Origin of the sequence: Streptomyces millisiae, assembly GCF_031845425.1 — a bacterium.
GTDB classification, from domain to species: domain Bacteria; phylum Actinomycetota; class Actinomycetes; order Streptomycetales; family Streptomycetaceae; genus Streptomyces; species Streptomyces millisiae.
In genome coordinates, this window is record NZ_JAVREM010000040.1 from 1 (window position 1) to 57,671 (window position 57,671).

The following is a 57,671-nucleotide window of genomic DNA, read 5'->3' on the forward strand; positions in this document are numbered from 1 at the left end:
CGGCCAACGGCCAGCTCAGCCCAGCCGAGTACGAACACCGTCACACCACGAAGGCACCACATAGCGTGCTCCACGCAGCCGCATAGAACGCAAGCCCATCGGTGTCTGTCAGACCGGGGCAACTCCAGGTCTCGATGAGTTCGTGCTCGCGCGTGGGGGTTGCCCGCGCGGTCGCGACACCTCCGTCGGCGGCGTACTCGGACAGTTCGACCGACGCCCGTTCCAGATCCAGGTGTTCTCGAGTGCGGTAGACCTTGGCGAAGTGCCGCTGGCCTGTTTGATCCACGACGGCGTAGTTGTCCGTCGCGGTGCCCTCCGGGATGCGCGATATTTCTGCCGGCTGCAGCCCGTACGCGAGCACCAGCGTGTCGGCGACCGCCATGATCTGCTCTCCCTCCGCGGTGCGGCCCGGTGTGGGAGGCGCGGCGACAGGCTTGGTGGCGGGCTGGCGAGATGCGGTGGACATGGTCTCCTCGTCGAAGGGCACAGCGATAGGGGTCAGATGATGAGCGGGCGGTAGGTGGTTGGGTCGGTCAGGAGGCGGGCACGGGGTGCCGGTGCGGCGTTCGGCTCAGCGGGCGATGCGCGGGGTGGATACCTCTGCTGCGTGCCTGCAGCGACCGGCCGAGCGCGACCAGTTTCCCGGGCCGGCCAGCCGCCGCGCCGAGGATATGGCTGAATTCGTGGTGAATGCGGGCCGGCAGTCGCGGGTCCAACGCGCCGAAGGCGTCCGCATCGTCCGCCCTGCCTGACCTCCCGCACACACCAGGAACGAGACCATGAAGACTTGCGACAACACCTCGGTCGGAATCATCATCACCGACGACCAGGGCCGCTACCTGATGTTCGACCGTGCCACCTTCCCGCCCGGCACGGCACCTGCCGCCGGCCACATCGACGACTACGGGACCGCCGAGGACGCGGGGCGCGCCGAGGTCGAGGAAGAACTCGGCCTCACCGTCACGGGCCTTACCCACGTCACTGGCTGTTGGCGGGACAACCGATGCCGCCGCCTTCCCGGCGCACACGGCACCGGCCACGACTGGACCATTTACCAGGCCACCGTCGCCGGCGACCTCGCCCCGAGCGCCCGCGAGACGAAGAACGTCCGCTGGATCGCTTCTGCCGCTCTGCAGGAGTTGGCAGACCGGACGGTCGCCTATGCCCAGGGACGCATCACAGACGCCGAGTTCGAGGCCGCGCCTGGCATTGAGCCGGTGTGGATGCAGTGGCTCGCCGACATCGCCGCGGTACACGTCAGCCTCGATGACCTGCTTCGGGTGGACCAGCTCACCAGATGATCGCCGCCCCGTCCTCCTGAACCATCGCGTCCGCATGCCCGCCACCCTGTTCTCTACGGCGGATACGGTGACCAGCCCGCCACCGACGAGGCCCCGTCGCCGAGTACAACGCCTGGCTGCACTACCGTTCCCAGTGGATGCTCCCTCCACAACGACTGCAAGATCCTCGGTGGACGGCGCTGCGTCAAAGGGGTCATCAGATTGGGCGTTCTTCGTTCGGTTGTGGCAGTACTCGAGCCCGACCAGGCCGGCACCGCGGGGCGCCGCCACGCGAAGCGGCTGTTCGAGGCAGTGCGCGCGGTGATCAGTTCGGCATCGCGCAGGCAGGGCGTAAGGGACCAGCGGGCGCCGCGGCACCAGGTAGGGGTGCTCGTCGCATAGAGTGCGGGCGCGCGGGTGCCCACGTCGTTCACCTTCGTTCTCGTCTCCGCAGGCACCCCTCGGGCCGCACCACCAGGAGGAACCAGTGTCATCGCCGCAAGTGATCACCCACGCGGAGAAGCTCGCCGAGGCGAAGAAGCTGCTGAGTTTCCCTCGAATTGTTGCGATTTGCGGCTCCACTCGTTTCATGGCCGAGATGGCCGAGGCTGATCTGCGGGAGACCAGGGCCGGAAGGATTGTCGTCAAGCCGGGTTGCGACCTGAAGTCGCCGCACGCACTGTGGTCCGATCCTGTCGAGGCTGAGGCGCTGAAGAATCGACTCGACGAACTGCACCGGTCGAAGATCTTGCTCGCTGATGAGGTGCTCGTGGTCGGCGACTACATCGGAGACAGCACCCGGGCCGAGATCGCCTACGCCCGGTCGCTGGGCAGGCCCGTGCGGTTCACGCACCCCGAAGTCGATCCCGGCGCCTGAGGGCCCACCTCCGCACCCTCCGCGGGCACCCCCTTGGGATTGATCACCTGGCGGGTGGCGTGGCGGTGAGGGCGAGCTCAAGGAGCGGCGGAACGCATCGCGGCCGTGATGGCGGCAGCGAGCAGCTGCGGGTGCTTCATCAGGTAGAAGTGGTCGCCTTCGTACCTTTCGAGTCCGCGGAAGTGCGTGGTGAACGCGCGCCAGGCGAGCAGGCGGTCTTCGCCGATCAGCTTGTCGTGGCGGCCCGCGAATACCGAGAGCGGAACGGGCAGGGGCTCGGGGCTGCGGGGAGGAGCCCAGGTGTCCACGAGTGTGAAGTCGCTGCGGAACACCGGGGCGAACTTGTGCCAGACATCGTCGTTGTCCAGGAGCTGCGGTGGGCTGCCGCCGACGCTCCGCAGCCAGCCGCGCAGTTCGTCGTCGGGCATCAGGTGAGGGTGGCTGTCGTCGGCCCCGGCTCGCGGGGCGCCGTAGGCGGACACACCCAGCCAGGTGGGGAGCGGTCCTCCCTGGTGGTGAAGTCGGCGGGTGAGCTGGTAGGCGATGAGGGCGCCCATGCTGTGGCCGAAGAACCCGAAGGGCTGGCCGAGCAGTGGAGCGATGGCGGTGTGGAAGTAGTCGACCAGCCGGTCGCAGTCGTCGATCAGCGGCAGTGCCTGCAGGTGGCCTCGACCGGGGGCCTCCAGGAGGCAGAGATCCCAGTCCTGGGGGAAGTGCTCCGCCCAGCCGCGGTAGAGCAGGTGTGAGCCGCCGGCGTGGTGGAACAGGAACAGGCGCGCCGCTGGGGCGCTCAGCGGCCTCGGGCGGATGACCGGGCCAGCATGCGTCTCGCCGACGAGCTTGGAGGTGAGGAAGGCGTGCAGCTCAGCGAGGGTCGTGGCACCGCTGGCGGTCACGGCGTTCTCCGGGACGCCGCACGTACTTTCCACGCGGGTTGAGATCTCGAGCATCAGCAGCGAGTCGATCTCGAGCTCGTCGGAGAAGTGCGCCTCGTCGGCGACCTCCTCGGGCTCGATCTCCAGTACGCCGGCTATCAAAGCGCGGAGATCCTCGATGGTCACGGTCGCAGTGGTCATGGGTGTTCCTCCCCTGGCTCCTACGTGGATGGGCGAACGCTCGGTCAAGGGGTCAGCAGGAGGGCGGCTGTCGCGTCGTGGCGGGGGCCTCCGGCCGTGGCGAGCACGTTCCCGGTGGCGTCGCTCTCCAGATGGGCTGCCGCGGCAGCGCACTGCAGGACGCCGAGCGCCCCGGACAGCGGGCCCAGCTGGGATTCCAGGTCGAGCCGGCGCGTGGCTGCGAGCAGCTGGCCCGCCCCGGCGCACGCCTCGTCCACGAGCCACAGTCCGACGGACTTCGCCTCCGTCACACCGGCGGGGGGCAGCGCCGCGGCGAGGTCCCGGGCCCGTGCGTACCCGGCGATCGTGGCGCGCGGCCGTGTACCACGGGAAGCGGCTGCGTCCGCCGCTTCAAGGACGACCGCGACCGCCGCGTCGGTGGACGGCTCGCTGAGCAGCTTCGCCGCCACGTCGTTGGCCGGTTCGACGCCGACGACAACGGCTGCTTCGGCGCGTCTGGCCACGATGAGGTTCCGGGCCCAGGCGAGAGCGTCCAGACCGCTGGTGACGCCGTTGCAGACGGTGAGGTTGGGGCCGCGGAGCCCGTAGCGGATGGCCACCCAGCCGGCGATGACATTGCTTGAGGTCTGGGGCAGGCCCAGCGGGCTGAGGCCCCTGACGCCTTGTCTGGAGATGGTGTCGGTGGCTTCGCAGACGCTGTCCACGTTGCCCAGGTTGGTGCTGACCACGACGGCGGTCGAGCCGGCCATGCCCGTGAACGCCGCGCGGGTGTCGGTCAGGCCCGCGTCGTGGAGGGCGGACTCGGCGGCCCGCAGGGCGAGCCGGGACGCGCGGTCCTTGTGGCGCATCTCGCGCCCGCTGAGCCCGGTTGCGGGGTCGAAGCCGCCCTCGCCGGGCAGCGGTCCGAGGAGGTCCCGGTACGTCGCGACACCTGGGAGCGCCAGTCCGATGCCCGTGACGACGACCTCCCGGGCGCTCGGGTTCCTCATCCGTGCGGTACTCGTCCCGCTCACCGGGCTGCCTCCACGATCGCGACGGCGTTGATCCCTCCGAAGCCGAACGCGTCGATCTGAGCGATGGTCAGGTCGGCGGCTGCGGGGGAGCCCTGTACCAGGCCCAGTCCCGTGGCCTCGGGGATCGGGTCGGTGAGTCCCAGGACCGGGGGCACTCTTCCTTCCTTCATGGCGAGCACCGCCATCAGGAGGCTGAGGAGTCCCGAACCGCCCAGGGTGTGGCCGGTCATCGCCTTGATGGCGGTCATCCGTGGACCGGGCCCGGCGTCGCGGAAGATGCGGCTCAGGACGCTCGACTCCGTCGCGTCGTTGCGGGGGGTGCCGCTGCCGTGCAGCATCACCAAGTCGATGTCCTGCGCCCGTACCCCGGCCCTGCGGTAGGCGTCCTGGACCGCGTGGGTGATGCCGTCGGGGTCGGGCGCGGTGGCGTGGTGAGCGTCGCAGTTCATGGACACACCGCGCACCCGGGCGTGCACGGGCCCGTCCCCGGTGCCGGCGCGCTGGACGACGACGGCTGCCGCGCCTTCACCCATCAGCATGCCCTTGTGCGTGGCGTCGAAGGGGCGCAGCGCGTCGGGGATGTCGTTCTGCACCCGGTCGAGCGTGCCGAAGCCGCTCTCGGTGGCGGCGTCGGTGCCCGCGACGACGACCGTGTCGGCCATGCCGAGCTCGATCATGTCGGTGGCCATGCCGAGCGCGTACAGCGTGGCGGAGCAGGCGTTGGCGAAGGTGTACGTGGTGGACGCCCCGAAGGCCTCGCTCAGGGCGGTGCCGAAGTGCAGGTCTTCGAGGGCGACTTCCGCGTGGTCACGCCACCACAGTTCGAGGCTGCGCTGCTCGCGCATGGTGGTCCCGACCAGCACGGGTACCTGGGAGAGGTCCTCGCCCAGGCCCGCGTCACCGGCTGCCTGACGAACGACAGTGGTGAGCCAGCGGGTGGCGCGCCGCGGCATGTGGCCGCCCCCGGGCCGGTCGTCGATCTCGTAGGCGTAGCCCGCCCTGTACTTGCCGGGGTCGAACGCCTTCAGGGGCGTGCGGCTCTCCCGGCCCGCGCATAACGCGGCGAAGATCTCCCGAGGGTTGGCACCGATGTTGGCGACGGCGGCCATGCCCGTAATGTCCCAGGTCACGGTTGGGCAGCCGCCTTCCTGAGCTCGAAGGCGGCCAGCTTGCCGGTCGACGTGGTCGGGAGCTCGTCGAGGAACTCCAGACGGGCGGGCCGCTTGTAGGCGGAAAGACCGCCACGGATCGCGGCGATCACCGCGCGCCGCACCACGGCCTCGCCGGATCCCGGCAGGGCCACCAGATACGCCACCGCCTGCTCCAGGCCGTCGGCATCGCGGCCGCCGACCACAACGCAGTCCTGGACCCCTTCCGCACCGCGGATGACGCTCTCGATCTCACTCGGCACGACCTTGTAGCCGCCCAGGTTGAGCAGGTCATCGGCACGGCACAGGTGGGTGAACGTGCCGTCCGGCGCACGGCGAACCACGTCGCCGGTGTAGGCGCCGCCGTCAGCGAAGGTGACCGCTGCGGCCTCCGGGCGGCCGATGTAGCCGAGGGCGACGGTCGGGCCGGCGATGTGCAGACGGCCCTCCTCCCCGTCGGCGACGGGCGTGCCGTCCCCGGCGCGGACGGTCGCGGTGATCCCGGGCACCGGGACCCCGAAGGTGCCCGGACGCTCGTTTCCCGGCGGCGTGCCGACGACGATGTAGAGCACCTCGGTGGCGCCGAGGCCGTTGAGCAGCTCGGCCTGGAAGGCGGTGCGGATCCGCTCGCTGAGCGGACCCGGCAGATTCTCGCCCGCCGCCACGCACAGCCGCACGGAGTCGGCGGCGAGCGCCGTCGTCTCGGATGCGTTCAGCAGCGCCGCGTACAGCCGGGGGACGGAGAACAGCACGGTAGGCCGGTGGCGTTGCAGCGCAGCGGTGAGTGAGTGAACGTCGACCGTGCCGCGGATGAGCGCGACGCGGGAGCCGGCCGCCAGAGGGCACAGGACGGAAGCGCCGAAGCCGTAGCCGAAGGACATCCGGGCAGTGGACAGCACGGTGTCCTGCGGGGTCAGTGCCAGTACCGTGCCGATGCCGTCGGCCATGGCCGCGATCGCTCCCGCCGAGTGCCGCACCCCCTTGGGCTTGCCGGTGCTTCCGGAGGTGTACTGCACGAGCGCTTCACGCCCCGCACTCCACGCGGCCGGCGGCCCGGCCTCCTGCGGGTGGCGTGCGGGGCCGGGCTCGGCCGTCGCCGGGGCAGTGCGGACGTCAGCGCCGGCGAACCGGGTGGTCGTGGCGAACAGCTCCTCCAGGGCACGTTGCCGCGTGGGGGAGGCGTCGAGGTGCACCATCGCGGCGGCGCAGTCTTCGGCGATGTAGCGGACTTCGTCGTCCGTGAGCATCGGGCTGATCACCACGGGGACGCAGCCGTGCCACCACAGGCCGAGGACGGCGACGACGGTCGCCACGGAGTCGTCGGCGACTAGGAGGCCGCGGGCGCCCTCGGGCACGCCTGCCGCCCTGAGGGCGCCCGCGTACCCACGGGCCGCCTCCAAGAGGGCGGCGTAGGTGACCTCCCCCGCCTCGGGGTCGAGGTAGCTGGTCCTTTCGCCCCCGCCGGCGGAGACATGACCCGCCACCAGGCGGTCGATCAGGTCGACCCCGCCCAGGCCCGTCGCACGCTCGCCGAGCACGGACACCGCCGCGTCCAGGCTGGTGAGGGCTGCCGCTTCCTCAGCGGACAGGGCCGCGAACTCGCGCTCGATCGCGACCACGATCTCAGCCTTCTCCAAGGAGCTCATGCCGAGGTCCTCGTAGAACAGGGCACCAGGCTCGATGGCTTCCTTTTCCACTTCCAGGACAGACGCCACGATCTCTCTCAGCCTGTCGCGCATTATGTCGATGGCTTCTGCATCGCGCACCGGGGGGTCCTTTCCGTATCTTCGTAGCCAAGGAGTGAGATTTGGGTGGTAGGAGAACGCGGATGAGCCGGAGACCTGCTCCCGGCACTGCGCCGCTCGCCGAAACGCCGCCTGGTTTTGGTCAGGGGTGAAAGAACGGGACGGGGTGCCGCAGCGCTCAGCGGCAGTGCTCAGGATTCCAGGCCGACCTCACAAGGGAATAGGACAGAAACACCCCGGGGCTCCTCCGTGAAAATGATCCTCTTGGAAAGCGCGGACATGAAGCCGAGCTCGAAGATGGTTCCCTTTCCGACGAGACCGCCGGGGTTGCATACGACAACAGCGTCGGCCTGCCTGAACGCGTCCATGTGCACGTACTTGTGCCGCCACGTGTCGCGGTCGTTCTTCAGGAGATCCTGGTAGTCGAAGAGGATGAAGTCGGTGCCCGCGGTCTCCGGCTTGATTCTTGTGCTGCGCGGGCTCAGCACTTCGCTGCCGCTCTCGCGCAGTCGGGCGATGGTGTCCTCGATGTACCCCAGCGATTGCTGGAAGCTGCCGCAGACAACAGCATTCCGCAATTCCCGCCGGATCAGGCCGTCCATCATGTCGTTCGATCCGCAGGCGGACATGCCTGTTTCCAGGTAGAACCGCTCTAGTTCAGGCCCGACTATGTTGAAGTAGAGGCCGGTGTCGACATAGACGCTATTGACCAGTGCGGCCGCTTCCGGCTGCGGGAGCCGCTGAAAGACCCCGGTGGCGTGCAGGCGCGTTGTCTTGTTGTCAACGACCTCGTTGAACTCGGTGAGTCCGGCGCAGAACTTGCCGACTCCGTCTGCCAGAACCTCGTGGTCGCGGCTGTCCTCGAATGCGAGCCGCTCCTTTTTGAGTAGTTTCGACTCGCCGCTCTGGGAGCGGTAAACGCTCACGCGTTCCGAGTCGAAGTGGACCAGGACCCTGCCTTCTGTCGCCAATGTACTGTTCTCCTTCGCCTTCAGCGCGTTGGGAGCCAGCGGCCTTCGCCGCCTTAGCTGAGAGGTTGGCCAGCGTTCCGGAGGACGCAACGACTAATCGCCTTGTCCACGGAAGGCACTGAGGTACTTTTCCGCGAATTCTTCCTCTCTGTCCCGGTTGTATTGAGTGATGAAGCGCGGGTGCTCCAAGGGCACGATTCTTTGGAAGAAGCGCTGGCCCTCGTTCACCTTCGAGAGAAACGCGAAGTTCTCGCCACTGCCGATGCAGTAGCACACCGAGATGTCAGTTCCGAATGCCAACTGGCGTTGCAGGGTGTCCACGAGGAAAGAGTGCAGGAGTTCGAGGAGCCTCTTGTTCTCGTAGTAGTTGCAGTTGACCTCTTTTCCCTTGGCGTTCGTTCTCACCAGGCCAAGGGGGCACACAAAGCTCATGACGAAGTCGGCGTAGAACTTGTTGCGCCCCCCGTAGCGACTGATGACGTCGTGCAGAAACCCGGCGGAAGGCCGGCTCACCGCATAGCCGTCGACATCGACTCCCGTTTCGCTTTCGAGGAGCTTGGCGTCTTCGAACGGGACCCCGGTCACGGCCGTGCCCCGCCGGGCGGGCGAGCTCCCCAGTACCAGACGGCGCGGCCTATCGTCGTCGTAGTACTTGTGGTAGAACGCAGTCGTCACCTCGCGGACACGCTCCTTCTGGGGGCCGCTGAACGGGTTGATGACCGTGAATCCGGGAGGCAGCTCAAGCGTCGTTTCGGCAAGCTCCTCGTTGAACTGCAGGATCCGATGGGCAACAGTCGTACGCCCGTTCATGCAGAAGTCCTTCCTTCGCGCTGATCACTCTCAACAGTCCGGTCACCCCCGGCCGTCTGTGATTCAGCCTTCCCGCGGAACTGTTGGAACGTCGCGGATGTGGCTGGCTCGAGGGGCGGTGGAGATTTCAGGCGGTGACAGCTGACAGGTAGATCTCGGTGCTTGTTGGGAACATTCGGATATCTTTGAATCCGGCACAGTCGAGCTCCGCGCCAATCAGATTGGCTGTGTCCATCCCGCGATAGATGTCGACGAAGTCAGTGCCGGGGAGGATCAGCCCTGGTAGGACGCAGCCCCGCTGAGTATACAGAAAACCGTTGGCCACGGAGACGATAATCACCCCGCCGGGCTTCAGTACTCTGTGCGCCTCTGAGGTTGCTGCGGACGTATCGAAGAACGACGAGTTGTACGTTCTCAAGGAGACATACATGTCGAAACTGTTCGCCGGTAGGGCAGACAGGTCTTCGGCGCTGGAGACGACCGTCCTCGACGAGGGAATGCGTCCGCTTATATTCGCAAGGCCACGTTCTGCGATGTCAACGAAAGTGATCTGCGGGCAATCGGCAAACAAAGCTGCTGCTTCGTGCCCGGCTCCGACACCGACGTTGATGATGTTAACGGCAGACAGAGACCTTGTAGACGACCTCCTGTAAACCGACATGAAGTCGTCGGTCCACGCGTTGGCGGCACGAGCGTCGTACGCGTAGTCATAGGTGCCGTACTTCACGTCAAAGGCTTCGGACAGTGCGTCGTTTACGGCGCGATCAGCCTCCTCGTACTCAATCCCATACCTCTGGCAGATCAGCGAAGCGAGCGCGCTCCTCCCCCTGTTCGCATTGACATCACTCCTGGAAAGCGCGAACCCCCTCGACTTCAGTCCGGTGGAGACGGCTTCACTAATGCGATGTGTGGAGTAGTGGGGGTTGCATTCGATATTCTGCTCGCTCGCTGCGTAGAAGTCTTGGTTCTGCTTGAGGATCTCGCGCTGCAGATCGTCGGGGAAGCGGTGTACGAGGCCTCGTTCAGTGGCGGGATCGTCGTCGAGGTAACTCGTCAGCGCGGGGTCTGGCAGACCGATGTAAACCCTGTCGATGCGCATTTCCTTCAAGAGTTCGGAAAGCTCAAAAGACTGGTTTACCGACAGGGTGTTGATCGTCAGATAGGCGTCGTGTGCGCTGGATATTCCGAGTTCCTGCATCCTGCTCCGCAGAGTGTGATACCAGGATGCGCCGCGAACTTCTCCCTCGAAGGCGGAGCAAATCAACTCGTTGTGTTCAGAAACGAGCGCAACGCCGACCCGCCGACCTGATTGCGACGCCCTTTGTGCGATGCGAATGGCGTAGTTCATCCAGTAGGTACTGTTCGGACTCATGTGGGCCTCTGTCCCTCGGCGGACCCTCCTGTCGGTTTGCAGAACCAAGCGGGTGATCACCTTCACGGGCATCCTTCGTAGTGATACGGAACGTGATCTTCGGATGTGGTTCCGGCGGGCGCGCATCGTCTACCTCTACCGGTCCCGAAGGGATCCGGTCCTCTCCAGCACAGCGCACCCCGCGCCCGCTGCGGTACCCCCACGAGCCGTGAAGAGCGTGAAGTCCGCCCCGGTGCTGTGAAGTTCGTGAAGTCCCCAGGCCAGCAACACGCGAACTGCGAAAATGGCCCTCCGTCGACGCCAGGAGGCCGCCGATGCCCCACCCCGCGCCCGACCGCCGCAACGAGGCCCTCGCCCGCGCCCTGGCCCAAGCGGATATCACCGCCCGAGAGCTCGCACGCAGGGTCAACCACCACCTCGAAGCCGCCGGCCACTCTGCCCGCATTGACCCTTCCGGCCCCTACGCCTGGCTCCGCGGCTACACCCCCCGATCACCCGCCGTCCGCCGCGCCACCGCCCTCGCACTCACCCGCGCCACCGGCATCACCTACCACCCCCGCCGCCTCTGGCCCGACGTCGCCGACCCCGACGAACCCGGCCACCCACCCCTCGATGACCTCACCGGCCCCCACGACCTGCCCAACGTCCTGCGCTTGACCGCCACCTGGGCCAGCCTCACCCCCACCGAACAAGCCGCCGCCCCACCTGTCGACGGCACCCGGCTCATCACCAGCGCCCTCGACGCCGCGACCCTCCCTCTCCCCGCATCGCCACGGCGCCGCCCCTCCAGCCCCGAAAACGTCCTGCCGCCCATGGCCACCCACCTCGAAACCCAGCTCACCGACCTGCGCCGCCTCGACGACCGCACCGGCGGCAGCGCCATCTCCCAACGCTGGGTCACCCACGCCCTCACCGGCGTCATCGACCTGATCCAGCACGCCCGCTACACCCCCGACACCGGCCAGCGCCTCCTACGCACCGCCGCCGGCCTCGCCCAGCTCGCCGGATGGACCGCCTTCGACGGCAACCAGCCCGGCTCCGCCCAGCGCTTCCACCTCTTCGCCTTACGGCTCGCCCGCGCCGCCGACGACACCGACGCAATCGCCAACAACCTCGGCCAGCTCGCCTACCAAGCAGCCGCCGCCGGGCACACCACCGAAGCCCTCCGCCTGGCCACCGCCGCAGTCGACACCGCCCGCCGCGCCCGCCCCGTCGTCCGCGCCCGCGCCCTGGGCCGCCTCGCCACCGCCCACGCCGCCGCCGGCGACCTCCACGCCCACCGCACCACCGCCGACGCCTGTCGAGCCCTCCTGGCCACCGCCCGCCCCGAAGACACCCCCGAAGACCTCTACTACCTCACCCCCCGCCAGCTCGACGCCGAAGCCGGCCACGCCCTCGTCCTCCTCGCCACCACCTACCCCGCCAAGCGCACCGCCCTCCTCAACCAGGCAACCCAACTCCTCACCCCGCTAGCCCTCACCACCAGCGACGGATACCACCGCTCCGCCCTCCTCCACGGCGTCCACCTCGCCCACGCCCACCTCCTGGACCACGACCGCCACCAAGCAGCCGACACCCTCAACGCCATCGCCGAACGCCTCCCCGCTGTCCAGTCCTTCCGCTGCCGCGCCATGGTCCTCCAACTCCGCCGCAACGCCGCCCGCCGCCTCCCCACCACCACCCGACGGGCCCTCGATACGGCACTCTCAGGCATATGACATCCACCGCTCCCGCCCCCCGCCTGGCCCCGCTGCCCTACACCCACCCTTATGCCCAGCGCCTCCTCCAGCGGCTCTACGCCGAACAACTCGACCTCTACGGCTTCGCCGACGACCCAAACGACACCTCCGCCGATGACTACGTCCCACCCAACGGCCTGTTCGTCATTGCCTCCCTCGACCACACACCTGTTGCCTGTGGCGGTTGGCGACGCCGCACTAGCACCACAGCCGAGATCAAACGCATGTACGCAACTCCCGAAGTTCGCGGCCTCGGGCTTGGCCACTGCATCCTCACGCACCTCGAACACCACGCCGCCACGGTCGGCATGCGCCAGATGCTCCTGGAAACCGGCCTCCGCAACACCGCCGCCCTCCGCCTTTACACCCGCACCGGCTACCGGCCCACCAAGCCCTACGTCCCTGGCCGCGACCCCCAGGTCAACCGTGCGCTCCACAAACCCCTGATCCGCCTCAGGCCCACAATGCCTCTGTCGACCTTTGACCGCTGAGACACAACGACACCCGCTACTCCACGGTAGGCGCCTCAGCTCTGGCGCGTCCTGAACGGCGCGTACCAGCCCCTCGGAAGCCCCTGGATGGTCTCGATCTGCGCGACCTGGTCGTTCAGGATCCCGAAGGCGGTGAACGTGGCCGGAAAGTAGACGGCAGACATCGCCGGCTCATCCGTGACGACCCGCAAGCGCGCCTGCCCCCGCTTCGCGTCAGGCTTGAGGACAGCGCGAAAGCCGATGGTCTCGTCCTGGTGGACGTCGATGTCGTCAGCCCCAGCAGCTTCGCGGAGCGGAGTGGCGAGCGTGAGATCCCACGTGGTCTCCCAACGCCCATCGGGCAGTTCGCAGACCGCCCCCCACGTCGTCGGATACAGCGCCGCTGCCGTGTATGCTCCACCGACCGTTGAGGTAACGGCCTCCTCGATCGCCTGGGCGTAATCTCGCAGGCACGCTTTGGTCGCCTCGGGTACCGGAGAGGTCGAGCTAAGAGCGCTCGCCAGGTGGTCACCCGCCCAGCCACGGAAGACCTCCTCTAAGAGCCGCTCGTCGGTGCGGCCCAGCACCTGGCCGGCGCTCCGCATGGCTTCGGTTATCAGCCCGACCCTCCGATCGCGCCCGCCTCGTTGAGCGGCAGCGGCGCTGACCAGCGCATTGAGGAGGGCCGTGAGCTGGCGATCGGCGCCCACACTCACCATACGCGCCACCACGGCGGGATCGTCAACGTTCAGCGACGCCCCACCTACCTCTGAGTAGAGCATCAGATAGGCGATCGTCTCCTGCACATCGCCGCGCTCCCACCCCGGCGCTTCGAAGATCGCCATCGTCTCGGGCTCGAAGTCGCCGATCTGCTGAACATCTGCCAACAGCCGGTCCAGCTCCGCACGGCGCGTCGCCACAAACGGGGCCAGCAACACGGCGCTCAGATCCCCCTCGGCGGCGATCACCGCACCCAACTCCACGATGCCCCACAGCGCGCCGAAGATGCCCCGGGCCGTCGTGGTCTCCGAATACACGATCTACCTCCGCTATAGCGAATTGTCCTGATCCTTCAGTCCGCTGAGCGAGTTGGGCGGCGGCCACAACATCCGTCGCCGCGGCGTCACTCGTAGACCCGCCATCGCGTTCGAGGCGCAGTGGGCCCCAAGCACGCCGGTCGCAAGCGGCCTTGATCCCGGCAGACCGGCCGGTGATTGGGGCCCGGCCCGTTGGCTGGCCGGCCAACTGCTTGTCACGCCTCGTCGACCTCGATTGTCAGGGTCGCCGTACGGCGGACAAGCCGGTAGACCACTGACGGTGGTGCCAGTTCCCGCGCCCAACGAAGCCGGGAGACGACATCCTCTCGGTCTGCACTCCAGTCTCCTGGAAGAGTCCGCCACCAGCCCTCGGAACCGGCTTGGACGTGCCACTCGACAACCCTGCGCCGGCCCACGAGCTATCCATCGTTCCCCGTCACGGAGGCGAGGTTAGCCCGTCGCTGTTGTCTGATCACGACCGTGGTCGTCGGTCAACTCGCCGCACTTCGTCCGGCATCGAGGGCCCGTAGCTGCGGCTCCGCGGTTCCGTGACTCCGTGGCTCGGCGACTCGATCGGCCGGACGGCCCCGGGCCGGGCCGGCGAGGGGCGGCCTGTCGGTGGCCTGGTGCAGGATCGGTGTCATGACGACCGAACTGCCGCCCGCTTGGGGCGCCTTGTATGTGCTGTGTCTGCCGACCCAGGACGCCGCCCGAGCTGCCGCGTCCGACCTGGCCGGCCGTGGGCACCGGTTGACGGCCGTGCGGAGCATCGGCGAGCTACACGTGCACGCCGAGCCCGCTCTGGCCGGCTGGTGGCAGGTACTCTCGCTGGCCGTCATCACCGGATACCACCGCGCGGCGTTGGAGCCGGTGCTGCGTGCCGAGCGGATCGGCGTGGCCGGCGTCGCACGGTCGCTCGGCGGCTTCGCTCAGGGCGGTACCGAGGGCTATGCCGCCACCCTGGAGCTGGCGTTCGTCCGCGAGGGCCTGGCACAAGAGGCTCCGGGTGCCGAACTGCCCGTGCCCGACCCGCTGCCGGTCGATCCGCCGCGGCCTGCGGCCGCACCACCGTGGCCGGGCCTCGACCTCGGCGAACCCGCCGCCGTGGTAGGTGCGGTGGTGGACGTGGCCCAGCGGATGCACGGCGACGACCCCGAACCCCCCGGCCCAGTCGCCTGGCTGCTGAGCGAGAAGTTCGCCGTCGCCGATCCGTACCAGCACACCGGGGCGCTCCTGGGCGACCTCGCCGATGCCGTGGCGCACCAGGGCACCTGCACACCAGACACGGCCGACACGGTGCCGTTCCTGGCGGAGCTCGCCCTCGACGACGGTATCCCCGCCGGTAGCCGCGCCATCCTGCTGGGGGATCTCCTACGACTGGCGACCGGCAGTGCCGCGGCGGCCGTGGCGATGGCCGATCAGATAGCGGCGCTCGGCGGGGTCTGGCGTGAGCCGGCGGCCGCCAGCCGCACCCGGCAGGCCATCACCCGCGTACTTCCCCGGCTTCTGGCGACCTGGGAGCGGCAGCCGCCGGCCCTGCGACTTGCGCTGGCCGCCCTCGCCGCGGCTTGCGACGGTCAGGAACCGGTGCCGGTGCTGGGTGCGTTGCCCGCGCCGGAGGGTACGGATCGGGCCGACGCGGTGGCGCTGATCCAGGCTCTCGTCGCCAACGACGGCGTGGGGTCGGCGCTCGCCCGCCTGGCGTGGCTGCCGTCCGTCGTCGAGCGGGCCGCGAGCCCTCACGCGGCCGCACGGCTCGTCGCCCTGGCGATCCTCCCTGAGATCGTGATGGACGACATCGGGCAGGCTGTGACCGGCCTGTGAGCCTCGGCGCGGGTGGCAAACTCTACGGATGCGCTCTCGTGCCCGCAGGGCCATCGATGATAGGACGCTCGCAGCGCACCTCGCGGTGAAGGCGTTGGTGGAAGTGCAGTGCCTCGCTCGTGGCGGCGAGAAGGATCCGAACACGCCGGCTGACGGTGTCCTGGCTGAGATCCGGGCCTGGGCGAAGTTCGGCGGCGACATGATGGGGGTGTCCAGGGCACCACGCCGACGTCGGCCCTCCCGTGGTACTCACCTCAGCCGGTGGGAGCGGGCGATGGCGCAGCGGCCGATGGCATACTGGTGGGCCGCCAGTGGCCCCGACCGGCGCGCGTGGATCCTGACGCAGGTCGAAGAGGCCGGGTGGGCCTGGACGCCCCCGCCCGCCCTGCCCACGCCACGACCGGGTATACCGGAGCCGACCGCGTGGCAGCGGGTGCGTGCGCTGATGAGCTGGCCAGTGCGGGCTCCCCTAGGCCGGCCGCCACTGCCCCGCCACGGGCGGGTCTTGAAGGCCGTGAACAGCGAGACGCTCATCGCCCTGCACGCCCAGGGCGAGCGCCGGGCGTGGTTGCGCGCCCACCTCGCCCCCGACGCCCTCCACTACCTCTACCCGGCACCCGCCCCATGGTCCTGGCCCGCCCGAGGCACCGAGCGCTGGGAGTGCCGGATCCTGGTGCGGATGAGGGACGGCGAGCTGGTGCGCACCATGCTGACCATCCGCCCCGAGGACTTCATGGCTTTGCCGTCGTCGGTGCCGCGCCTGCGTCAACGCCTCCTCGCCCACATGGCCGCCGCGGTGGAGCGGGATACCGGCCTGTGGGGGCGGGACCACCAGTGCGCTGCTGAGGGATGTGGGTACACGCCTCCCGGCCACGGTGTGGTGGCTTCGTCATAGCGTGCTCTGCCGGCCCAACGACGCGTGCGGTGGCTGGCAAATGGTGGGCAGTCCGGGGCTTGGTGATGGGTGGTTCGGAGCACGGCGAAGAAGCGGCGGCGCGTCTCCTGGCTGCGCAGGCAGACCAGCTGCGGCGGATCTCTCGGCGGGATCCGGTGCGCGCGCTGCTGCGGAGGCTGTCCAGGGGGCGCCTCGGTCAGCGGCGAGGCTGGCCGATCGCCCCCGTGCTGGAAACGCCGTGGCAGGACACGGACTCGGCCGAGCGGCACGGTTGGCGACAGCGGGCGGCCCAGCTCGACGGCGACCTGATCTTCACCGTGGACTACCGGTTGTGCCGGGCGTGCGGGCTGGGCTGGGTCGAGCAGCCCTTCACCGTGCCCGGATATCAGCGGTGCGGGCTGGCCACCGTCGGGCTCGCCGCCCTGCGCGGCGAGCACCCCGGCCTGGCCTGGCACACCCTCGGCCGGCACCTGAGCGAATCCGCCGGGTTCAGGTCCGTGGTGGGCGCTGGCGTCCCGGGCGGGTATCGGCCACGCCGGTTGTGCCGGCACATCGCCGACCGGCCGGCGCCGTAGGGCGCTACGTGCCCCGGTGGCCGACGCGCAGCAGGCGGCGGACGAGGCGGCTGCGCACCGCCGCCCGGGTCGCGAGCCTCGCCCACCGCCCGGTGCCGAACCGGGCGGAACAGTGGGCGGTCCAGAAATCCTTCACGGTCCGCCGAGCGTGCTCGGCGGCTTCCTCGGGAGGGGGGTAGGTCGCGTCGGGGAGGTGGCGGCCGTCGACTCCGATCGCCTCCACGCCGCCGGCCCGCAGCGCGCACAGCCGATGCTGCCCATCCGTCAGGGTCAAGGCGCCCTCCGTCCAGGTGATCGGCACCGCGCACAGGCGCTGCGCCCACACCCGCTCCTGGCCGGTGAGGCGCGGGTCGGCCATGACACGGTCCACGGCCTCGAACCTCTGCTCCTGCTTCGTCTCGGCGGGCACCGAACGCCAGGCGTCACACACCGCTGCGGCGATCGCCGGCCAGTCGAGCTCCTGCTGGTGGTAGGGGCAGGCGGCGAAGTCCTCGGGCGTCAGCCGTGCGAACAACTCGGCGTGCGCGACCTGCCCGGCGGCCTTCTCTCGCGGGTAGGTCCTCTCCAGGGCCTTGGCCCGCTCGGCGTGGGGGCACTTGAAGAGGCCGTGTGGCCAGGGCAGCGCGGTCAGAGGGACGATCCGTACCGCATCCCGCCCTTCCAGCCTCAGTCTCCGGGCCCGTGGGTCGCGGTAGACGCTGGGATACAGCGCGGCCTCGTCCGCTGGCGGCTCCGGCACGGGATGGTCGCTGGGATCGCGGCCGATCTCCCGCACCTGGCGAAAGGCGAAGCCGACACCGGATGGGTCTTCGCGGTCCCACGCCACCCGCTCGATGTTCGGCTGGATCAGCACTCGCACCCGTTGCCGGCCGGGCAGCACGAGCGTGCCCGGCAGTTCGTGCACGCGCGCCAGCACCAGAGCGTCGCCGGCCCACGCCCGGTCGTTCAGCCACACCGGCATGGCGGCGTCCTCGACCTGGCCAAGCCACTCCACGCGGTAGAAGCCCTCGTCGGGCGCCGCATCGACCGCCGGTAGTCGTTCGGTGTGGATCTGCAGATAGTCGCCCGCGCGCAGGCTCGCCGCGGGCTTGGCGAACGAGGCCGCGCGTCGCCGGCCAACCCCGGCTTCTTCCGCCAGGGCCCGGGGCGCCGCGTTGCCCACGTTCGCGATGCCCGCGTTCGGGCAGGGCGCCAGCGCCGCGCCGGCAAACAGCGGCCGCTCGCCCAGGCCCCACCACGGCCGGCCGTCATCGAGCGCACGCCGTTCCGGGTCGACGTCATCCCAGATCTCGTGATCTCCGCGTCGCAAGAGCAGCGGCCCGGGAACGCCATGGCAGAACGCCACCACGATCGGATCCGTCGCCGCGCCCACAAGGAGGGCACCGAGCACGTCGTCAGGCGGCTCAAGCAGCCCCGACGGATCGTCAAGACGCTCCAGGCGTTCGATCCGCGCGAAACCCGCACCCCCGCGAGGCTCGCCGCGTGGCCACGGGCCCCTCGCGATCCCCAGATAGTCCCCGACCCGCAACGCCGTGTCCGACCGATCCCGCGTACTGACCATCCGCCCCCTCTTTCACCCCGGCACGCTCACGGCGAGATTTCCCACCGCGCCCCGCCACTCACTCCGCAGCGGTGTACGCACCGCCGGGCGCGGGGCTGGAGGTGACAATCCTCTCCAACGCGTGGGCATAGTCGCGCAGGGCGACGCGGGCACGGGCTGGCGCGGTGTACCAGTGCAATCAGGAAGGACAGCGCGAGGCGGACTTTGCCCACCGACCGGAACCTGGACGACGCGTTCGGTGACACCCAGTCATAGAGAGCGAGGGGTGTCAGGGCTTGCGGGCGACGAAGCCGTACTGGTCTCCACTTGGCAGAGGCTCCTCTGATGAGTCAGGGTGCCATTCGGTAACAGGACCGATTCCAGGCGGCAGGATGGTGAGGCCCGCTGCGGTCGCGGCGATCTGCTCTCGTGTGCGGACGATGTAGGGAACGGCCCCCGAGGCGGCGTACTCCTCCTGGGCGGCGAGCATCTCGGGTGAGTCGATGCTGTCGCACACCACCAGATGGCTGCCAGACGAAAGCCGACTCATGTAGTGCTGAACCAGTCCGGCGGCTTCATCGGGGTCGGCCACGTGTCCGAGCATCGAGAGGAGCATCAGCGCGACTGGCTGGGCGAAGTCGAGGGTCTCCGCGGCCTTCTCCAGGACGAGGTCGGGCGCGGCCACGTCGGCTTCGACGTATGCCGTGGCACCCTCGGGGGTGCTGGTGAGTAGGGCCCGGGCATGAAGAAGCACTACGGGGTCGTTGTCGACGTAGACGATGCGGCTCTCGGGGGCGTGACGTTGGGCGACCTCGTGGGTGTTGTTGGCGGTCGGCAGGCCGGTCCCGATGTCCAGGAACTGACGGATGCCGGCTTCCTCGACCAGGTGGCGCACTGAGCGGGCCAGGAAGCGGCGACTGGCGCGGGCCGCGTCGACGACGACGGGGTGATGCTCTTTGATGTAGTCGCCCAGCTCCTGGTCGGGGAGGTAGTGGTCCTTGCCATCGAGTAGGTAGTTCCAGAACCTGGCTGAGTGCGGGCGTGAGGTGTCGATCTGTGCGGGCTTTTCGGTGTGTTGGGTCATGCCGGGATACTCCTCATGGCGATGGGGGTCGTGGGTAATGGTGCCGACAGACACGAGTCCTCGAAGGCTCTCATGTACGTACGGATCGCGTTGATGTCGTCGGTTACGGTGACCGCCTCCCGATGCAGCCCTCGAACGACCAGCCGGTCGGCCAGATGGACGTGAGTGAAGCGCAGCACCTCGGCGGGGCCGCTAGTCAGGAGCGGATGGGGGGGAGCCGTCAGCGGCATGACCTGGACAGCGACCCTGGAAGACCTGTCAGCGACGAACCTGTTCAGGTACTCGACCTGCTTCTCCATCACCTTCACGGCGCCAACTCGGCGCTGAAGTGCGGCTTCTTCGATGAGCACCCAGAACCGCAGCGGCGACGGGCGCTCGAAGGCCGCACGCTGACGGGCAGCAAGTAGCTCCAGGCGGCGCTCGACCTGACTCTTTGCCTCATGCGGAAATCTGATTCGGAGTAGAGCGCGAGCGTAGTCTGGGGTCTGCAGGAGGTCGGGCACCAGCCCTGGCTCGTAGGCACGAATGATCTCTGCTCCTGATTCAAGATCGATCACACCCGCCAAGTTGCCGGACAGCAGGTCCCGGTAGTCATGCCACCAGCCAGGCCGGTTCGCCGCGGCCAGCTTGGCGAGCATCTCGTCGATCTCGCGCTCCTCCGTACCGTAGGCCCGTAGTAGGCGCTCGACGGGCCTCGGCTTGAGCGACGTGATCGCACGTTCCATGCGACTGATCGTGATCTCGTGTGCGTTGAGGATGCCAGCGGCTGCAGCCATAGTCATGCCCGCTGCTTCGCGGCGCGCCCGAAGGTCGGCGGCGACCAGACGCAGCGCCACGGTTGGCCCAGAACGTGGTGCTGACATGTCCCTCCCTTACCGCCGTCGACATGGTCTCCCTGTACGACGAGGCTGAGCAAGATCTGTACGAGACAACTCTGTCACCTTGCAGAGTGGGGCCCAGGGCGTGATAGTGGTGGATGAACACCCGGCGCCACGCCTCAAGTGGCGTCTCTGCCAACGCGGTTTGGTCCCCCCAGCCCTTCTCTACTGACATGAGCGCATCGGATGGCATCCGGAACATCCCTGATGACGCCGATGTCACACGTGCTGCCAACGACGCACGAGCACCTCGTGGGGAGGCGCTGCGGGGATCGATAACGCATGCCTCGGCCACCGAGAATCCCTCATAGCTGAGTGGTCGATCTTAAGAACTGAAGAAGCGGCGAAGAATTGGGGAGGTTCTCGCCGCAGGGGTGCCTATCCATCAACATAGGCCACCCATTCACTCGTAGGGGAGGAGCAGTGGAGAAGGCGGCACGAGATGGGGAGCCTGTAGCTGGTCTGCTGGAAAGGGAGATCCGAGACCTGTTACGGCAGCTCCTGCGGAGCCATCGAAAGGCGCTCGGATTGTCCCAAGAGCAGGTGGCGCGACGCTTGTATATCAGCACCCGAAGCTACTTTGACTGGGAGGCCGGACGAGTCCCCATACCTCCTGGGCAACTCCCGGCTATTGCCAGGATACTTAACCTGGACGAGCGCCATGAATGGCTTCTCCATCAGCTTGTCTCCGGGAACACGCCGCCTCCGGCAGCGAGAGGGAACCTCGGCGAGGATCCAGAATTCTCACTCTACCGAAGAATGATCAAAGAGACCATCTCGCGCTCTCCTCATGTCGTCTACGTCATGGATTCGGAATGGAATGTCATGGCGTACAATGAGAAATTTGAAGAGCTCTATGGGTGGGCGTGCACCGGGAGCAGGAACGATCCGACAGCCAATATGGTTCGGTTCGTCCTCTTTCACGAGTTGGCGCCGCGGGTACTTGCGAACTGGTACGAGGACTGGCTGCTGGCCGCGCTGATTTTCTTCAACATTGCAGCCCGCCACGCCCCGGACAATCTCGCATATCTGGAGATCAGGGGAGATATGGAGAGGTACCCGACGGTGCTGCGAGCGCAGACCGTCGACGTTCCGAAGGCCATGCATAGGGGCGAAACGTGTGAGCCGCTGTTCGAGAAGCGGCGACACGCCGTGTACTGGCCCGATCGACCTGATGTGCCTGTCGCCCAGTACTCACTCTTGCTCGGACTCGATCTCTTCCCTGGGTGGCGCATGGTGGTTGATGGCTCGTCGCCTTCTTAGCGGCTTAGGGCAGCTCGTAGCGCATCGCAGCTTCACGGTGGTATGCGAGATTCGCCGCAATCATGTTCTGGTACGAATCGGTCAGTCGATCGACGTTCCTGATGGCGAGGGCGGGGGCGGGGATGGGCGAGGAACCTAGGCGTGTGATGAGGGAGGCGCGGGCATGCCTGAAGGCGTCGATCTGACGCCGAAGCCTGTGGACGACGCGCGCTGCCGCCTGCTGAGGCGTGCAGTCATACTGACTCGCTGTGAGCAACACTGCATTGTGTAGGTAGTTTGTTGCCGCGTCTCTTGGAACGGAGTAGACGTCATTCACTGGCGTAAGGCAATCGGCAGTGACAGCACGGATTTTCTTCAGCTCGGGCAGACTGTCCAGGGTGTCCGGCAGTTCGCAATCGGTTTCCACTTCGCACAGGTCCAGCAGCCACGGAGCCCCGTAGGAATCACGCCTGTGAAGGGTATATAGTTCGAGGGGTGGCTCATAACCGGCCGCTCGGTGCGCGGCTTCAGTCGCATAGGTGCGAAGCCAGGACCTAACGTTGCTGGCGAATCGTTGAGACCAGTTTGAGGTCCGGTTCTGCATTATTCGGGGTAGGAGCTCAACGAGAGCCCACAAGAGTGGTTCGCTGGTACGCGCGACTGTTCCGGATGGCGTCTCCTGGACAAGCCACTCCAGCCGTTCTACGCGATGTTCGGTGTCGACTCTGCCCCATTCTCCCTCGTCGAATTCGTCGTCGATGAGGAAAGCCCAAGCGAGCCAGCAGGCCATATCGGAGAGGATCCCTGCATCGGCATGCGGATAGTAAAGCGCAGCAAGCAGATCGGGCCGTGTGACTTCTAACCGAGTGCGAACGCGAGGAGAGTGCAATAACTCGTGTCTCGTGCACCACTCCCACATATGGGCACTAGCCGCCGTGAGATGGTGATTGGCCGGTTTCAGCAGACGAGGATGCGGCAATTCGGGGACTCGGTAACTCTCCAGTCGCGGCATTGCATTCCACCCTTGATCATGAAACTCGAGGTGCGGCTCACGAATCGTCTGAGGCCGGAAAGCCAGGAGCGAACACGCGATGGGCGTAGTCTCTCGCTGCGTGTCAGTCTACTCACTCAACGCTGCGGGGGAATGCACGTGCATTCGACTTCCGTTTGCAATCTTACTTCCGGAAGTAGCACTTCCGGAAACGGCGCCTCCTGGTGATCCCACTAGTGATCGTGTGGGATAGGCCGTGAACTACGGAAGATGGGATTGACCGCGCTGATGTGACTCCCGCCCGGGGGTGAACCTGGGCCCGCCCCTGAGGCGGATGGTCACTGCTCGCGCCGGAAGCGGGGAAGTCTCGGATGAGAGGTGCAGGCACTGGTGAGTTGGACTTCGGAGCCACGCTGCGTCGACTGAGGGATGAAAGAGGGCTCACGCTGAGGAAACTGGCCAATCTGGCGCATTACAGTGCTGGTTGGCTGAGTAAAGTTGAGACCGGTACAGGTGAACCCACTCTGGAACTGGCGCAGGCCTGCGACGACGCGCTTGAGGCGGGTGGTGAACTCGTCGCGCTGGCCCGGGCCCGTCTATCCGGCAGCACACAAGAGGGGGTGCCGCGGCCAGCCCAACTGCCAGCAGGCGCGGGGGCTATGTTCGTGGGCCGCGAACGGGAGCTCGAACTGCTAGATGAGCACCTGGAGCTAGCCAAGTCGGCAGGCACCGTGATGACCGTGGCCATCGACGGGCCAGCAGGCGCCGGCAAGACGGCCCTGGCCATTCGCTGGGCCCATCGCGTCGCGCACGAGTTCCCCGACGGAGTCCTCTTCGCCGACTTGCGCGGCTTCGTGGCCCGCGGGAAGCGTGCCGATCCGGGAGGTGTCATCGACGGCTTCCTGACCGCGCTGGGCGTCCCCGTCGACGGGATCCCATCGAGTATCGAACAGCGGGCGGCGATGATGAGGAGTGCCGCAGCGGGCAAGCGCCTTCTCGTGGTCCTGGACAACGCGGCGAGCGGTCTTCAGGTGCGACCCATGCTTCTCGGGGCGCAGGGATGCGCTGTGGTCATCACCAGCCGGCGCCGAATGACCGGACTGGTGCTTCGGGACGGCGCGGCGCGCCTCACCATCGGCCCGATGGAGCCTGCGGAGTCGCAGGCAGTGCTCACCACAGCGATCGGCTCGCAAGCTGAGGACGAGACGGAAGCCATTCGAGCCCTGGCCGAACAGTGCGCCCACCTCCCCCTGGCGTTGCGTGTGGCTGCTGAAAAGGTGGCCGCCCGCGCCTCTTACCGAGTGGCGGACCTGGTCGGTGACCTGGCCACGAAGAACCTCGACGTTCTGACGATGGACGAAAACGACTTCGTCCACGAGGCCATCTCCTCCTCATACCGGCAGGTCGACCCTCCGGCAGCCAGGATGTTCCGACTGTTAGGGCTGCATCCAGGACCGGACATCGACCTGGGAGCTGCCGCAGCGTTGGCCGGCCAGCCGTTTACCACTGTCCAGCGGCTGATGGAACGACTCGAGGGCGTGCATCTGGTTGAAGGCAAGGCGCGGGGCACTTGGCACCTCTATGAGCCCCTCCGGGCGTACGCCGCCCGGTGCGTTCTCGAAGACGAGCCGCCCGAAAGTCGGGATGCCGCCATACAGCGCTTGACCACCTGGTTTCTCTCGAATCCGCCAGCCTCCGAGTGACAGCGAGGGTCTGTGCATTCAGGAGCCGGAGGTCACGACCCACCCCGAGCGCCACGCCGTGTCGCAGTGTCCCTGACCAGACGGTTGCTGGCGCCCGAGTGGGGACCCAGCAGCGCCCGTCCCGCGAGGCGCCTCAGCGCACAGTCCCGCGCACAGAGCGAGACGGGGCGGCCTTGGGGCTAGGACTTGTCCTGCCGATCATGTGACTACTTCGTGTGCTGGTCGTTGATGTGGACATGGAGCGGGGTGATCTGACGGATGCCGAGTGGGAACGGCTGCGGCCGTTCCTGCCGGTCAGTAACAGGCGTTGTGGCAGGTGGCGGGACCACCGGCAGGTGATCGACGGGATTCTGCACCGGGTACGGACGGGTGTTCAGTGGCGGGACCTGCCCGAACGGTTCGGTCCGTGGAAGACGGTTTATGAACGCCACCGACTGTGGTCGGCTGACGGGACCTGGGAGCGATTACTCCAGCAGGTCCAGGCCGAGGCCGATGCGGCCGGGGAGATCGACTGGGACATCTCGGCCGACTCCACCATCGTCCGCGCGCATCAGCACGCCGCCGGCGCCCGCACCGAACCGCCGCCGGTGCCCGCCTCAAAGGGGGCCGACGCGGCAGAACACCAGGGCGAAACGCCGTGGCAGAGCCTCGTCGCCCGCCTGGTGGAGGTGGTGCGGGCGGTGAGGGCCTGGGCCGATCGCGGGGCGGGTTCACCACCAAGCTCCACCTGAGCGCGGACGGCCACTGCCGACCGCTCTCGTTGATCGTCACACCGGGACAGCGGGCGGACTGCACACAGTTCAAGCCCGTAATGGAGAAGATTCGCGTCCCGCGGATCGGGCCGGGCAGGCCCCGCAAGAAGCCCGACAGCCTCGCGGCGGACAAGGCCTACAGCAACGGCCCCTGCCGCGAGTACCTGCGACAACGCGGCATCCGGCACACCATCCCAGAGAAGACCGACAGCCAGACCGTCCGCCTGCGCAAAGGCTCACGCGGCGGACGGCCACCCGGCTTCGACGAAGAGCGATACAAGAAGCGCAACACCGTCGAACGCGCCATCAACCGGCTCAAGCACGCCAGAGCCGTAGCCACCCGCTACGACAAGCGCGGCTACATCTACCTGGGAACCGCGACTGCCGCAGCCCTCGTCATCTGGCTCCGCACATGATCGGCAGGACAAGTCCTAGCCGGCTCGGGCGGCTAGTAGAGTGTCGCTGCTAAAAGTCGTCGTTGTCGTGGTGGGCCGTTCGTGGCGGTCTTCCCCCTATCTGCTGCCAGAGGCTGTGTCATGGCGAGGTCGAGTTTGCCGTCGGTGAGATTGAGTGCTGACGATCGTGAATGGCTGACCCGGATCGTGCGGACCGGCGCGCATCCGGCGCAGGAGGTACGGCGCTCGCGGATCCTGCTGGAGTTAGACGAGGGCGTCGGTGAGCCGCCGGGCCGACGCGTGGTCGCCGAGAGGGTCGGAGTCGACCCGCAGACGATCACGAACGTGGCCAGGGCGTATGTCGAGCATGATGGCGATGTCGGGGCCACGATCCGGCGTAAGAAGCGGTCCACGCCGCCGGTCGAGCCGATCGTGACCGGCGAGGTCGAGGCCAGGCTGATCGCGCTGGGGTGCTCTACACCTCCGGCAGGTAGGTCGCGATGGTCGCTGCGACTGCTGGAGAAGCAGGTCGCGCTGATGGACGACATGCCGGATCTGGACCACTCGACCATAGGGAAGATTTTTAAAAAACGGCGCTTCGTCCTCACCTGAAGAAGTGTTGGACCATCCCCGCTAAAGGAAACGGCGAGTTCGTCGCACGGATGGAAGACGTCCTCGACGTCTACGTTCGGCCCTACGATCCTGCTGTTCCGGTGGTCTGCATGGACGAGAAGCCCTACCAACTCCTCGATCACGCCCGCGACCCGATCCCCGCCGCTCCGGGACGTGACCTGAAGGAGGACTCCGAGTACGTGCGTGGTGGGACCTGCTCGATCTTCGTGTGGGTCGAGCCGCTGGCTGGCCACCGCCGCGTCAACGCCCGCCGACAACGAACCCGCCTGGACTGGGCAGAGGAAGTCGACCAGTTGCTGACCTGGGACTATCCCAACGCGGAGAAGGTCGTGCTGGTCATAGACAACCTCAACACCCACACCATCGGCTCGCTCTACGAGACGTTCAAGCCTGACAAGGCCCGCGAACTGGCCGCCCGTCTGGAGATCCACTACACCCCCAAGCACGGCTCCTGGCTCAACATCGCCGAGATCGAACTCGCCGCGCTCACCCGCCAGTGCCTCGACCGCCGCATCGCCGACCTGGACATCCTCAACGCCGAACTCGCGGCCTGGCAGCAAGCCACCAACGATGCTCACCGCCAGGTCAACTGGCACTTCACCGCCAGCGACGCAAGGATCCGACTCCGCCACCTCTATCCCGAACTTTAGCGGCGACACTCCACTAGGAGTTGTGCGCGGCTGTAGGTGGTGGGGGTGTCCTGCGGGGTGGTGACCATGAGTTGCAGTAGGCCGGCGGGTGGGTCCCCGGCGTCGCCGGCGATGGCGGGGGCGGAGATGTCGTCCAGGAGCCGGTCGAGGAGTTGGGCGAGCGTGTGTGGGCCCGAGCCGTTGTAGCCCCAGCTGACGCCGTGGTTGCAGCGCTCGGGGGCGAACCACAGCCTGCCGTCCTCTGTACGGACCCACACTGTGTCGCCGCTGAGGATGACGCTGTCGAGCGGTGAGGTGGTCGGTAGCCGTTGGAGGGTCAGGGTGTAGATGTCCGCTGGCAGGTGCTGGGCCCGCCGCTGCTGGCGTCGCAGCGCCGGCAGCCCGGTGACGGGGTCGTGCAGCAACTCGTCTTTCTTGGGGTCCCGGCCGGCGGTCAGCACCTGGTGCTGGAGCACGGTCGGGGCCTGGTCGCGGGGCGTCTTCTCCAAGCGTCGGGCCCACTCCGCCGCGGTGGGGCAGAGGTCCGGCCTGGCCGACACCGGCTCCCCGGTGTGCCAGTCGTCCCCGCCGTTCCACATCCGGGACAAGCGCGCGACTCGGTGTGCCAGCACATCCCGCCGCTCGGTGATCGCCAGCCAGCCCGCCCGCCGCAGGGTTTCCGGCAACTGCTCGTTGTCTCCACCGCGCAGGAGGGGCGCCGGCACCGCCCCGAGCACCAGGTGGGCACTGTCCTGGCCGCTGTCCGCGCTTGTGCGCAGATCCTCCGTGTCGCGCAACGCGGAGCGGTGATCGCGGCGTCGGAGCTCGCGCGCCAGCCACAGACACACCTGCCCGGCCGGGGAGCCTTCCGGCTCGTCCGCGGCCAGCTCCGTCAGCTGGCCGATCGCCTCCCGGTGATGGCTGGCCGGGACGACGGCGGGTGGCTGGCCGGGACGCCAGGCGCGCATCGCCTCCTCATCGCGCAACGCGGGCAGCCAGTACGGCGCCGGCGTGCCGAGGACCGTCGCCACCTGCTTCCACGACGGGCGGTACGAGTCGGACGTGCGCACGACACCTTCCCCGTCGTATTCGGCGGGGAGGATGTCTCGCGCGAGGAGTTCGGGCGAGCGAGAGGTCGAGGCCCGCCACGCTCCCTGGGCGACGACCACGGTCGCGTAGCGCTGGGCCAGCCGCGGCCAGTGCCGGCTGTAGAGCTCGTCGACGACATGGCGGGGGTCGCCGTTGCTGTTCCGAAGGCAGTGCGCCAGCCCCACCCCTCCGTACGGTGTCTCCCCCCGCAACACCACGTAGCCGTCCACCGCTTCCGCGCCGTCGAACACGGCGGGCTCCGGTGGCGCCGGGCGCTCCAGCAGCGGCACCTCTCCCGCGCCGTCCGCGTCCCCGGACCTGAACCTATTGAAGATCGCTGCCAACGTGCCTCCCCTGAACGACATGACCGCGAAGCACTACCCGTGCGAGGGGGCACCGGAACCCCGGTGAGACCGGCGTCATCGCCGGCTGGCCGCGGTGCCGCCGGTCACTGCCGCGCCGAAGGCAGCCACGGCCGGGATGGCATGGACGTTGCCGCTCAGGAAGAGGAGGAGCACCGTCACCGAGGTGATCAACCCGGACAGAGCCGGGACCCATCGGGCCAGGCGATCGAAACGCGGGGTGGGATTGTCGTCCTGGGCGGGCGGGGCGGCATCCATCTCTGGTCGTTCCTCCTAGCCGGGGTTCCGGCGGTCCGGGTTCCGTGGCGGTGCGTGTGTTGACACGGCTGACCTTGTCTCTTTCGGCGCCGTTCATCCAAACGGCTCGGTATTGTTCCGACCACAACACGGGGTTGTTCCGTCACAACCCGGGGGCGGTGGGGGTGGGATGGCAGGGAAGAGGGCGGGGCGTCCATGGACGCCGCCGCGGGGTAACTGCCCGGAGATGAACCAGGTCGTGCTGACCGTCCGGACGTGGCTCGATGAGTCCGGGATGAACGTTTCCAGGCTCCACGAGCGGCTGGTCGGCGAGCACTTCCAAGACGGCGTCGTCCCAAGCGTGAAGAAGCTGCGGCAGCAGCTGAACGGCGAGGGCACACCGTTCAGCCTGGTCGAGGCCGTCGCGGACATCTGCTTCCCTGACGAGCCACAGTCGGCGACGGAACGTCGCCTCGCCCCTTTGAGACGGCTGTGGGAGGTCGCGCAGAAGCCTGCGGCAGCAGTAGGCGCTGACCTGATGGTCCTCACCCAGAAGCTGCTGGACGAGAAGGACCGCACCATCCAGCTTCAACACGAGATTGAACGACACCGGCGCGCCTTCCACACCAGTGAGCAGGGGCGCCTTCAGGCGCTTCATCTGGCCACCTTCCTGTTCGGGATGCTGGGGCGCACTCAAGCTCAAGTCGCCGAGCTCCGCCGAGAAGCCGATGCCTTGCGAGTCGTTCCCGTCCCAGCGCTGGAACGCGTCACGGCCGATCAGCGCCTTGAACGAGCTGTCCAGCAGGAAGGCGATTTGCGTCGTGCTCTCCAGCGTGCTGAACAGGAACGCGATACCGCTCAGCAGGTGGCCGACCATGCCGCACGACGCATCCGGGCCCTGGAAGCGGAGATCGCTTCTCTCAGCGATCATCCGGCCAGCGACGCCGAACGGCTTGGCACTGCGGACATCCCGTTGCCCGACGTCACTGAGACCGCGCAAGCCAAGGACGCGATCCTCGACGACGTCGACCAGGTCCTGGCCAAGGCCAGCGATGTGCTCGACCGAGAGCACCAAGCCGTCCAAGACGCGGCCGAAGAGATCGGCTGGCAGCAGTCCGGGCCCGCGGTACCCAGCGGTGCCGATTTGTTCGCAACAACCGGGAACAACCCCTCCGACCTGCCAGATGACCCCACGCTCGCCAGGCAACTGCACGGCATGCGGGAGACCGACCGCACCCGGTATATCGGCATGGCCACCCGCAAGATCGCGCGAGGCATGGACGCGGAGGAGATCGTGCTCAGCCTGTGCCGAGCCTCGGTCCCGGCCTTCTCGGACGCCATCCTGGTCTACATGCTCGACCCCATGCCGGTCGGCGATGATATGCCGGTCTTCCCCTGGGTGCTCAAGCTCCGCCGCACCGACCACATGCCGGAGTTCCCGGCCTTCGGCAACCCCGCGGCCCTCGACACGGTCGGCGCCACCGACTCGATGCTGCCGCTGCTGGCCGGCGCCCCCTCATCCCTCGAGGTCCGAGGCAACGGCCCGCTGGCCGAGGTGATGCGCGGGGTGCGGCCGCAGTTCGCCGAGTCCCCGGTCCCCAGGGCGGCGCTGCACGAGCTGAGGATCCCCCCGGGCAGGATCACCGAGGAGCGGCGCGCGATCATCGCCCCGCTGCGCGGCCGGCGCCGGGTGATCGGCGTCGCGGTCTTCCTCCGGCCGCCCGATCGCGAGTCCTTTGAGCAGGAGGACCTGCAGGTCGCGGCGCTGCTGGCCACCCACTCGGCGCTCGGCGTCGACAAGGCCATGCTGTACGGCCGTGAGGCGTCCATCGCCGACGAGTTGCAGCGGACCATGCTCCCCGACGACTTGCCGGCGTCCACCGGGGTGCGGCTCGCGAGTCGTTATCTTCCCGCCGCCCAGTCGGCCCGCGTGGGCGGTGACTGGTACGACGCCATCCCGCTGCCCGGCAGCAGGGTGGCGTTGGTCGTGGGTGACGTGATGGGCCACTCGACGACGTCGGCCGCCATCATGGGCCAGCTGCGCACCACACTGCGCACCCTGGCGGGGCTGGATCTGCCGCCGCAGGAGGTGCTGCACCAGCTTGATGAGGAGGTGCGACGTCTCGGCAGCGACCGGATGGCGACCTGTCTCTACGCGGTCTACGACCCGGTCGCGCACCGCATCACCGCCGCGAACGCCGGCCATCCGCCGCCCGTGCTGCTGCATGTCGACGGATCGACGGAGCTGGTCGAGCTCCCGCCCAACGCGCCGATCGGCGTCGGCGGCGTGGACTTCGAGACCGTCGAGTTCGACGCGCCGGCCAGCTCCACCCTGCTGCTCTACACGGACGGTCTGGTCGAGTCGCGTACCAGGGACGTGTGGACCGGCATCGAGCGCATGCGCGAGAGGCTGGCGGCGATCTCCGGGCTCACCCGGCCGGATACGGCGCTTCCGCTGGAGCCACTATGCGACGAGGTCCTCAACAACGTCGGCCCCGGCGATCGAGACGACGACGTCGTTCTCCTCGCCGCCAGACTTGAAGGCATCGCCTCTGAACGCGTGGCGTTTCGCCGCCTCAGCCCTCGAGCGGAGTCTGTACGCGAGGCTCGTGGCCTGACTCGGGAATCTTTGGAAGCCTGGGAGCTACCAGACCTATGCGACACCGCAGAGCTGCTGGTCAGCGAGGTAGTGACCAACGCCGTCCGGTACGCCGAACGCCCAGTCACCCTCCGCCTATTGCGCACGGACGTGCTGCGCTGCGAGGTCGGCGACGACGTGCCACAGCTGCCACGGCTGCGCCAGCCCGGACCGGCGGACGAGGGCGGGCGAGGCCTGTACCTCGTCCAGCGACTCGCCAGGCAGTGGGGCGCGACACGCCTGTCCACCGGCAAACTCGTCTGGTTCGAGCTCGCACTGCCGACGCTGTAGCACACAGGGGCGCGGCGCGCCGCTGGTGCGCCCCTCCCTGTTGCTGCGCTGTCAGATGATGGGATTGGAGAGGGTGGGCGCCCGCTCGGGAACGTCGTACTGCTCGCGGGGGAGCGCCACAGGCGCGTCAGAGTGAACCAGCCATGGTGTCCTACCGGCCGTCTACTGTCAGCTGCCTTGGGCGTTGTTGTGCGCGTAGGTGGTCGCGGCGGTCTTCCAGTCGCAGGCCGTACAGCGTGTCAGGTGGCGCTGGAGTGCGTCGTGCTCGGGACATTCCTCGAAGGCGTCGAGGCCGTGGATCCAGACCCAGCCGCACGGCTGGTCCTTGGAGTGGTACACGGCGGTTCCTGGGCTGGTGGCCGGGGAGACGAGGCAGGGCAGCGCGAGGCTACCGTCGGCCGCCTCGGCCATGAGTTGATCGATCTGGGCCAGGCCGGCCTGGAGTTCACGCACCAGGCGTTGCTGTTCAGCGCGGTGCTGGCGGATGAGCTGAAGCTTCCTTTGTTGGAGCGTGCGGATGGCGTGGCCACTGGCTGCTGCGGGCGTTGTCGTCACCTCGCGGTGGTAGCCCGCCAGCGTGCGTGCAAACCCGAACGATGCCCCCGTCACCGGTTCGAGACGAGGGCATCGCTCGTTCGGAGTGCGACCTTCTACGAGGCGAGGGTCACGCGGACGGTGACGTCCTCACATCCGGCCGCAGCCTCGGCCAGGGCGGCTGCCTCGGCCTCGTCTACCGTGAGGCCCCACCGGTGCTTGATCGCGGTCCAGCTGGCCACGTACTCGCAGACCGCCTCCTCGTCGGACACCAGCCACTCGGCCGGATCTTGGTCGCTCTTGGACCGGTTGGACTTCGCGGTGACGGCGATCAGGGCGCGCGGGTCCCCGAGGTCGTTGGCGTACTCCTGGCGCCGCTGGGCGTCCCACTGACTGGCGCCGGAGTCCCAGGCCTCGGCGAGCGGCACCATGTGGTCGATGTCCAGGTTGCCGGCGTTGGTGACGGTGACGCCGTCGTACAGCGAGTACCACTCGCCAGTGTCACGGGTGATGGAGCAGCGCCCCGTGACCTCAGGCGCCACGACGGCTTCCTCCAGGAGAACCTCCGCGCGAGTCGAGCAGCCGTCCCGGTCGGCGTCCACCCAGTGCTTGAACAGGTCCCGGGAGTACCCGGTGCGGTCCTCGGCCGCGACGGGCAGGGTGTCAACGGCCTCCGACAACGGCAACTCCACCTCAGCCGCGGCGGCCTGGACGGGGGAAGCTGCAAGGAACGTGCCGGCAGCCATGGCGGCGGCCAGCGCGAGACGTAGCAGGGATGTGATCATGCGCCTCTTGATAGCGCCGTGCGCCGCCCGGGGGCGCGGGACCGGGCCGCGCGTCACACGGCCGAGTGATCAGTCATACCGCGCGAAGCCGGGTCCGTTCCGCGGAATGTTGAACCCTGCCATGGCCATGGGAGGGACGCCGTTGACCGGCTCACGGCGCGAGTGTCGGCCAGGCCCTGGAGCACTCGCTCAGACGCATACGACGCTGTCCGTCGCGTCGTTGAACCTGCGGCCAGCCAGCGGCGGGCGACGAACAGCCGCCCTTTTGAGGACAACGCGCCCGAGACCGCTGGCGCGCAGCTGGGAACAAGAGTGCCGGAAGCCAGCGGGCCCTCAACCAGCGGCGGAAGAGAGGACGATCGGTGGCGAAGGACTCCAGGGACCCGAAGAACAAGCGTGCGGCTAAGGCCGCCAAGCTGCGCCGAGAGAAGCGCCTGCTGGAGATGAACCCCTTGTTCCACGGCAATCCGCCGTATGAGGGATATCGCGAGTGGGTGATGCCAGACCCGGTGACCGGCACGTTCATCTTGACGTCGACCGCGCCGTTCGATACCCGGCTGTGGTTCGAGCGAGTCAGGTCCCTACTCGTGCCGATCTACAAGGGCCGGGTCCCAGTGGCGGCCACGTACCTGGACGAACAGATCCAGGAAGGCGCCATCCTGGTCGCCGACAGCGACGACCTAACCGCAGGGGCAAGACGTGTTCCCATCGCCGTGTTTGCCGAGGCTGCCGGCGACGACGAAGGCCCGCACGCCGAGGTCTGCCCCCGGCTGAACTGCGCCGGAGGGGAACACGTCCTTGCCGAGCACAAGGTCTGGACGCACCTGCACCACTTGCACGCCGCCGGCTACCTGTTGCTCAACGACCACAACGTCGTCCGCCGCGCCATGCCCCCGAGCCGTCCCGGAGAAGGTTGGAGGTTCCCGGCCCCTGAGTGGTGACCATCATCGAAGCCCGTCGGGAAACAACGCTCTGCCCAACCACCCCGGACCCTGGTAGCACCTTGGTGTTCTCGCCATGGCAGTGGATCCAGCTGCGTCGGGCCGGAGCTTGACTGCAGCTCTGCCCAGCGCTGTCGACCGCGTCTCCCGGCTTCTCCAGCGCGATGGAGAAGCTACTCCGTACACTCCAAGCCGAGGCCGGCCGGTGTCGGCCCCGGGGCATCGGCGGCAGGGGAAGGAATGCTGTGTATCAGGCCGGAGATTGGGTGACAGTCCTCGAAGGCCCGGACAAGGGGCGCACCCTGCGGATCAGCATGGTGCGCATGTTCGCCACGGACAACGGCTACTACCTTTCGGGCGGGGCCGGCCTCTACCCACCACACACGGTGTCCATGGCCCGTGAGCGTACAGACGGCAACCCCTGCGGCGCCCCGTGCGACGAACGCTGGCACCGTGACCACGGGACATGCGATCACTGTCGAGGCGCGTGTCTGTGCCACCTCCGCGCCGCCCGTACCCGCCCAGACCCGGCGGTGGCGGCGGGATGAGCCCCGGCCTGGACCGCTCACTGGCCGAAGGCGCCGGCGGAGCAGCGGCGGGCGCCCTGGGACGGTGGTGCGGTCCCCCGCAGACGGGGGCGGCGGGCTGAGGCCGTGATCAGCACGGCCGCGCAACGAGCGCTCCAACCCGGCATTCACGCTGCTGGGTGCAGCCGTGTTCACCGTGCTGGGCATGGGACGATCGGAACGTGGAGACTCCTGGTCCCGCGTCACGTCGCCGTTTCCTGATGGAGGCTCTGACCGTGGTCGCGGCTGATGCGCCTGCCCAGGCGGCATGGTTGGAGAAACACGGCGTCGTTGTGGATGAGATCCCACTCAACTTCGACGACGCATTCCGCATGGCTGAGCGCCTGATAGAGGAGGGTGTCCTCAACCCGGACACACTGCCTCAACTGCGGTTGATCGACTCGTTCTTCGCTGAAATGACCCGCGACGGGTCCTCGGACCGGTGGACGACCGCGGCTCTGCGCAGCGACGAAGGGTGGAGCCAGGCCCGCGGGGTGGCTCGGCAGATCCTCGCCAGAGAAGGCTTGGACTGGTCCGTACCGCCAGACATCTGTGTTGTCCGGTAGCACTGCTGGTGGCTCAAGCTGCTGGCCCGCCGCCTCCCGTCCGTTAACCGGCTACAGCATGGCCGCCGGAAGAAAGGGACGGCGAGCGCCAGGCTGCGCGGCGGGGGGAATGGCTGGGTAGAGAGGCAGGATGCCGGGGCGCGCCGCGTCTATCGTGGGTGCGAGGTCGGACGGTGACGGTCGGTGCTGTCAGCCTGGCCGGGGGAGGGGCTGCTCGTGGGTATGGAAGTCGCGGTCGGGTACGTGTTCGCGTGGCTGATGAGCAGGGTGGCGGGGCGCGCCGAAGCGCGCGTTGAGGAGGCCCTGGACGCCGGGGTGCACCGGCTGGGCGAGCTGATCACCGGCAAGCTCGGCACGGACCCGGCGCTGGAACGGGCCGTGGAGGAGGCCGAAGCAGGGCTCGGCGAGCCGTCGGAGCGCACCCGGCGGCGGTTGACCGACTCCCTGGAGGATGCCGTGGAGCGCGACCCGGCCTTCGCCACTGCCCTGGAGCGGCTGCTGCGCCAACTGCAGGCCAGGGCTGGCGGCGGGGTGTCGGCGTCGGGTGACGGACAGGCCATCGCCGGCGACGTGCACATCACGGCGGAGAGCGGCTCGGCAGCGGCCCTGCGAATGGGTGATGTCACGCTCGGCCCCGCGCCGGGAAACCCTCCAGGGCCGGATCCGTCGCGGGGCTGACGGAACCCGGCGCCCCACCGCCCCTCTCCTCGGACAGGAGTAGCAGTCCCGAAGTCACCGTCGCCACGATCCCGTTCAACGGTGCGGCCGCCAACCAGGTAATCGCCGCGGCCGCCGGTGGCCTGGCGGCCGGGGCGATCGGGCAACTTCACCAACATCACCACGCGGCGCCGCGTCACCCTGCGGCATGGCCGCATCAGGTCGGGACGCTTCCACCGCGGGCGGAGTGCCACCAGGAACGCGGTGAGATTGCCCGGCTCCGGCAGATCCTTTCTGGCGGCGGGACCGCCGTCATCGAGTCTGCAGGGCCAACACCCGCTGCCGGCGGGGTGCTGAGCGGGATGGGCGGGGTCGGCAAGTCGCAGCTCGCCGCCCACTACGCCCGCACCGCGATGGGGAACGGCGAGCTTGATGTCCTGGTGTGGGTCACCGCCGGCAGCACCGCCGCAGTCGTCGCTGGATTCGCTCAGGCCGGGGTGGAAGTGCTGGGCGCGGACCCGTCCGATCCGGAAGGGGCGGCGCTGGCGTTCCTGGCCTGGCTCGAGCCGAAGCCGGCCCGGCAGCACGGGAACCAGTGTCGGTGGCTGGTGGTGCTGGACGACGTCGCCGACCCCGCCGACCTGCGGGGTTGGTGGCCGCCGGCCAACCCCCACGGCCGGACGGTGGTCACCACCCGCCGCAAGGACTCCGCCCTGATCGGGGGCGGTCGTCGCCTCATCGAGGTCGACTTGTTCACCCCGGCTCAGTCCCTGACCTACCTCACCAATGCCCTCGCGGCCCACGACCGCACCGAGCCCGACGAGCAACTCGCCGCGCTCGCAGCCACCCTCGGGCATCTCCCGCTGGCGCTGTCTCAGGCCGCGTCCTACCTCGTCGACACCGGCCTCGACACCGCCGCCTACCGCGCCATGCTGGCCGACCACACCCGAGCCCTCGCCGACGCCGCCCCCGATGTCCTGCCCGACGGACAAACCCATGCCGCCGCCGCTGCCTGGGACATCTCCATCGACCACGCCAACGCTCTCCGCCCGCGGGGCTTGGCCCGACCCCTCCTTCAGCTCGCGGCGTTCCTGGCCCCCAGCGGCATCCCCCAGGGCGTCCTCACTTCGCCGCCGGCCCTCACCCACCTTTCCACGCATGGAGAGCAGAGTGGTGGCGAGGTCACCATCGAGCAGGCCGTGCTTGCGATACGAGCGCTACACCGCCTCGGCCTCATCCAGCACAGCCCAGAAACGCCCCACCAAGCGGTGCGTGTGCACCAGCTCGTCCAACGCGCTGTCCGCGACACCCTCACCACCGAGCAGCATCACCACATCGCCCGCACCGCCGCCGACGCCGTCCTCGATGCCTGGCCCGATGCCGGCATTGACCAAGCCTGGTTCGCTAACACCACTGCCCTAGCCGACGTTGCCAGAGATGCTCTCTACAGGCCCGACGTGCACGAGGTGGTTACTCATGCTGGCCGAAGTCTCGGCAGAGGCAGCGAAATCACCGTTGCGCGTGAGCACTTCCTCCACCTCACCACCATCACAGCCGAGTACCTCGGTCGCGACCACCCCCGCGCCCTCACGGTCCAGCGCTACCTGGCCCGGTCCCAGAGCTTCGTAGGGGATGCCGCCGGCGCAGCTGCTGAGCTGGCCGAGGTACTGGACCAAGCGGTCAAACTTCTCGGCCCTGACCACCCTGATGCCTATGCTGCTCGGAACGACTACGCCTTTCTGCGGGTAACGGCTGGCGACCTGCGCGGCGCTGTTTCGACACTCAGCGAGGTTGTGGAAAGTGCAGTCCGCATCTTCGGTCCCGACCATGCCCAAACGCTTTCCGCCCGGAACAACCTTGCCTGGGGGCGGGGGGAGTCGGGCGACACTACCACCGCGGTTGCGGAGTTTGATCAACTGGTAATTGACATGGCTCGGGCGCTGGGCTCAGACCACGCCCACACGCTGATCGCCCGAGCGAACCTTGCCTGGTGGGAGGGAGAGACAGGCGACGCCACCAGCGCGGTAGTCGCCCTTACCGAACTGGTGGACGGTTTAGGCCCCGATCATCCCAACACTCTCCCCACCCGGGCTCTACTCGCCAGAGCGCAAGGCCGAGCGGGAGACGCCGCCGGGGCCGCGGCGACGTACGCGGAGATCCTGAAAGACGAACTCCGGATACACGGTCCCGACCACCCCATCACGCAGAGTACTCGCCGTAACCTCGCCCACTGGCAAGCCCAGGCAGGCGACGCGACGTAGGCTGACGGCTGACGGCTCCGCGAGACGTCACCACGCCGGCCGCCCTCGGCGACCTCGCCCGAGACATTCGGGAACACCAAGACGACATCTACGCCGCCGCCGGCCGGCGGATCTGCGGCAGGGACCGTCCGGACGAGACGTGACCCGAGCTCGGCCCCGGCCCGGGCGGCATACCTATCGGCTCGACCGCCGCCGTCCAGAGGGGAGGATGCGCCGCCACCACGGCCGCCGCGCCGGCGCGGCTGACGGCGGCCGCGGTGGGTAGGCCGGTGGTGGCGGGACGAGGGCCGGCCTCAACGACTCGCCCGCCGGCGGCGCCGGAGGTGTGGGCGGAGCAGCGGCGGGCTCGCGGGGCGGTGGTGCGGTCCGCTCCCCGGCCGCCTGGGCCTGGCCCTGATCCGCGCGCGACGTGTCCGCGGAGACGACCGGTGGCGCCGGCTCGCGTGGCGTGTTGCGCTGCTGGTAGACCTCTCGGGCGTGCCGGTGGCGCCAGGAGTGCCGGCCGGCCTGGCTGCGGTAGAGCTCGTCCATCACCTGGTAGGCCTGCTGAGGGCGGAAGAACGCCCGGGTGTGGGTCATGGTGGCGAGCGCGATGGGCACCAGGCCCCAGCGTCCGGCGTCCGCCGCCGGCTGCGGCTTGCTGATCCGCCAGTCCTGCCGTGGGTCCCGCTTCCAGCCGGGCCAGTTCGTCCAGTCCTGCTCGGGCCGCGGCGTGTGGACGAAGTCGTGGACGCCATATGGGATGAGCACCTGCTTCCCATCGAGCCAGAAGACGTGCCCGCCGGCGGCGACGATGGCCTCCTGCTGCTCGGTCGGCGCGACCGTCTGGTGCACGTGGGTCTTCCCGCCGTAGAACACCTCGAGTTCCCCGGCCGGCCCGAACTGGGCCGGGTCCCGCCGGAGGAACCACACATGCAACGCGCCAGGATGCCGCCCCCGCACCGCTCGCACCCGCCGAGTGAGCACCTCCGGCTCGGGCAGCACCATGCCGGGTCGTTCGATGGCCACCGTCACGTGATCGCACTGAGCGATGATCACCGGCGGCAGCTGCCCCGAGGCACCTGGCGACTCGTCGGGGACCTCGGTGGTCGCGGTCACGCCGGGGATCGCGCGGATGGTGTCCCGGAGTTGGATGACTACCTCGGTCTCGGCGTCGATCCGTGTCTCCTCGGCCGGCGCCGCGCACGATCCGCCGCCCTGGTGGGAGAAGTACGGCGAGACCTTCTTGCCTGGCCCGACGCCCTTGAGGATCAGCTTCCCGCCGCAGGCCCGGCACTCGTACCGCCCGTCCGCCAGACCGGCGGGAAGGCCGGAGACTCCCTCGCCCAGCCAGATCACCCGCCTGGTGGCGGTGTCCCACGCGGTCGCCGGCACTCAGCGCCCCCAGCCGTCGACGCCGAACTCCATCATCGCCCTCAACGACCCTCCCCTGTCCGCTGTCTGGGGAGGCTACCGGCGGCCACCGCTTCGCGCAGCACCCCATCGCGACGCCGTGGCGGCCGGCCCGCCCACCTCGGGCGTCGAGCAACCCCACGCGTTGTCAGAGACGTCTGCCACGATCGGCTGGTGACTGGTAACAGTGACCTGATGGCGTTGCGGGAGCTCGTGGTCGGCGTGCTCGGGGACCTGGGTGACCGCACCACCCACTCGACTCTCGCGGACGCCTGCGAGCGCCTGGGGCTGCCGACTCCCATCCCGCACGAAGCGGGCTCGAAACGGGAGCGTGTCCGATCCAGCCTTGCCGCGCTGGCGGATGCTGATCTGCCGACGGTCGCCGAGCGCGTCCTCCTCCACGAGCGGCTCGACGCGACGACCCGCAACGCTGTCCAGGACGCACTGTGGGCACTGCGCAGCACCGTGGCGATACCCAAGAAGGCCCGTCGGGAGATCGCCCGCGCCCTTGATGTCCAGGACCTGGTGCTCAGCGGCGGCCGTCTCCGGGACCTCCTCGACCAGCTGTGGGTGCTGGATGACCCGCTCTCGTTCGCTGATCTGCTCGGGGCAGCCCTGAGAGGCCTCCGACGAGAGATCGACCGGCACGTGTTCAGGAATCCTGGCGACTGGAGCACCGAGGAGCTGTTCGAGCGCCTCGGGGCGTTTGAGGCGGGCGACGCGCGGTTCGCACGGTTCCTCGAAGGTCTGGTCTCACCAGACGTCATCCCTGACGAGCCGGGTCAACGGTACCTCGTTGACGTCATCAACCAGCATCTGCGGGCTGCTGGGGTCGAGTTGCGGGAGACCCGGGAAGACGGCGGCTACCCGATCTTCCAGGCGGTCGCCAGCGGCTTGGCGCGCACGCGCAGGCCGAAGAACCTGGTCTTCGCCTCGCTGGCCAAGCCGGACCTCCGCCTCAGCGGTGCCCTCGACAACGACATCGAGATCGTGACGAACGCCGACAAGGTCCTGATCTACGACCGCCCGATCCCGGCCGACGGCCTTCGGTGGCGAGACCTGCAGGACTGGTGGCGCGACACCCACCAACTGGCCGGCGACGACGAAGCAAAGACCTCGCTCTACGCCAGGCTCCGCCAGTGCCTGCCGGCAAACTCAACGGAGCAGCGGAACCTGCACGAGCTGTACCACGAGATCCACGGCTCAGCCGTGCCGAACCTGCCAGTGCTGCTGCCCGAGGTGTGGCTGCACTGGGACCCGAAGACCGTCGAGCAGCGTGGCGCCGATGCCCTGCTGAGGCAGCGCATGGACTTCCTGCTGCTGCTTCCCCACGGCCAGCGGGTCGTCCTGGAGGTGGACGGCTCCCAGCACTTCACCACTCCCGACGGCCGACCGGACGGCACCACGTACGCGGCGACCATGCAGGCCGACCGTGACCTCAAGCTCAGGGGCTACGAAGTCTTCCACTTCGGCACCGCCGAGCTCCGCCGCCGAGACGAGGCCCACGCGATGCTGCAGCAGTTCTTCGCGGAGTTGTTCCGACGCTTCGAGGTCAACCGAGGTACGGCCTGAACACCGAGGTGGCCGCCAGCAACCAGCTGTAGCAGCGGCAGCGGCGGGAGGGAGAAAGATGACCACAGGCACCACAGGAGAGCCGGTGCCGGCCGGCTCCCTTGAGGACCTGCCCGAGCATCGTCGGGAGGTCATGCTGTGGCGATGGGCCTGGCTGTACGACTACGACGACCTCGACGAGCACGTCCGCCTCGACAGTCGGCGGCCGGCCTGCCGGGTACCGGACTTCCTCAGCCGCGGCGACTGGAGCGACGCCCTGGCGGTCGGCGGAAACGACGGCCGCTACCACCTCCGGCTCGACCGGACGCTGCTGTGCGGCGACGCCGGCCCGTTCACCGACTATCACCTCGACGACGACCCCGAGGGCGTGCCCCACCACCGGTGGGTCCACTGGTGGACCGACGGGACCAGATACCGGCTGACCGCACCCCGCGACGGCGACCGGAAGGGCCACCAGAACACCGAGGTGCGCTGGACCGTGCGACTGGAGGACGAAGAAGTCGCCCCGGCCTCCGTCGCCCCACAGGAGCGCTGCCCCGTCAACGCCCACATGGGGCGTTGGCCCCGCTACCTGGGGTCGAAGTCGAAGCTGGGACGCATCCGCGCCCAGCTGGTCGACGCCTTCGGCCCGCTGTGCGCCGGCTGCGGCAACGCGCTCGGGCTCGAAGTCGACCATCACCACTTCTCGGGCCTTGTTCGCGGTCTGCTGTGCCGCTACTGCAACAACAACATCGACTGGTGCCCCCACCTCGCCGGCTGCCCCTGGGCCGACTACCTCAACAACCCGCCCGCCGCCCCGCTACGCATCCTGCATCCAGGTCGCTGGAGAGATCGCCGCGATGACCAACGGAAGATCGACCACTTCGGACACAACCCCTACGACGGCTGAAGGCCACGGCCGGCACGGCGCTCACGCCGCCGCAGCGTGGTCTGTCGCGGTGCAGGGTGAAGTGGGAGCATCGAGCTCGCAGAGGCGGACGGTGTGGGGGCGCGGTGCCACGAAGCGGCGGATTGCAGAGCGGGGATCGGCGGCGGATTCAGACAGCGGTGTTGGGGTCCGTTGACTCCCAGGAGCCCTTGGTGCTGCCGCTGGAGGCGATCGAACTGGACGCGTTCCGCCAGCGGTACGCAGGTCACACCTTCTGGTGCGGGACCTGGCTGGGCGGCTGCGGCCGGCAGCTGACGACGAAGCTGTACGTGGATCGCGTGTGTCACTTCGCGCACCACGCCGACACCGAGGCCGACGTCAAGCGGGCGCCGTGTAGCCGCCGGGCCCGTGATGTGACCAGCGCCGACCACCTGTACGTGAAGGCCGCGGCCGAGAGGCTCCTGGCCACCCACCGTCTGGCCGGCGAGGTGGCCTGCTCGGAGCCGGGCACGGCCCCGGCCGGCTCCGTGGTGCAGCTGCGGCTCGGAGAGGACGGCGCGGCGGTGACCATCCACATGAACGGGGCCGTGCCGCCCGACTGGGACAGCCGCGAGGCCGCGCACCGGGTCGTCGTCGAGGCCGGTGTGCCGATCGACCGGCGGACCCTCGAACGCCTTCCCTACGTGCACCGCATCCGCTGTGAAAGCGATGGCACCGGCCGCCGCGTGCTGATCGGCACCCAGACCGCCCGCGGCACTGAGTGGTTCCGCCCCGAGGAATGCGCCATCGGGCCGACCGGGCTCATCACTCCGGCGCTGAAACACCTGCCCGACCAGCCTGTGGCCCGACGGCCGGCGCGCCACCAAGTCCAGCGGCCCGACCAACCGGCCCGCATCACACCGGAGATCAGCCAACTCCTGCGGCGCATGGCCACCGCGCGCGTCTCCCGCGATACCCGCTCCGTCCGCGCTCTGATCAAGGAATGCGACGACATTCTGGGCCGCAGGACGCCCTCGCCTCCCGCGGTGCGGGAGGCCCGAGACATCGCGGAGCAGTGGCTGGTCGAGCGCGATCGAGCGATCGTCAGGCAAGACAGCGAGACCACGACGCGAAGGCCGAAAACACGGGCCCCCGTGAAACGCCCTTCGCGGTTGAAGCCCGACCCAGCACAACGGCCGACGTACCTGGCCGAGCTCGAACTCGCTCTGAACGATGAACGCTTCGGCGATGCCAGGGCGCTGCTGCGAGAGATCACCGCCAGCGCAGCCCATCACCCACTGGGCGAAGCCGAGAAGACCCAGGTCCAGTCCGCCCGAGACCGCATCAGGAACAACGGCAACATCGGCCTGCTTCAGGAACAGGTCGCCCGCTGGCGATGGCTCCCGCAGCGCTGCCCAAGCTGCAAGGCGCGCTCGGGTCAGGAGTGCTACGACACCATCCCCGAGGGGCAGCCGCTGCGGCGGTTCGGCGGCCACGACGAACGGCTCCTGCCGATCATCGAGGAACGGAAAAGGGAACCGCGTACGAGGGGCGGAACCACGACTGCGGACCTTGCCCGGCGGGCCTCCCGGGTGTCCTGTCCCACCTGCAAGGCCCAGGCGGGCGAGCCCTGCACCGTGCCGGGCAGCCACGCCTCACGGGTCCGCCGCGTACAGGTCCGGTAAACCGTCCGAACGGCCCCGGCCAGCCCGGTCGTGAAGAGAACCGGGCACCCGAATCCCATTTCGAAGAGGAGAACCGCACCGATGGTCTTCGTCGGAGTCCACGACGCCTGGGGCCGCATCGATGTCACCCGCCCCGACCTCGGCTGCGACCAGGACCGCGCCAGCATCCACAAGACGAAACCGCCAGCGCCCCTGACCTGCTACGAGTGCGGCTGGCAGCTCCACCTCGTCCACAAGGCCCATGCCGCCTACGACCTGTGGTTCCTACGGCACGCCAACAAGGCACCCCACTGCGCGACCAAGACCGCCGGCGAAGGCCTCCAACATCACCTGCTCAAGCTCGACCTCGCCCACCATGCCCGCGCCGCCGGCTGGACGGCCGAGTACGAGGTCCCCGCCGCTGACGGGACGTGGCGCGCCGATGTGTTGGCCACCTCCCCGGACGGCGCCCGCCGCGTCGCCCTCGAAGCGCAGATGGCATCGATCTCCGTCGCGGACATCACGGCGCGCACCGCCCGCTACCGCGCGGACGGCATCGAGGTGTGCTGGTTCACCGACCGCAAGACCATCCCCTGGCTCGGCGACGTGCCCGCCGCCCAGATAGCCCGGCCCGAGAACAACGGCCCTGTCCAGGTGACCGCCGGCCCAGCCCGCTTCGTCCCCGAGTGGTGCGAGGACCGCGGCAGCTGCGGCGGGTGCCAGTGCGAGTCGTGCGCCAGCGGCGTCGACGGGCCGCTGCCCTGCGGAGGCCACGGCACTTGGCAGACCGTCGATCCTTTTCCCCTCGACCGGTTCGTCCGCGCCATCTGCACCGACGCGACCCGCCCCCATCAACTCCGCACCGAGGAAGACGAAGACCAGTGGCGGTGGATCACCCGCCGGTACTTCGAGCTCGAGGAGGAACAGGTCCAAGCCCAGGCCCGACGTGAACAGGCCGTGGATCGCCTCCTCGCCCGCCACCGCCGGCAGGCGGCCGACGCCCGCGACCACCAGGCCGCCATCGAGGCCCTCCTCCAGCGGCAGAAGGCTCTCACCAGGCCGGCGGTCGAGTACGTCTACCAGCACACGGGCCGATACCCGCGGGTCGCCGAGCACGGCACCCCCGAGTTCGCCATGGGCGTGCCCATCTACCTGGGCGACGCCCTGTGCGCGGTCATCTGCCCCGTCGCCAGCCGGATCCCCGCCGTCCGCGAGCGGCTCGCCGGGCTCATCCTCTTCGCGGCCACCGAACGGGAGCGCGACCGCATCGTCGCCAACGCCCAGCCCGGCCAGCGCATCGAGGTACTCGAGGCGCAGCAGGACACCGAGCCGCCGAGCCCGCCAGACCAGGGCATCACCGTCAAGGCCGCGGTGCACCGAATGCTCGGCCTGGACCGCATGTAGGCGAGCATCAGGCCGGCGGTGTCTATCTCCGAACGCGACGAGGACCGAGAACCACTTCCGCGCCAGGGATGAGCCACAGTCCTTCGGGCAGCTCGTCGGTGGGGAGGCGAGGCTGCGGACGTTCTCGCACGACCTCGCCATGCGCAGGGAGAGCGGGGGAAGGCGTCGAGGCGAGCACGCGGGGGGCCACCCACGCCGGTTCCTGAGCCACGGGGGCGGCGGGAGTCGCCGGCGGAGTGGCGGCCTTGGGAACGGCCGCAGGCCCGGGCACCGAGGCGCAGCTTCGGTGTCGATCCGGCCGCACTTCCTTCTGGCGAGCCACCCGTCGACGGTAGGTGTGGCCGGGGCGCGTGCGGTACCAACGGTTGTTGTCGACGAACAGCCAGCACCCGGCGCTGAGTTGCTGCAAGGCGTCAGTCACCGTGGAGTCAGTCCACGTGGACCGCGGGTTCTCCGTGAAGTGCGCGGACAGGAGGTCCCGAGGGCGGGGGCCATGTCCGCGGCGGGCCACGTAGGCCTCCACCCAGGCGGCGATCTGGAACTCCCAGCCCTGGATGCGAAGAGGCGGCTGCGGGCCACACCGGCTCATGAGGCCTGGGATTACCTGCGCCCACGAGCCGTACCCGCCGGCGGCCGAGACCGACATGACCTTCGAGACCCTCGGAGGCCGCACCATGACGACCACCCACGAGCGGACCGACCGCCAGGGAGGCGAGTATTCCGTGGTCCAACCCAGCCGTCGCAGGTGCTTCTTGCTTCGCGACGGTCCCGACACAGGTTGGCGTGCTGCTCGACTGAGCCGAATTGAGGCCCAGCGTCATGTTTCCTCAGATTCTCTGTTAAGCGCCAGGTCAACTCTGGTGGGGTGGGGGGAGCATGCCAAGAGTTGTGGGGGTGAAGCAAAGACACCACTTCGAACGAGAGAGCGGCCGTCGACCGCTGAGGCCACCCATCGGTGCGTTGGGTGTCGCCTTGGTTCTCAGCGTAGTGCTGACATCCTGCAGCGGGGATGCATCGTCCGATCCGAACGACCAGGCGGGGCCCCCTGGAAGTGAGCTCGAGGACCAGCCCGAGGTGGAGGTGTCGTCGAGTTCCCCGGCAACGGCTGACGTTGTGGGAGAGGCGGCGATCGACGCCTATCTGGGCATGTGGAGCGCGATGGTCGAGGCCGGGACCACCTCAGACTGGCGGTCGCCGGCGCTGGCGCAGTACGCGACGGGAGAGGCGCTGTCGGTCATCTCCCGGAGCCTGTACGCCGATCATTACAACGGCGTGGTCACACTCGGCGAACCGGTGAACGATCCCGAGGTCGACTCGGTTGATCCTCCGGATGACCCGACCACGGTGCTGATCAGTGACTGCGGGGACTCGACCGACTGGCTGAAGTACGTCGAGGAGACCGGCGAACTGGTGGACGACGAACCCGGCGGCCGGCGGGCGATCAACGCGGAGGTGCAGCTGCAGCAGGACGGGGCATGGCGCGTGACCCAGTTCGCGGTGGAGGCGGTGGGCTCATGTTGATGCGCTCGGCGCTGATCGTCACCCTCTTTCTCTGCATGGCGTTGTACACGTGGCCGGCGGCTGCCGACGACGGATGGGGATCGGTCGACTGCGAGCAGAACCCTATGCCGGGATGTGAGCTGGGAGCCGAGAGCGGCGAGGCCGATCGGCGCCCCAGCGTCGAGGGCGAGGCCCCGCGCTCCCCCGATGGCCCGGGAGGCTCAGGTGGCGGGCCGGACGAGGAGGAGCCGGCCGAGCATGCCAATCCCGACCTGAACCTGGCGGACTGCTCCTACGAACGCAGCGACTACGCGCCGCCGACGGAGGCGTCCGCGGCGTCAACCAGTGGGCGCCTGGTGCAGGGGCCCTCTGTCGTCCAGGCGACGTTGCTGCGTGCCCAGCGGTTGCCCGGCGTAGCCGCGGCGCCGGAGCCGGGGCCTGGAGAGGGCGACGGCGCCTGGTACGTCTACCGCTGCACCGAAGACGGGGTGCGTGACGCCCTGTACCGGCCGCCCGTGTGGATCGCCGATGCCCCACCGTCGGATGGCGAGGAGAGTGGGCCGTCACCAGAGCAGGTGGCGCAACGGGCCAGGGAACAGCTACGGCTGCCAGTGCCGCAGATCGCCGTGAGTCCCGCTGCGGACCAGCTGGTTCGGGTCCCGACGTGGCTGTGGCTGGCGGAGTGGGGCGAGGTGTCGGCGACGGCCGCAGTGCCGGGCGTGTCGGTGACGGCTACCGCCAGCCCCACGTCCGTGTCGTGGGACATGGGCGATGGCACCGAACTGGTCTGCGTGGGGCCGGGCACACCTTACGAGGCCGGGAGCGACCCGGCGCGGCCGTCGCCGGACTGCGGCCACACCTACACGCGGCCGGCGGACGAGTACGTGATCACCGTACGGGTGCGGTGGAGGGTGATGTGGTCCGGCGCCGGCGAGTCCGGCGCGTTTCCTGGGCTGACCACACAGGCCGCCCTGTCAGTGCGCGTGCTCGAAAGCCAAGCCCTGACCACCGACTAGACCGAACACGAAGGAGGCATGGCGCATGAGCACGACGTCCTTCAGGGAGCTCCACACCCGAGCACCGGCGAACGCAGCAGTGGGCAGTCGGCTCCGCGGCATCACTCGTCGCCGACGAGTGCCGCACCTACTGGTCGGGGTGCTGCTGGTGGTCGGATGCGCGACCGGCGGCGTGATCGCAGCCGTGCAGATGGGAGAGCGTGTGCCGGTGCTGATGCTGGCCGAGCCGGTTTCGGTGGGCCAACGACTTCGTGCGACCGACGTGCGCGAGGTCAGTGTGGCTGTCGACGCCGGCCTCGAGGTGGTCTCCGCTGAGGCGCTCGACGAGGTGGAGGGGGAACTGCTCGCTTACAGTCTGCCGGCCGGCACGCTACTCAGCCGCCAGGTACTGGGGGAGGCCATGCTCCCCCCGACCGGAGAGGCGGTGGCCGCAGTGGGGTTGAGCACAGGCCAGTTTCCGCCCCACCTGCAGCCCGGACACACCGTGCGGGTCGTCGCGGCACGGGATGGCGGGCTCGCCGGAACCGCGCCACCCCGGGAGGCATGGGAAGCGGTGGTCACGGCCGTTGAGTACGGCGCTGACGATCGCCTCACGGTCGTGTCCCTGCAACTGCCCCGGAACCGCGCGGAGGACCTCGCCGGCTGGCCGGCCGACGCGATCCGCCTCGTCGTCGTGGCGGGGGAGCAGCCATGACCGTGATCGCGCTGTGCAGCCTCAAAGGGTCGCCTGGGGTGACGACGACCGCGGTGGCACTGGCGGCCACCTGGCCGACGGCAGGCCACCCCGTCGTCATCGAATGCGATCCAGCCGGCGGAGACCTGCTGGCTCGCTACCGCCTCGACCTGTACCCGGGGCTGGTCACTCTGGCCGCCGCCACTCGCCGGTACGGCACCGATCCGGGGCTGATCTGGCACCACACCCAACGGCTACCCGGAGGGCTACCCGTGGTTCCCGGCCCTCCGGGAGCTGACCAGGCCCGTGTATCCCTGGCCGAACTCGTTCAAGCCGAGCTGGCGTTGAAGCGAGCCGCTATGCGCCCCGGCACCGTGGTCCTGGCGGACTGCGGCCGGGTTGAGCCCGGATCCCCGACGCTGCCACTGATCCGCGCCGCCGACATCCTGCTCCTCGTGGCTGGCACCGGCGATGACGCGCTGGCACACCTGGCTGTCTCGATGCACCAGGCAGGTGTCTGGTCAACCCGACCGCGGCTCCTGCTCGTTGGCGAGGGATACCCGACAGACGAGATCGCCCAGGCCTTGGGAACGGCTGAGCTTGGAGTTGGGATCTCCGGCCGGCTGCCCTACGACCCGGCAGGCGCTGCCATGTTCGGCGGCCACCCGGCTCCACGGGCAACGCCAGCTCGATCACGCCTCGGGCAGGCGGCGGCCCAGTTGGCGGCCCGCGTGGCGCGCGACGCGCTGGTCACCGGCGGACCCAGAGGTCACCCCGAAGCCTCGCGCGCGGCTGCCCACAACGACGAGCGGGCCGCACAACCAACCGACTTCAGCGAGTTCACGGTTCCTTCGACCTATCGGATCCTTCAATGACCTCACCCGTTGACCCCCACTCCGCACAGCCCCAGAAGCCCGGCATGCTGCCCCCCGACGGAGTCGTGCGCCCATCCTCCCCCTCCGCACCACCAGGCCAGCCCGGAGTCCACCTGCCAGACGCCGCCAGCATGGCAGGCGCAGGCGTTCCGCTGGTCGACACAGGCGAGGGGCTGAGACGACACCTGCGTGTGCGGCTGGCTGCTCGCCTGTCCGAGCGGATGCGGGCGGACGAGCGGTCCGGACGTTCAGTGCCGAGTGTTGAGGATCGGCGGCGGCAGGCCGAGGAGTTCCTGGAAGACGCAGCCGAGGAGTACGCCGGCGAACTCCTCGCCCGTGGACAGCGTGTGGTGACCGAGGACGTCGAAGCGGCGGCCATCCGGCAGATCATGAACGAGTTCTTCGGCGCGGGAGGACTTGAGCCGCTGCTGAACGACCCGAGCGTGGAGGACATCCACGTCAACGGCCATGATCACGTCTTCGTCCGACACGCCGACGGCCGCCGGCTACAGGTTCAGCCCGTGGCCGCCTCGGATGAGGACTTGGTCCGTCTGGTGCGCGACATGGCCGCGCGTAGCGGCGTCGAGGAGCGGAGGTTGGACCGGGGCAGCCCGGGAGTTGGCTTCCAACTAGCCGGTGGCGAGCGCGCGTTCGCCGTGATCGCGGTCAGCACCCGGCCCTCACTGACCATCCGCCGCCACCGATACCGCCGGGTGACGCTCACTCGGCTTCGTCAACTCGGCACGATCGATGAACGGCTCGAAGCGTTCCTAGCGGTACTGGTGAGGGCTCGGAAGAACATCCTGATCACCGGAGGCACGGTGATGGGCAAGACAACGCTTCTGCGCGCCCTGGCCGCCGAGATTCCCGCGCGCGAGCGGCTGATCACGATAGAGGACACCTTCGAACTCGGCCTAGCGAACGACCGCCAGGCCCACCCCAACGCCGTGGCGCTGCAGGCCCGCGAGCCCAACATCGAGGGAGAGGGCGAGATCTCCATGGCGGAACTGTTGCGCTGGGCTCTGCGGATGAGCCCCGACCGGGTCATCGTCGGCGAAGTCCGTGGCGGCGAGATCGTGCCGATGCTCAACGCCATGAGCCAGGGCAACGACGGCTCGATGGGCACCCTGCACGCCAGCAGCAGCCAGGGAGCCTTCACCAAGATCGCTGCCTACGCCGCACAGTCGGCGGAGCGCCTGCCGATGGAAGCGACCAACCTGTTGATCGCCTCGGCGATCCACTTCGTGGTCCACCTCGACCGGGCCCGCGGTGCGGAGCACCAGCGTGTGGTCTCCTCCGTCCGCGAAGTCGTCGGCGCTGACGGCCCTCAGGTGGTCTCCAACGAGATCTACCGACCCGGCCCGGACCGGCGGGCGCAGCCGGGCGTTCCGATGCGAACCGAGACCATGGAGGAACTGCGGGCCGCCGGCTGGTCACCGGGGCTGATGGAACGGCGGCGGGCATGACACCAGCCGCGCTGCTGGGCCTGTGCGGCCTCGGCATCGGAATCGGCATATGGGTACTGGCAGGTCCCGGTGCCCGAAGCCGCGATGTTGACAGCCGGTCAGCAACCTTCCGACGGTGGTGGCCGGTGCGAGCCCACACGAGGAGGGAGCACGCCGGGCGTTGGCTGCTGGCAGCCTTGGTCTCCGGCGCGGCCGGCGCGGCGCTCACCGGCTGGCCGATCGCTGCGCTGCTGGCAGGAACCGGGGTGTGGAGTCTTCCGCACATCCTGGACTCAAGCTCGGAGAGTGAACGGCGGATCGAACAGGTCGATGCGATCGCCGGCTGGACGGAGATGCTGCGCGACACTCTGTCTGCCGGCGCCGGGCTCGAGCAGACCATCACCGCCACCGCCGACACCGCCCCGGCCGCGATCCGCCAGCACGTCCGTGCACTGGCTGATCGCCTCGACGACGGCCAGGACCTCGACGTTGCGCTGGGGCAGTTGGCGGCCGACCTTGGCGACGTGACCGCAGACCTGGTCATCATCGCGCTGACCTTGTCCTCCCAGCGGCCAGCTCGCCAACTCGGCCCGCTCCTAGGGGCGCTGGCGGGCACCGCGCGGCGCCGAGTGGAGATGCGGCGCCGCATCGAGACCGCACGTGCGACGATCCGCACCACCGTGCGGATCGTGACCGGTACGACCGCCGTGTTCATCTCCGCGCTGGTGCTGTTCAATCGCCCGTTCCTCACCCCCTACGATGACACCGCCGGCCAAATAGCACTTCTGGCCGTCGCCGGGATCTTCGCGGCCGCCTTTGTGTGGCTGATGCGCCTGGCCCGGGTGGAGGAGCCCGAACGCTTCCTCACCACGCGACCAGAACGTCCGGAGGCAGGTCGATGGTGAACCTCCTTGTGGCGCTGGCGGCCGGCATCGGCCTGGGGCTGTGGGCCCTCCTGGCCTGGTTGATCCCGCCCCGCCCGCCCCTGGCCACCCTGGTGGCCACCGTACGCGCCGCCTCCACGCCACCCGCCCCCGCGCCGGCGGATGAAGTCGCCAGTGACAGGAGGGCGGGGTGGGCGCAGCACCTGGGCCGGCCGTTCGCTCCGATCCTGCGCGCCGCTGGGCTGCCCACTGCAGGCATGCTCCGGGACCTGACCATCACCGGCCAGTCCGCGTCGACCGTCTTGGCAGAGAAGGCAGCCATGGCCGTCTCCGGCCTCCTGCTTCCCCTGACGGTGCAGGCGCTGCTCGCCTCGGCCGGCGCGACCGGCGGGTGGGTCATCCCCACCGGCGTCGCCCTAGGCCTGAGTACGGCGGGATTTTTGCTCCCCGACATCTCCCTGCGCAACGAGGCCGCCCGACGCCGGGCCGCGTTCCGCCACGCGCTCGGCGCCTACCTCGACCTGGTCCACATCCTGCTGGCCGGCGGCTCCGGCGTCACCGGCGCCCTCCACGACGCCGCCCAGGCGGGCGACGGATGGGCCTTCCAGCACATCAAGCGGACCCTGGAAACAGCCGAACTCACCCGCATCTCGCCGTGGGACGCCCTCGCCCAGCTCGGCCGCGAACTCCACATCACGGAACTGACGGAACTCGCCGCCGCCCTCTCCCTGGCCGGCACCGAAGGCGCCCGCATCCGCGCTTCCCTGGCCGCGAAAGCTGCCGCGCTGCGCGCCCGCACCTCAGCCGAGGCCGAAGCAGCAGCCACCGCGGCCACCGAACGTATGGCCCTCCCCAGCTCCCTCATGGCTCTCGGGTTCGTGCTCTTCATCATTTACGCCGCCATGAACCACGTCACCGGAGCCCTGTAACCCCCGGAACGATGGAATGAAATAAGATGAAAGAGATCCTGAAACGCCGAATAGTGCAGTGGTGGACTCAGCTGATACCCGCGCTGCGCCGACTCCCCGCAGATGACCGCGGATACAGCGCCGAAGCCGTCATCATGACAATGGTCCTGACCGCTATTGGTCTCACGGTCGGCAGCATCTTCAGCGACGAAATCGTGGCAGCAGCCCGTGACATCGTCTTCCATGACTAGAACCGAACGCTGGGTGGCCGAACTGCGTCAGCACCTGCACGAGGACCGCGGCTCCATTGCCGAAGTCGTGGTCGTCTTCCCCACGCTGATCACAGTCGTGCTGGTGCTCGCTCAGCTCGCCCTGTGGGCCGTCGCCACCCACACCGCGCAAGCCACGGCCTCCCACGCCCTGTCCGCCACCCGAGTCGAGGACGCCACCGAACGTGACGGCCATGCCGAAGCCAGCTACGTCCTTGACCAGCTTGGCGCGGGCCCACTTCGCGACATCACCGTGCGGATCACCCGCGACAACGATCGCGCCGAGGTCCGCATCGAGGGCACCACGATGCCCGTGCTGCCCTTCCTGTACCTCCCCATCCACGCTGAAGCCGCAGGCCCCATCGAAGAATTTGAACCCGCTCCGGCCAGCCCGAGCACCCCATGAGCAGACACACCGCCCCACTAACGGCGCCCGGCATACCAGCGTGCGGCGGACGCCTGACAGGGCTGCGAGAAGACCGCGGGTCGGCAGCCGCCGAGCTCGTCCTCCTGATCCCAGCGCTGCTCCTGGTGCTGTACCTCATCGTCTACAGCGAACGAGGGCCCGAGAGCAGGATGCGCCTCGACGACGCCGCCCACCAGGCGGCCCGAGCCGCCAGCCAGGCCCGCACCCCGGCAGCCGCCATCGCCGACGCCGAATCAACCGCCACAGCGGCGCTGGCCCGGGCGGGCATCAGCTGCCGAACTTTCACTGTGGAGATGATCGGGAGCTTGCAACCGGGTTCCACCGTGACCGTCGACATCGCCTGCACCGTTGGCCTGGAAGACCTCTCGATGCTGCCGCTGCCCGGCACCACGGTGCTGGAGGCGGACTTCGCCGCCGTCGTCGATCGATATCGCGCAGCAGCGACAGCATCGGCGGGCGAAGGAAGCAGAACACCATGAAGGTCTGGTTCGCCAGGCGGCGGTTCGATGACCGGGGGCAGCTCACCCCCTTCGTAGTCACGATGTTCGCAGCGCTGGTGATGTTCGCCGGCCTGGCCTTGGATCCTGGCATGGCCATCGCCGCGAAGATCCGTGCCATCGGCCAGGCACAGGAAGCGGCCCGCGCCGGCGCCCAAGCCATCGACCTGTCCGCCTACCGCGCCGACGGCTCCGTTCGCCTCGATGCTGAACAGGCCCACCAACTCGCCCAGACCTACCTTCGGCAGGCCGACGCCGATGGCACGATCACGGTCACCGAGGACACCGTCACCGTGACGGTCACCGCACACCAGCCCACCCAACTCCTCCAACTCCTCGGCGTCGACGAGCTCACCGTCACCGCCTCCGGCACCGCCCAGCCACAGCCCGGCGCCACCGCCCCCGATCCGTAGAGAGCATCCACGGCCATGCCCGCACGCCGAGCCCGCACCAGCCCGCCCTCCCGAAGCCGAGTCAGTAGTGTCTCCCTGCTGCTGCGCCCGGTGATCACGGCCGGCCGTTTGATTCGTGCCGCCATAGCCGCGGCCTTGCTCCTAGTGTTGTTGGTCGGGATCCCCTGGGGCCTGGTCCACTACATAGGCTGGCCGCTGCCCACGCGCATCCCCAGCCACGACGACATCACCACCGCCCTTTCCACCCAGCTCACCATCAGCGACACCCTGACCGTCCTCGCCTGCGTCCTCTGGACAGCGTGGCTCATGTTCGTTGTCGACGTCGCCCGCTCCCTGCGCGACACCTCGCCCGCGCTGTCCCGAACACACCTGCGCCCCCGCAGCCCCACCCACGCGCTGGCCGCGGCTCTCGTCGGCATGCTCACCCTCGGCCCCTTCACACCCGTCCCCCGCATCACCCCGATGGCCACTCCGCTCATCCTCCACCAACCCCACCCCGCCCAGGAGCATGAGCAGCCTGCCACCATGACCCTCAACTCGGCGCCGCCGTCTGCGAATGCGGCCGAGGACGCTCGTGGAGCCGTCACCGTCCTGCCACCCCGCGACGGCGTCTACGACAGCCTGTGGCGCATCGCCGAACGCACCCTGGGCGACGGCGCCCGCTGGCCGGAAGTCTTCACACTGAACGAAGGCCGCCCCCAGACCGACGGCACTGCCCTGACCCACCCTGACCTCATCCGCCCCGGCTGGATCCTCCACCTCCCTGAACTCACCATGCCGCCCGAACCCGACAACCAAGACGACGAAACCGAGGACGAACAGCCGAACGAACCCACGCGGCCCGGCGAATCCACCGAGCCCTCGTCCAGCCCGGAACCAAGCCAGCCCATCCCCTCCCCGTCACCTGAAGAGGCTTCACCACCCCACGACGAGTCACCCCCGCCCGAGACCGCTGACCCCGACACCCCCGAGGCCGCCGATGACGACGGGGGAGCCGTGCTGACCCCCAGCGGCGCGTTCGTCGGCCTCGGACTGGCCGCACTGATCACAGCCGCCTGGTGCACCGTTCTCCTGCGCCGCCGCACCCGCTACCGCCCCGGCGCACCACGCCGCGACGAGCCCGAGATGGCACCCATCGTCCGTGCCCTGCGCACCGCACACGACCACGCGCACCAGCCGACGGACGACACCGCGCTCCTCGAACTCGAACGCATACCGCACCCGTCCCCCCGCGCCGTGCCCGAAGCCGCGCTACGCGAACGAGCCCGCACCGCCGCCGCCAGCGGCAACCAAGCCGTCGGCATCGACGCCGGCCGGGCCGTCGCACTCGACCTGGCCCGCACCCGCGGCCTCGGACTGTCCGGCCCCGGCACCCGCGCCGCGGCTCGAGCCCTGCTTGTCAGGCTGCTCGCCGACCTCCACCGTCCCGACGCCCAGCCGGCCGATGTCCTCGTTCCCGCCGCCGACGCCGATCTTCTGCTCGGGCCCGGTGCCAGCCGCCCACCACATTCGCCGCATCTGCACGTCGTCGCCGATCTCGACGAGGCTCTGAGCGTTCTGGAGAGCGAACTGCTCACGCGAACCCGCGCCACGATCGGCAGCCCGCACGAGGCCGAGTCCGTCCGTGATCTCGTGCTTATCGCCACCCCGCGCCCGGAGACCGCCGGACGGCTGCAAGCCATACTCGACAACGGCTCGACCCTCGGGCTGATGGGCGTTCTTCTTGCCCCCTGGCACCCCGGAAGCACCATTCGCGTCCGAGGAGACGGCACCATCGCTGCCACCAACCCCACCGCCCCCCACCCCCTACACGCCGGCATGCGCCTGTTCACTCTCCCCAGCGACGACGCCCAGGCCCTCAACGACCTTCTGCGGAAAGCCACCCCCACCTCACACCCCCCGGAGCCCGCCCACCACAGCCCCGCGGCCAACGGCGCCACCACACCTCCCCGCCCCGCCTCACGCCCTGACGAACCCGATCACCGCAGCAGGCGGCCACACGACCCCGCCAACAGCGTCGTTAACGAGGCGCCCACCGAACCCACCCGCTCATCCACCAATCCAGACCCCAGCAGCGCCTCAGCACCACGCGACCCACCGATCCCCGACAACGGCCCGGCCGCCTCACCGCCGGGACCGCAGCCCAGCCGCGAGGACGTGGTCCTGCACATCGCCGTCCTCGGCCGCATCAACCTGACACTCCACCAGGCAGGCTCATCGACTCCCGTCGACATCACAAGCTCGCTCGCGCCCCGCCACCGCGAACTGCTCGCCTTCCTCACCCTCCACCCCAAAGGCGCGCACCGCGACATCATCAGCGCCGCACTGTGGCCCGACGCCGGCCGCCCGCACAACGCCTTCCACGCCACCCTGAGCCAACTACGCCGTGCCCTCCGCACCACCCACGACGCACTGGGCGACATCATCCGCCACGACAACGGGCACTACGCACTCGACGACACCCGCGTCACCATCGATCTCACGCAACTCCGAGAGGCACTGGCCGCACAACACCGCGCCAGTACCACCTCGGCACGGTCATCCGCGCTCCGCCGAATCGGCGACCTCTACCGCGGCGACCTCGCCTCCGACCTCACCGGCCTATGGTTGGAAACACCTCGCGAGGCCCTACGCCGCGACGTTCTCGACGCCCACAGCGCGCTCATCCGCGAACTACGAGACTCCGACTCCGAACAAGCCCTGGCATTGCTCGAGCAGGCACGCGAGATCGACCCCTATAACGAGTCCATCTACCGCGGCATCGCCCGCATGCAAGCACTCCTCGGCCAGCACGACGCGATCCCCCGCACCCTCTCCCTCCTCACCGCCGCATTAGCCGAGATCGACGAAGAGCCCGGACCAGAGACCATCGCGTTTCTTGACTCCCTCCAGCGGATCAAAAGTCCGGACAGTCGGAGCCGGCGCTAAGTGATAGAGTCTCATTTGCTAGGCCTGCGGTAGAACCGGGGGGCGCGCGAAAGCGCAAATATTTCCCGCCCCAGTGCTCTGGCTCCTTGGCGCCCCTTGGGCCACGCAGGCGGGTGCCACCTGGAAACTGCGGAAGCCGGCCTCGTCGAGAATGCGAAGGAATTTCGGGCTGCCATGGGCCGAGACGTTGGCCAGCGTGATTCATACTCCAGCCAGCCTCCTGCCCTGGTCGCTTCTCCTCGTGCCCACTAGACGGGTAACCCTTCAGCCGCGCCTTGTTGCAGGTCAACCCGCCTTGTCCTCTACCGGCGCATGCCCGGACTCAAGAGCCGGAAGGCGGCTGAACAGTAGGGCGGGGCCTGGGTGATGGCCTGGTATGGGTCTAGGGTAATGGCTATTGGGAGAGATTCGCTGACTTCTTGCTGGTATGCATTTACTGGGCCGCTATTGTGTCACTCCTTCTTTGTTGGCTGAATCCCTTTTGTTGGTTTCAAAATTTACCTCTCCCTGTTGGTGTCCTGCTTTTGCGGTATCGAGTGTTGGGTGTGTAAAGGATTGCCGGAAATTCGGTGCGCCGGGTTGAATTCCCCGTGATTTTGGGCAGAATGGAGCTGTGGGCGTAGCGCATCGGGCGCGCGCCGCAGCGAATCGGAGAACGATCGTGAAAAATCGGACTTCTGAGAAGCGGGGCGAAGGGGAAACGCAGGGGGGTGTCACCCGAGAGGACATAGCGCGCGTGACCTCGGAGGATTTCGCGGAACTCGGGGAGCTGGCACGGCGCTACTGCCGAGTAGTGGACGCGTCCCGCTCTCGTAAGCGTGCGAACGGGAGCGCAACCATCGTCAAGGAAGGGCATGCGCCGTACGGGACCGATGACGTCAGCGACGATGTCACGCAGGACTCGGTGATGATCTTCGCGAAGCGGCTCGGGGAGATCATCGACAAGTGCGAGGTTGCTGCCTTGTTGGTTTCGACGCGTGAGCCCTGCGCGTGGCAGTACGTCCGAAAGGACGAACGGGTGATCATCGTCACCCGTAAGACGCTCCAAAAGTGGGCCGTTCGAGACGCTGCCGCGCGAAACGGGTACCGACTGGACGTCAAGCCCGAGGAAATCGACACCATCCCCGGTGCTCAGATCATGCGGGGAGTCCCGCACGCTGACACCCTGCCCGCCCTGGCAATGACCCCCTACCTGGCAGGGTACAGCGGGGAGATCTTTCGTTCCGCATGGGGTGACGGACGCGACTACCCGACGCTCACGGCGGTTCTGGACGCTGCGAACGCCGTAGACGATCTGGGGCGTGGTGGCGTTCTGATGAAAGCCGCTCAGTCCCTCCACGGTGGTCAGCCT

Annotated in this window: 51 protein-coding genes and 1 pseudogene (1 of these 52 running past the window's edge); 34 read left to right on the forward strand and 18 right to left on the reverse strand. The window is 68.6% G+C overall.

What is annotated here, in order from left to right; all coding sequences use genetic code 11:
* Positions 1-40: 40 nt before the first annotated feature.
* Positions 41-466, reverse strand: a complete 426-nt coding sequence (locus RNC47_RS24070; RefSeq protein ID WP_311601627.1) for a hypothetical protein — start codon at positions 464-466, stop codon at positions 41-43.
* Positions 467-779: 313 nt separating this feature from the next.
* On the opposite strand from RNC47_RS24070, the gene RNC47_RS24075 reads away from it, so the two are divergent.
* The gene (locus RNC47_RS24075) at positions 780-1,301 is read left to right on the forward strand and encodes an NUDIX hydrolase (protein WP_311601628.1); all 522 of its coding nucleotides are present in this window, start codon (positions 780-782) and stop codon (positions 1,299-1,301) included.
* A 466-nt stretch (positions 1,302-1,767) separates the two neighbouring features.
* A complete protein-coding gene (locus RNC47_RS24080) occupies positions 1,768-2,157 on the forward strand; it encodes a hypothetical protein (protein WP_311601629.1) in 390 nt (129 codons plus the stop codon).
* 77 nt (positions 2,158-2,234) lie between these two features.
* Here the strand turns inward: RNC47_RS24080 and RNC47_RS24085 are convergent, their stop codons facing one another.
* From RNC47_RS24085 to RNC47_RS24115, 7 genes are all read right to left on the reverse strand, one after another.
* Positions 2,235-3,233 carry a thioesterase domain-containing protein gene (locus RNC47_RS24085; RefSeq protein WP_311601630.1) on the reverse strand — a complete coding sequence of 333 codons (999 nt, stop codon included), beginning with the start codon at positions 3,231-3,233 and terminating at the stop codon, positions 2,235-2,237.
* 44 nt (positions 3,234-3,277) lie between these two features.
* Entirely contained in the window at positions 3,278-4,222 is a 945-nt protein-coding gene (locus RNC47_RS24090; RefSeq protein WP_311601631.1) for a beta-ketoacyl synthase N-terminal-like domain-containing protein, read from the reverse strand.
* Between the two features lie 20 nt (positions 4,223-4,242).
* Positions 4,243-5,376 (reverse strand): beta-ketoacyl synthase N-terminal-like domain-containing protein, encoded by a 1,134-nt coding sequence (locus RNC47_RS24095; RefSeq protein WP_311601633.1) that lies wholly within the window; start codon positions 5,374-5,376, stop codon positions 4,243-4,245.
* Positions 5,373-7,133, reverse strand: a complete 1,761-nt coding sequence (locus RNC47_RS24100) for an AMP-binding protein (protein WP_311601634.1) — start codon at positions 7,131-7,133, stop codon at positions 5,373-5,375. Before RNC47_RS24100 ends, RNC47_RS24095 begins: the two co-directional genes overlap by 4 nt.
* Positions 7,134-7,330: 197 nt before the next feature.
* Complete coding sequence (locus tag RNC47_RS24105; protein WP_311601635.1) at positions 7,331-8,065, reverse strand: hypothetical protein; 735 nt, start codon at positions 8,063-8,065, stop codon at positions 7,331-7,333.
* A 138-nt stretch (positions 8,066-8,203) separates the two neighbouring features.
* Entirely contained in the window at positions 8,204-8,920 is a 717-nt protein-coding gene (locus RNC47_RS24110; protein WP_311601636.1) for a uracil-DNA glycosylase family protein, read from the reverse strand.
* 127 nt (positions 8,921-9,047) lie between these two features.
* Positions 9,048-10,358 carry a class I SAM-dependent methyltransferase gene (locus tag RNC47_RS24115; RefSeq protein ID WP_311601637.1) on the reverse strand — a complete coding sequence of 437 codons (1,311 nt, stop codon included), beginning with the start codon at positions 10,356-10,358 and terminating at the stop codon, positions 9,048-9,050.
* Between the two features lie 248 nt (positions 10,359-10,606).
* Here RNC47_RS24115 and RNC47_RS24120 point away from each other — a divergent pair, with 248 nt between their 5' ends.
* A complete protein-coding gene (locus tag RNC47_RS24120; protein ID WP_311601638.1) occupies positions 10,607-12,010 on the forward strand; it encodes a hypothetical protein in 1,404 nt (467 codons plus the stop codon).
* Positions 12,007-12,522 (forward strand): GNAT family N-acetyltransferase, encoded by a 516-nt coding sequence (locus RNC47_RS24125; RefSeq protein WP_311601639.1) that lies wholly within the window; start codon positions 12,007-12,009, stop codon positions 12,520-12,522. Before RNC47_RS24120 ends, RNC47_RS24125 begins: the two co-directional genes overlap by 4 nt.
* A gap of 35 nt (positions 12,523-12,557) precedes the next feature.
* On the opposite strand, the gene RNC47_RS24130 is transcribed toward RNC47_RS24125, so the two are convergent.
* Positions 12,558-13,538: a hypothetical protein gene (locus RNC47_RS24130; protein ID WP_311601640.1), complete on the reverse strand. Its 981-nt coding sequence runs from the start codon at positions 13,536-13,538 to the stop codon at positions 12,558-12,560.
* Positions 13,539-14,180: 642 nt separating this feature from the next.
* Between RNC47_RS24130 and RNC47_RS24135 the strand changes: the two genes are divergently transcribed.
* The 3 genes from RNC47_RS24135 (at position 14,181) to RNC47_RS24145 (ending at position 16,832) form a co-directional block, all read left to right on the forward strand.
* Positions 14,181-15,362 carry a hypothetical protein gene (locus RNC47_RS24135; RefSeq protein ID WP_311601641.1) on the forward strand — a complete coding sequence of 394 codons (1,182 nt, stop codon included), beginning with the start codon at positions 14,181-14,183 and terminating at the stop codon, positions 15,360-15,362.
* A gap of 514 nt (positions 15,363-15,876) precedes the next feature.
* Positions 15,877-16,257: a hypothetical protein gene (locus RNC47_RS24140; RefSeq protein WP_311601642.1), complete on the forward strand. Its 381-nt coding sequence runs from the start codon at positions 15,877-15,879 to the stop codon at positions 16,255-16,257.
* A 224-nt stretch (positions 16,258-16,481) separates the two neighbouring features.
* On the forward strand, positions 16,482-16,832 hold the full coding sequence (locus tag RNC47_RS24145) for a hypothetical protein (RefSeq protein WP_311601643.1): 351 nt from the start codon (positions 16,482-16,484) through the stop codon (positions 16,830-16,832).
* A gap of 4 nt (positions 16,833-16,836) precedes the next feature.
* Here the strand turns inward: RNC47_RS24145 and RNC47_RS24150 are convergent, their stop codons facing one another.
* The 3 genes from RNC47_RS24150 to RNC47_RS24160 form a co-directional block, all read right to left on the reverse strand.
* Positions 16,837-18,393, reverse strand: coding sequence for a hypothetical protein (locus RNC47_RS24150; protein WP_311601644.1), 1,557 nt, complete (start codon positions 18,391-18,393; stop codon positions 16,837-16,839).
* A 268-nt stretch (positions 18,394-18,661) separates the two neighbouring features.
* Positions 18,662-19,456: an SAM-dependent methyltransferase gene (locus RNC47_RS24155; protein ID WP_311601645.1), complete on the reverse strand. Its 795-nt coding sequence runs from the start codon at positions 19,454-19,456 to the stop codon at positions 18,662-18,664.
* Positions 19,453-20,319 carry a DUF5753 domain-containing protein gene (locus tag RNC47_RS24160; protein WP_311601646.1) on the reverse strand — a complete coding sequence of 289 codons (867 nt, stop codon included), beginning with the start codon at positions 20,317-20,319 and terminating at the stop codon, positions 19,453-19,455. The genes RNC47_RS24155 and RNC47_RS24160 overlap by 4 nt, the downstream gene beginning before the upstream one ends.
* A 438-nt stretch (positions 20,320-20,757) precedes the next feature.
* On the opposite strand from RNC47_RS24160, the gene RNC47_RS24165 reads away from it, so the two are divergent.
* Complete coding sequence (locus RNC47_RS24165; protein ID WP_311601647.1) at positions 20,758-21,597, forward strand: helix-turn-helix domain-containing protein; 840 nt, start codon at positions 20,758-20,760, stop codon at positions 21,595-21,597.
* A 4-nt stretch (positions 21,598-21,601) separates the two neighbouring features.
* Here RNC47_RS24165 and RNC47_RS37650 read toward each other — a convergent pair whose 3' ends face one another.
* A complete protein-coding gene (locus tag RNC47_RS37650) occupies positions 21,602-22,588 on the reverse strand; it encodes a terpene synthase family protein (RefSeq protein ID WP_394814858.1) in 987 nt (328 codons plus the stop codon).
* A 374-nt stretch (positions 22,589-22,962) separates the two neighbouring features.
* Here RNC47_RS37650 and RNC47_RS24170 point away from each other — a divergent pair, with 374 nt between their 5' ends.
* The 4 genes and pseudogenes from RNC47_RS24170 to RNC47_RS24185 all read left to right on the forward strand — a co-directional run bounded on the left by RNC47_RS24170 (position 22,963) and on the right by RNC47_RS24185 (position 26,700).
* Positions 22,963-24,270: a helix-turn-helix domain-containing protein gene (locus RNC47_RS24170; protein WP_311601648.1), complete on the forward strand. Its 1,308-nt coding sequence runs from the start codon at positions 22,963-22,965 to the stop codon at positions 24,268-24,270.
* 236 nt (positions 24,271-24,506) lie between these two features.
* Positions 24,507-25,438: pseudogene (locus RNC47_RS24175) on the forward strand (IS5 family transposase).
* A 144-nt stretch (positions 25,439-25,582) separates the two neighbouring features.
* Positions 25,583-26,029: a helix-turn-helix domain-containing protein gene (locus RNC47_RS24180; RefSeq protein WP_311601649.1), complete on the forward strand. Its 447-nt coding sequence runs from the start codon at positions 25,583-25,585 to the stop codon at positions 26,027-26,029.
* Positions 26,030-26,043: 14 nt separating this feature from the next.
* Complete coding sequence (locus RNC47_RS24185; protein ID WP_311601680.1) at positions 26,044-26,700, forward strand: IS630 family transposase; 657 nt, start codon at positions 26,044-26,046, stop codon at positions 26,698-26,700.
* Here RNC47_RS24185 and RNC47_RS24190 read toward each other — a convergent pair.
* Both RNC47_RS24190 and RNC47_RS24195 read right to left on the reverse strand, forming a co-directional pair.
* On the reverse strand, positions 26,697-28,112 hold the full coding sequence (locus RNC47_RS24190; RefSeq protein WP_311601650.1) for a hypothetical protein: 1,416 nt from the start codon (positions 28,110-28,112) through the stop codon (positions 26,697-26,699). The genes RNC47_RS24185 and RNC47_RS24190 overlap by 4 nt on opposite strands.
* Positions 28,113-28,187: 75 nt before the next feature.
* Positions 28,188-28,388 (reverse strand): hypothetical protein, encoded by a 201-nt coding sequence (locus tag RNC47_RS24195; protein WP_311601652.1) that lies wholly within the window; start codon positions 28,386-28,388, stop codon positions 28,188-28,190.
* Between the two features lie 1,033 nt (positions 28,389-29,421).
* Here RNC47_RS24195 and RNC47_RS24200 point away from each other — a divergent pair.
* Positions 29,422-31,296, forward strand: coding sequence for an ATP-binding SpoIIE family protein phosphatase (locus RNC47_RS24200; RefSeq protein ID WP_394814861.1), 1,875 nt, complete (start codon positions 29,422-29,424; stop codon positions 31,294-31,296).
* A gap of 168 nt (positions 31,297-31,464) precedes the next feature.
* On the opposite strand, the gene RNC47_RS24205 is transcribed toward RNC47_RS24200, so the two are convergent.
* Positions 31,465-31,905, reverse strand: a complete 441-nt coding sequence (locus RNC47_RS24205) for a hypothetical protein (protein ID WP_311601653.1) — start codon at positions 31,903-31,905, stop codon at positions 31,465-31,467.
* A 41-nt stretch (positions 31,906-31,946) separates the two neighbouring features.
* Positions 31,947-32,615 carry an HNH endonuclease family protein gene (locus RNC47_RS24210; protein ID WP_311601654.1) on the reverse strand — a complete coding sequence of 223 codons (669 nt, stop codon included), beginning with the start codon at positions 32,613-32,615 and terminating at the stop codon, positions 31,947-31,949.
* 362 nt (positions 32,616-32,977) lie between these two features.
* On the opposite strand from RNC47_RS24210, the gene RNC47_RS24215 reads away from it, so the two are divergent.
* The 4 genes from RNC47_RS24215 (at position 32,978) to RNC47_RS24230 (ending at position 37,606) form a co-directional block, all read left to right on the forward strand.
* Positions 32,978-33,556, forward strand: a complete 579-nt coding sequence (locus RNC47_RS24215; protein WP_311601655.1) for a hypothetical protein — start codon at positions 32,978-32,980, stop codon at positions 33,554-33,556.
* A gap of 787 nt (positions 33,557-34,343) precedes the next feature.
* Positions 34,344-34,688 (forward strand): hypothetical protein, encoded by a 345-nt coding sequence (locus RNC47_RS24220; protein WP_311601656.1) that lies wholly within the window; start codon positions 34,344-34,346, stop codon positions 34,686-34,688.
* Between the two features lie 216 nt (positions 34,689-34,904).
* Positions 34,905-35,366: a hypothetical protein gene (locus tag RNC47_RS24225; RefSeq protein WP_311601657.1), complete on the forward strand. Its 462-nt coding sequence runs from the start codon at positions 34,905-34,907 to the stop codon at positions 35,364-35,366.
* A 341-nt stretch (positions 35,367-35,707) separates the two neighbouring features.
* Complete coding sequence (locus tag RNC47_RS24230) at positions 35,708-37,606, forward strand: tetratricopeptide repeat protein (RefSeq protein ID WP_311601658.1); 1,899 nt, start codon at positions 35,708-35,710, stop codon at positions 37,604-37,606.
* Positions 37,607-37,780: 174 nt separating this feature from the next.
* On the opposite strand, the gene RNC47_RS24235 is transcribed toward RNC47_RS24230, so the two are convergent.
* Positions 37,781-38,980, reverse strand: a complete 1,200-nt coding sequence (locus tag RNC47_RS24235) for a hypothetical protein (protein WP_311601659.1) — start codon at positions 38,978-38,980, stop codon at positions 37,781-37,783.
* A gap of 213 nt (positions 38,981-39,193) precedes the next feature.
* Between RNC47_RS24235 and RNC47_RS24240 the strand changes: the two genes are divergently transcribed.
* The 17 genes from RNC47_RS24240 to RNC47_RS24320 all read left to right on the forward strand — a co-directional run.
* Positions 39,194-40,570 carry an AbiJ-related protein gene (locus tag RNC47_RS24240; protein WP_311601660.1) on the forward strand — a complete coding sequence of 459 codons (1,377 nt, stop codon included), beginning with the start codon at positions 39,194-39,196 and terminating at the stop codon, positions 40,568-40,570.
* Positions 40,571-40,628: 58 nt separating this feature from the next.
* Entirely contained in the window at positions 40,629-41,459 is an 831-nt protein-coding gene (locus RNC47_RS24245) for an endonuclease domain-containing protein (protein WP_311601661.1), read from the forward strand.
* 191 nt (positions 41,460-41,650) lie between these two features.
* Positions 41,651-43,102, forward strand: a complete 1,452-nt coding sequence (locus RNC47_RS24250; RefSeq protein WP_311601662.1) for a zinc finger domain-containing protein — start codon at positions 41,651-41,653, stop codon at positions 43,100-43,102.
* A gap of 81 nt (positions 43,103-43,183) precedes the next feature.
* Complete coding sequence (locus RNC47_RS24255) at positions 43,184-44,485, forward strand: competence protein CoiA family protein (RefSeq protein ID WP_311601663.1); 1,302 nt, start codon at positions 43,184-43,186, stop codon at positions 44,483-44,485.
* Between the two features lie 1,074 nt (positions 44,486-45,559).
* On the forward strand, positions 45,560-46,006 hold the full coding sequence (locus RNC47_RS24260) for a hypothetical protein (RefSeq protein ID WP_311601665.1): 447 nt from the start codon (positions 45,560-45,562) through the stop codon (positions 46,004-46,006).
* Entirely contained in the window at positions 46,000-47,001 is a 1,002-nt protein-coding gene (locus tag RNC47_RS24265; protein WP_311601666.1) for a hypothetical protein, read from the forward strand. The genes RNC47_RS24260 and RNC47_RS24265 overlap by 7 nt, the downstream gene beginning before the upstream one ends.
* Positions 47,002-47,026: 25 nt before the next feature.
* On the forward strand, positions 47,027-47,695 hold the full coding sequence (locus RNC47_RS24270; RefSeq protein WP_311601667.1) for a hypothetical protein: 669 nt from the start codon (positions 47,027-47,029) through the stop codon (positions 47,693-47,695).
* On the forward strand, positions 47,692-48,549 hold the full coding sequence (locus tag RNC47_RS24275; RefSeq protein ID WP_311601668.1) for a hypothetical protein: 858 nt from the start codon (positions 47,692-47,694) through the stop codon (positions 48,547-48,549). The genes RNC47_RS24270 and RNC47_RS24275 overlap by 4 nt, the downstream gene beginning before the upstream one ends.
* Positions 48,550-48,680: 131 nt before the next feature.
* Entirely contained in the window at positions 48,681-50,015 is a 1,335-nt protein-coding gene (locus tag RNC47_RS24280; protein WP_311601669.1) for a CpaF family protein, read from the forward strand.
* Positions 50,012-50,899: a type II secretion system F family protein gene (locus RNC47_RS24285; protein ID WP_311601670.1), complete on the forward strand. Its 888-nt coding sequence runs from the start codon at positions 50,012-50,014 to the stop codon at positions 50,897-50,899. The genes RNC47_RS24280 and RNC47_RS24285 overlap by 4 nt, the downstream gene beginning before the upstream one ends.
* Positions 50,893-51,807 carry a type II secretion system F family protein gene (locus RNC47_RS24290; protein WP_311601671.1) on the forward strand — a complete coding sequence of 305 codons (915 nt, stop codon included), beginning with the start codon at positions 50,893-50,895 and terminating at the stop codon, positions 51,805-51,807. The genes RNC47_RS24285 and RNC47_RS24290 overlap by 7 nt, the downstream gene beginning before the upstream one ends.
* Before the next feature lie 26 nt (positions 51,808-51,833).
* On the forward strand, positions 51,834-52,037 hold the full coding sequence (locus RNC47_RS24295; RefSeq protein ID WP_311601673.1) for a hypothetical protein: 204 nt from the start codon (positions 51,834-51,836) through the stop codon (positions 52,035-52,037).
* Complete coding sequence (locus RNC47_RS24300) at positions 52,030-52,461, forward strand: pilus assembly protein (RefSeq protein WP_311601674.1); 432 nt, start codon at positions 52,030-52,032, stop codon at positions 52,459-52,461. Before RNC47_RS24295 ends, RNC47_RS24300 begins: the two co-directional genes overlap by 8 nt.
* Positions 52,458-52,961 carry a TadE/TadG family type IV pilus assembly protein gene (locus tag RNC47_RS24305; protein WP_394814859.1) on the forward strand — a complete coding sequence of 168 codons (504 nt, stop codon included), beginning with the start codon at positions 52,458-52,460 and terminating at the stop codon, positions 52,959-52,961. Before RNC47_RS24300 ends, RNC47_RS24305 begins: the two co-directional genes overlap by 4 nt.
* Complete coding sequence (locus RNC47_RS24310; RefSeq protein ID WP_311601676.1) at positions 52,958-53,392, forward strand: hypothetical protein; 435 nt, start codon at positions 52,958-52,960, stop codon at positions 53,390-53,392. The genes RNC47_RS24305 and RNC47_RS24310 overlap by 4 nt, the downstream gene beginning before the upstream one ends.
* Before the next feature lie 90 nt (positions 53,393-53,482).
* Positions 53,483-56,320, forward strand: a complete 2,838-nt coding sequence (locus RNC47_RS24315; RefSeq protein WP_311601677.1) for a hypothetical protein — start codon at positions 53,483-53,485, stop codon at positions 56,318-56,320.
* 736 nt (positions 56,321-57,056) lie between these two features.
* Positions 57,057-57,671: the 5' portion of a hypothetical protein gene (locus tag RNC47_RS24320; RefSeq protein ID WP_311601678.1), read on the forward strand. 120 nt of this gene lie beyond the right edge of the window; the window shows 615 of its 735 coding nt (coding positions 1-615); it begins with the start codon at positions 57,057-57,059; its stop codon lies beyond the right edge, outside the window.

Bases quoted from the DNA above. Each gene is read 5' to 3' on its own strand.
- RNC47_RS24275 (WP_311601668.1), top strand. From the start codon at position 47,692: ATGACCGTGATCGCGCTGTGCAGCCTCAAAGGGTCGCCTGGGGTGACG.
- RNC47_RS24240 (WP_311601660.1), top strand. From the start codon at position 39,194: ATGGCGTTGCGGGAGCTCGTGGTCGGCGTGCTCGGGGACCTGGGTGAC.
- RNC47_RS24195 (WP_311601652.1), bottom strand. From the start codon at position 28,388: ATGGATGCCGCCCCGCCCGCCCAGGACGACAATCCCACCCCGCGTTTC.
- RNC47_RS37650 (WP_394814858.1), bottom strand. From the start codon at position 22,588: ATGCCGCGACTGGAGAGTTACCGAGTCCCCGAATTGCCGCATCCTCGT.
- RNC47_RS24270 (WP_311601667.1), top strand. From the start codon at position 47,027: ATGAGCACGACGTCCTTCAGGGAGCTCCACACCCGAGCACCGGCGAAC.
- RNC47_RS24160 (WP_311601646.1), bottom strand. From the start codon at position 20,319: ATGTCAGCACCACGTTCTGGGCCAACCGTGGCGCTGCGTCTGGTCGCC.
- RNC47_RS24150 (WP_311601644.1), bottom strand. From the start codon at position 18,393: ATGGTCAGTACGCGGGATCGGTCGGACACGGCGTTGCGGGTCGGGGAC.
- RNC47_RS24090 (WP_311601631.1), bottom strand. From the start codon at position 4,222: ATGAGGAACCCGAGCGCCCGGGAGGTCGTCGTCACGGGCATCGGACTG.
- RNC47_RS24210 (WP_311601654.1), bottom strand. From the start codon at position 32,615: ATGATCACATCCCTGCTACGTCTCGCGCTGGCCGCCGCCATGGCTGCC.
- RNC47_RS24070 (WP_311601627.1), bottom strand. From the start codon at position 466: ATGTCCACCGCATCTCGCCAGCCCGCCACCAAGCCTGTCGCCGCGCCT.
- RNC47_RS24075 (WP_311601628.1), top strand. From the start codon at position 780: ATGAAGACTTGCGACAACACCTCGGTCGGAATCATCATCACCGACGAC.
- RNC47_RS24155 (WP_311601645.1), bottom strand. From the start codon at position 19,456: ATGACCCAACACACCGAAAAGCCCGCACAGATCGACACCTCACGCCCG.
- RNC47_RS24125 (WP_311601639.1), top strand. From the start codon at position 12,007: ATGACATCCACCGCTCCCGCCCCCCGCCTGGCCCCGCTGCCCTACACC.
- RNC47_RS24120 (WP_311601638.1), top strand. From the start codon at position 10,607: ATGCCCCACCCCGCGCCCGACCGCCGCAACGAGGCCCTCGCCCGCGCC.
- RNC47_RS24255 (WP_311601663.1), top strand. From the start codon at position 43,184: ATGGTCTTCGTCGGAGTCCACGACGCCTGGGGCCGCATCGATGTCACC.
- RNC47_RS24310 (WP_311601676.1), top strand. From the start codon at position 52,958: ATGAAGGTCTGGTTCGCCAGGCGGCGGTTCGATGACCGGGGGCAGCTC.
- RNC47_RS24280 (WP_311601669.1), top strand. From the start codon at position 48,681: ATGGCAGGCGCAGGCGTTCCGCTGGTCGACACAGGCGAGGGGCTGAGA.
- RNC47_RS24265 (WP_311601666.1), top strand. From the start codon at position 46,000: ATGTTGATGCGCTCGGCGCTGATCGTCACCCTCTTTCTCTGCATGGCG.
- RNC47_RS24245 (WP_311601661.1), top strand. From the start codon at position 40,629: ATGACCACAGGCACCACAGGAGAGCCGGTGCCGGCCGGCTCCCTTGAG.
- RNC47_RS24295 (WP_311601673.1), top strand. From the start codon at position 51,834: ATGAAAGAGATCCTGAAACGCCGAATAGTGCAGTGGTGGACTCAGCTG.
- RNC47_RS24285 (WP_311601670.1), top strand. From the start codon at position 50,012: ATGACACCAGCCGCGCTGCTGGGCCTGTGCGGCCTCGGCATCGGAATC.
- RNC47_RS24135 (WP_311601641.1), top strand. From the start codon at position 14,181: ATGACGACCGAACTGCCGCCCGCTTGGGGCGCCTTGTATGTGCTGTGT.
- RNC47_RS24220 (WP_311601656.1), top strand. From the start codon at position 34,344: ATGGAGGCTCTGACCGTGGTCGCGGCTGATGCGCCTGCCCAGGCGGCA.
- RNC47_RS24110 (WP_311601636.1), bottom strand. From the start codon at position 8,920: ATGAACGGGCGTACGACTGTTGCCCATCGGATCCTGCAGTTCAACGAG.
- RNC47_RS24305 (WP_394814859.1), top strand. From the start codon at position 52,458: ATGAGCAGACACACCGCCCCACTAACGGCGCCCGGCATACCAGCGTGC.
- RNC47_RS24290 (WP_311601671.1), top strand. From the start codon at position 50,893: ATGGTGAACCTCCTTGTGGCGCTGGCGGCCGGCATCGGCCTGGGGCTG.
- RNC47_RS24100 (WP_311601634.1), bottom strand. From the start codon at position 7,133: ATGCGCGACAGGCTGAGAGAGATCGTGGCGTCTGTCCTGGAAGTGGAA.
- RNC47_RS24085 (WP_311601630.1), bottom strand. From the start codon at position 3,233: ATGACCACTGCGACCGTGACCATCGAGGATCTCCGCGCTTTGATAGCC.
- RNC47_RS24230 (WP_311601658.1), top strand. From the start codon at position 35,708: ATGGGCGGGGTCGGCAAGTCGCAGCTCGCCGCCCACTACGCCCGCACC.
- RNC47_RS24300 (WP_311601674.1), top strand. From the start codon at position 52,030: ATGACTAGAACCGAACGCTGGGTGGCCGAACTGCGTCAGCACCTGCAC.